At 50.3% G+C, this 57,671-nt stretch carries 48 protein-coding genes and 1 pseudogene (1 of these 49 cut by a window edge); 32 read left to right on the forward strand and 17 right to left on the reverse strand.

Annotation, left to right across the window (positions count from 1 at the left end):
* Positions 1 to 45: 45 nt before the first annotated feature.
* The 6 genes from glyQ (at position 46) to gloA (ending at position 6,240) form a co-directional block, all read left to right on the forward strand.
* On the forward strand, positions 46 to 1,029 hold the full coding sequence (glyQ, locus tag RGU75_RS02680; protein WP_322232749.1) for a glycine--tRNA ligase subunit alpha: 984 nt from the start codon (positions 46 to 48) through the stop codon (positions 1,027 to 1,029).
* Complete coding sequence (gene glyS / locus RGU75_RS02685; RefSeq protein WP_322232751.1) at positions 1,026 to 3,146, forward strand: glycine--tRNA ligase subunit beta; 2,121 nt, start codon at positions 1,026 to 1,028, stop codon at positions 3,144 to 3,146. The genes glyQ and glyS overlap by 4 nt, the downstream gene beginning before the upstream one ends.
* A 19-nt stretch (positions 3,147 to 3,165) precedes the next feature.
* Positions 3,166 to 3,723 (forward strand): D-glycero-beta-D-manno-heptose 1,7-bisphosphate 7-phosphatase, encoded by a 558-nt coding sequence (gmhB, locus tag RGU75_RS02690; protein WP_322240185.1) that lies wholly within the window; start codon positions 3,166 to 3,168, stop codon positions 3,721 to 3,723.
* Positions 3,724 to 3,882: 159 nt separating this feature from the next.
* A complete protein-coding gene (locus tag RGU75_RS02695) occupies positions 3,883 to 4,614 on the forward strand; it encodes a lysophospholipid acyltransferase family protein (protein WP_322232753.1) in 732 nt (243 codons plus the stop codon).
* A 47-nt stretch (positions 4,615 to 4,661) separates the two neighbouring features.
* On the forward strand, positions 4,662 to 5,651 hold the full coding sequence (locus RGU75_RS02700; protein WP_322232755.1) for a SprT family zinc-dependent metalloprotease: 990 nt from the start codon (positions 4,662 to 4,664) through the stop codon (positions 5,649 to 5,651).
* Positions 5,652 to 5,829: 178 nt separating this feature from the next.
* Positions 5,830 to 6,240, forward strand: a complete 411-nt coding sequence (gloA, locus tag RGU75_RS02705) for a lactoylglutathione lyase (RefSeq protein ID WP_322232757.1) — start codon at positions 5,830 to 5,832, stop codon at positions 6,238 to 6,240.
* Positions 6,241 to 6,269: 29 nt separating this feature from the next.
* On the opposite strand, the gene rsmA is transcribed toward gloA, so the two are convergent.
* The 4 genes from rsmA to RGU75_RS02725 all read right to left on the reverse strand — a co-directional run bounded on the left by rsmA (position 6,270) and on the right by RGU75_RS02725 (position 12,281).
* Positions 6,270 to 7,040 (reverse strand): 16S rRNA (adenine(1518)-N(6)/adenine(1519)-N(6))-dimethyltransferase RsmA, encoded by a 771-nt coding sequence (gene rsmA / locus RGU75_RS02710; protein WP_322232760.1) that lies wholly within the window; start codon positions 7,038 to 7,040, stop codon positions 6,270 to 6,272.
* A gap of 211 nt (positions 7,041 to 7,251) precedes the next feature.
* A complete protein-coding gene (gene pdxA, locus RGU75_RS02715; protein ID WP_322232762.1) occupies positions 7,252 to 8,361 on the reverse strand; it encodes a 4-hydroxythreonine-4-phosphate dehydrogenase PdxA in 1,110 nt (369 codons plus the stop codon).
* Positions 8,362 to 8,487: 126 nt separating this feature from the next.
* Positions 8,488 to 9,969: a peptidylprolyl isomerase gene (locus RGU75_RS02720; RefSeq protein WP_322232764.1), complete on the reverse strand. Its 1,482-nt coding sequence runs from the start codon at positions 9,967 to 9,969 to the stop codon at positions 8,488 to 8,490.
* Between the two features lie 17 nt (positions 9,970 to 9,986).
* A complete protein-coding gene (locus RGU75_RS02725; RefSeq protein ID WP_322232765.1) occupies positions 9,987 to 12,281 on the reverse strand; it encodes an LPS-assembly protein LptD in 2,295 nt (764 codons plus the stop codon).
* A 190-nt stretch (positions 12,282 to 12,471) separates the two neighbouring features.
* Here RGU75_RS02725 and RGU75_RS02730 point away from each other — a divergent pair, with 190 nt between their 5' ends.
* The 4 genes from RGU75_RS02730 to RGU75_RS02745 all read left to right on the forward strand — a co-directional run bounded on the left by RGU75_RS02730 (position 12,472) and on the right by RGU75_RS02745 (position 17,033).
* On the forward strand, positions 12,472 to 13,560 hold the full coding sequence (locus tag RGU75_RS02730) for an aminoglycoside phosphotransferase family protein (protein ID WP_322232767.1): 1,089 nt from the start codon (positions 12,472 to 12,474) through the stop codon (positions 13,558 to 13,560).
* 93 nt (positions 13,561 to 13,653) lie between these two features.
* Complete coding sequence (gene murU, locus RGU75_RS02735) at positions 13,654 to 14,364, forward strand: N-acetylmuramate alpha-1-phosphate uridylyltransferase MurU (protein WP_322232769.1); 711 nt, start codon at positions 13,654 to 13,656, stop codon at positions 14,362 to 14,364.
* A gap of 163 nt (positions 14,365 to 14,527) precedes the next feature.
* Positions 14,528 to 15,868 (forward strand): aminopeptidase P N-terminal domain-containing protein, encoded by a 1,341-nt coding sequence (locus RGU75_RS02740; protein ID WP_322232771.1) that lies wholly within the window; start codon positions 14,528 to 14,530, stop codon positions 15,866 to 15,868.
* 10 nt (positions 15,869 to 15,878) lie between these two features.
* Positions 15,879 to 17,033 (forward strand): UbiH/UbiF/VisC/COQ6 family ubiquinone biosynthesis hydroxylase, encoded by a 1,155-nt coding sequence (locus RGU75_RS02745; protein ID WP_322232773.1) that lies wholly within the window; start codon positions 15,879 to 15,881, stop codon positions 17,031 to 17,033.
* A 121-nt stretch (positions 17,034 to 17,154) separates the two neighbouring features.
* Here RGU75_RS02745 and kdsA read toward each other — a convergent pair whose 3' ends face one another.
* The 5 genes from kdsA to RGU75_RS02770 form a co-directional block, all read right to left on the reverse strand.
* Positions 17,155 to 17,997: a 3-deoxy-8-phosphooctulonate synthase gene (gene kdsA / locus RGU75_RS02750; RefSeq protein ID WP_322232774.1), complete on the reverse strand. Its 843-nt coding sequence runs from the start codon at positions 17,995 to 17,997 to the stop codon at positions 17,155 to 17,157.
* Positions 17,998 to 18,475: 478 nt separating this feature from the next.
* A complete protein-coding gene (locus RGU75_RS02755; RefSeq protein ID WP_322232776.1) occupies positions 18,476 to 19,936 on the reverse strand; it encodes an NAD(P)(+) transhydrogenase (Re/Si-specific) subunit beta in 1,461 nt (486 codons plus the stop codon).
* Positions 19,936 to 20,268 (reverse strand): NAD(P) transhydrogenase subunit alpha, encoded by a 333-nt coding sequence (locus RGU75_RS02760; RefSeq protein ID WP_322232778.1) that lies wholly within the window; start codon positions 20,266 to 20,268, stop codon positions 19,936 to 19,938. The genes RGU75_RS02755 and RGU75_RS02760 overlap by 1 nt, the downstream gene beginning before the upstream one ends.
* Before the next feature lie 71 nt (positions 20,269 to 20,339).
* Entirely contained in the window at positions 20,340 to 20,696 is a 357-nt protein-coding gene (panD, locus tag RGU75_RS02765) for an aspartate 1-decarboxylase (protein WP_322232780.1), read from the reverse strand.
* 71 nt (positions 20,697 to 20,767) lie between these two features.
* Positions 20,768 to 21,883 (reverse strand): Re/Si-specific NAD(P)(+) transhydrogenase subunit alpha, encoded by a 1,116-nt coding sequence (locus tag RGU75_RS02770; protein WP_322232782.1) that lies wholly within the window; start codon positions 21,881 to 21,883, stop codon positions 20,768 to 20,770.
* Positions 21,884 to 22,230: 347 nt separating this feature from the next.
* Here RGU75_RS02770 and RGU75_RS02775 point away from each other — a divergent pair, with 347 nt between their 5' ends.
* The 12 genes from RGU75_RS02775 (at position 22,231) to RGU75_RS02830 (ending at position 37,268) form a co-directional block, all read left to right on the forward strand.
* Positions 22,231 to 22,734 carry an NUDIX hydrolase gene (locus RGU75_RS02775; RefSeq protein WP_322232784.1) on the forward strand — a complete coding sequence of 168 codons (504 nt, stop codon included), beginning with the start codon at positions 22,231 to 22,233 and terminating at the stop codon, positions 22,732 to 22,734.
* Positions 22,727 to 23,863, forward strand: a complete 1,137-nt coding sequence (gene mnmA / locus RGU75_RS02780; RefSeq protein ID WP_322232787.1) for a tRNA 2-thiouridine(34) synthase MnmA — start codon at positions 22,727 to 22,729, stop codon at positions 23,861 to 23,863. The genes RGU75_RS02775 and mnmA overlap by 8 nt, the downstream gene beginning before the upstream one ends.
* A gap of 578 nt (positions 23,864 to 24,441) precedes the next feature.
* Entirely contained in the window at positions 24,442 to 24,717 is a 276-nt protein-coding gene (locus RGU75_RS02785) for a DUF4148 domain-containing protein (protein WP_322232789.1), read from the forward strand.
* Between the two features lie 235 nt (positions 24,718 to 24,952).
* Positions 24,953 to 26,587, forward strand: coding sequence for an efflux transporter outer membrane subunit (locus RGU75_RS02790; protein ID WP_322232791.1), 1,635 nt, complete (start codon positions 24,953 to 24,955; stop codon positions 26,585 to 26,587).
* Positions 26,588 to 26,602: 15 nt separating this feature from the next.
* Positions 26,603 to 28,849: an FUSC family protein gene (locus RGU75_RS02795; protein ID WP_322232793.1), complete on the forward strand. Its 2,247-nt coding sequence runs from the start codon at positions 26,603 to 26,605 to the stop codon at positions 28,847 to 28,849.
* On the forward strand, positions 28,839 to 29,042 hold the full coding sequence (locus RGU75_RS02800) for a DUF1656 domain-containing protein (RefSeq protein WP_322232795.1): 204 nt from the start codon (positions 28,839 to 28,841) through the stop codon (positions 29,040 to 29,042). The genes RGU75_RS02795 and RGU75_RS02800 overlap by 11 nt, the downstream gene beginning before the upstream one ends.
* A 7-nt stretch (positions 29,043 to 29,049) precedes the next feature.
* Positions 29,050 to 29,973 (forward strand): biotin/lipoyl-binding protein, encoded by a 924-nt coding sequence (locus RGU75_RS02805; RefSeq protein ID WP_322232797.1) that lies wholly within the window; start codon positions 29,050 to 29,052, stop codon positions 29,971 to 29,973.
* Between the two features lie 517 nt (positions 29,974 to 30,490).
* Complete coding sequence (gene uxaC, locus RGU75_RS02810; RefSeq protein WP_322232798.1) at positions 30,491 to 31,885, forward strand: glucuronate isomerase; 1,395 nt, start codon at positions 30,491 to 30,493, stop codon at positions 31,883 to 31,885.
* A 52-nt stretch (positions 31,886 to 31,937) separates the two neighbouring features.
* Entirely contained in the window at positions 31,938 to 33,545 is a 1,608-nt protein-coding gene (locus tag RGU75_RS02815) for an altronate dehydratase family protein (RefSeq protein WP_322232800.1), read from the forward strand.
* Between the two features lie 28 nt (positions 33,546 to 33,573).
* Positions 33,574 to 35,016, forward strand: coding sequence for a tagaturonate reductase (locus tag RGU75_RS02820; protein WP_322232802.1), 1,443 nt, complete (start codon positions 33,574 to 33,576; stop codon positions 35,014 to 35,016).
* A gap of 95 nt (positions 35,017 to 35,111) precedes the next feature.
* Positions 35,112 to 36,410 (forward strand): MFS transporter, encoded by a 1,299-nt coding sequence (locus RGU75_RS02825; RefSeq protein ID WP_322232804.1) that lies wholly within the window; start codon positions 35,112 to 35,114, stop codon positions 36,408 to 36,410.
* Positions 36,411 to 36,542: 132 nt separating this feature from the next.
* The gene (locus RGU75_RS02830; protein WP_322232806.1) at positions 36,543 to 37,268 is read left to right on the forward strand and encodes a GntR family transcriptional regulator; all 726 of its coding nucleotides are present in this window, start codon (positions 36,543 to 36,545) and stop codon (positions 37,266 to 37,268) included.
* Positions 37,269 to 37,452: 184 nt separating this feature from the next.
* On the opposite strand, the gene denD is transcribed toward RGU75_RS02830, so the two are convergent.
* The 7 genes from denD to RGU75_RS02865 all read right to left on the reverse strand — a co-directional run bounded on the left by denD (position 37,453) and on the right by RGU75_RS02865 (position 44,674).
* Positions 37,453 to 38,430, reverse strand: coding sequence for a D-erythronate dehydrogenase (gene denD / locus RGU75_RS02835; RefSeq protein ID WP_322232808.1), 978 nt, complete (start codon positions 38,428 to 38,430; stop codon positions 37,453 to 37,455).
* 88 nt (positions 38,431 to 38,518) lie between these two features.
* Entirely contained in the window at positions 38,519 to 39,313 is a 795-nt protein-coding gene (gene otnI / locus RGU75_RS02840; protein ID WP_322232810.1) for a 2-oxo-tetronate isomerase, read from the reverse strand.
* A gap of 78 nt (positions 39,314 to 39,391) precedes the next feature.
* Positions 39,392 to 40,741, reverse strand: a complete 1,350-nt coding sequence (locus tag RGU75_RS02845; RefSeq protein ID WP_322232812.1) for an MFS transporter — start codon at positions 40,739 to 40,741, stop codon at positions 39,392 to 39,394.
* Between the two features lie 121 nt (positions 40,742 to 40,862).
* Positions 40,863 to 41,525: an aldolase gene (locus RGU75_RS02850; RefSeq protein WP_322232813.1), complete on the reverse strand. Its 663-nt coding sequence runs from the start codon at positions 41,523 to 41,525 to the stop codon at positions 40,863 to 40,865.
* Positions 41,525 to 42,862, reverse strand: coding sequence for a 3-oxo-tetronate kinase (gene otnK, locus RGU75_RS02855; protein ID WP_322232815.1), 1,338 nt, complete (start codon positions 42,860 to 42,862; stop codon positions 41,525 to 41,527). The genes RGU75_RS02850 and otnK overlap by 1 nt, the downstream gene beginning before the upstream one ends.
* Before the next feature lie 4 nt (positions 42,863 to 42,866).
* Positions 42,867 to 43,760, reverse strand: a complete 894-nt coding sequence (gene ltnD / locus RGU75_RS02860) for an L-threonate dehydrogenase (RefSeq protein WP_322232818.1) — start codon at positions 43,758 to 43,760, stop codon at positions 42,867 to 42,869.
* A 122-nt stretch (positions 43,761 to 43,882) separates the two neighbouring features.
* On the reverse strand, positions 43,883 to 44,674 hold the full coding sequence (locus tag RGU75_RS02865; protein WP_322232820.1) for a FadR/GntR family transcriptional regulator: 792 nt from the start codon (positions 44,672 to 44,674) through the stop codon (positions 43,883 to 43,885).
* 485 nt (positions 44,675 to 45,159) lie between these two features.
* Between RGU75_RS02865 and RGU75_RS02870 the strand changes: the two genes are divergently transcribed.
* From RGU75_RS02870 to RGU75_RS02880, 3 genes are all read left to right on the forward strand, one after another.
* Positions 45,160 to 46,290, forward strand: a complete 1,131-nt coding sequence (locus RGU75_RS02870) for a collagen-like triple helix repeat-containing protein (RefSeq protein WP_322232822.1) — start codon at positions 45,160 to 45,162, stop codon at positions 46,288 to 46,290.
* A 131-nt stretch (positions 46,291 to 46,421) separates the two neighbouring features.
* Positions 46,422 to 47,252: an OmpW/AlkL family protein gene (locus RGU75_RS02875; protein WP_322232824.1), complete on the forward strand. Its 831-nt coding sequence runs from the start codon at positions 46,422 to 46,424 to the stop codon at positions 47,250 to 47,252.
* Between the two features lie 688 nt (positions 47,253 to 47,940).
* Positions 47,941 to 50,769, forward strand: a complete 2,829-nt coding sequence (locus tag RGU75_RS02880) for a LuxR C-terminal-related transcriptional regulator (protein WP_322232826.1) — start codon at positions 47,941 to 47,943, stop codon at positions 50,767 to 50,769.
* Positions 50,770 to 50,996: 227 nt separating this feature from the next.
* On the opposite strand, the gene RGU75_RS02885 is transcribed toward RGU75_RS02880, so the two are convergent.
* On the reverse strand, positions 50,997 to 51,680 hold the full coding sequence (locus tag RGU75_RS02885; RefSeq protein WP_322232828.1) for a GntR family transcriptional regulator: 684 nt from the start codon (positions 51,678 to 51,680) through the stop codon (positions 50,997 to 50,999).
* Positions 51,681 to 51,787: 107 nt separating this feature from the next.
* Here RGU75_RS02885 and RGU75_RS02890 point away from each other — a divergent pair, with 107 nt between their 5' ends.
* From RGU75_RS02890 to RGU75_RS02920, 7 genes and pseudogenes are all read left to right on the forward strand, one after another.
* The gene (locus tag RGU75_RS02890; protein WP_322232829.1) at positions 51,788 to 52,513 is read left to right on the forward strand and encodes an HAD hydrolase-like protein; all 726 of its coding nucleotides are present in this window, start codon (positions 51,788 to 51,790) and stop codon (positions 52,511 to 52,513) included.
* Positions 52,514 to 52,548: 35 nt separating this feature from the next.
* Positions 52,549 to 53,442: an amino acid ABC transporter substrate-binding protein gene (locus RGU75_RS02895; RefSeq protein WP_322232831.1), complete on the forward strand. Its 894-nt coding sequence runs from the start codon at positions 52,549 to 52,551 to the stop codon at positions 53,440 to 53,442.
* Positions 53,443 to 53,525: 83 nt separating this feature from the next.
* Entirely contained in the window at positions 53,526 to 54,551 is a 1,026-nt protein-coding gene (locus tag RGU75_RS02900; RefSeq protein ID WP_322232833.1) for a threonine/serine dehydratase, read from the forward strand.
* Positions 54,552 to 54,656: 105 nt separating this feature from the next.
* A pseudogene (locus RGU75_RS02905) lies at positions 54,657 to 55,073 on the forward strand (VOC family protein).
* 332 nt (positions 55,074 to 55,405) lie between these two features.
* Positions 55,406 to 56,152 (forward strand): GntR family transcriptional regulator, encoded by a 747-nt coding sequence (locus tag RGU75_RS02910; protein ID WP_322232835.1) that lies wholly within the window; start codon positions 55,406 to 55,408, stop codon positions 56,150 to 56,152.
* A complete protein-coding gene (locus RGU75_RS02915) occupies positions 56,149 to 56,940 on the forward strand; it encodes a transporter substrate-binding domain-containing protein (protein ID WP_322232837.1) in 792 nt (263 codons plus the stop codon). The genes RGU75_RS02910 and RGU75_RS02915 overlap by 4 nt, the downstream gene beginning before the upstream one ends.
* 118 nt (positions 56,941 to 57,058) lie before the next feature.
* Positions 57,059 to 57,671: the 5' portion of an amino acid ABC transporter permease gene (locus tag RGU75_RS02920; RefSeq protein WP_322232839.1), read on the forward strand. The gene runs 68 nt beyond the window's last position; 613 of the gene's 681 nt are visible here — the first part of the coding sequence; the start codon lies at positions 57,059 to 57,061; its stop codon lies off the right edge, out of view.

The raw sequence follows: 57,671 nt of genomic DNA on the forward strand, positions 1-57,671 counted from the left end.
GCTTTTTAGCAACCGGCCCTGCCGCATGGAGCAGCACAAAAAATAATGCTTACATTTCAACAAATTATTCTCAAATTGCAAGACTATTGGGGCGCTCAAGGTTGCGCGCTATTGCAACCTTACGACATGGAAGTCGGCGCTGGCACCTCGCACACCGCGACCTTTTTACGCGCTATTGGGCCAGAACCGTGGCGCGCTGCCTATGTGCAGCCATCACGTCGGCCTAAAGATGGTCGATACGGCAACAATCCTAATCGCATGCAACATTACTATCAATATCAGGTAGTGCTAAAACCTGCGCCAGAAAACATTCTCGATCTTTATCTCGGCTCGCTTGAGGCCCTCGGCCTTGATCTGCAAAAGAACGATGTCCGCTTCGTTGAGGATGACTGGGAAAATCCGACCTTGGGTGCATGGGGTCTGGGTTGGGAAGTCTGGCTGAACGGCATGGAAGTGACGCAATTCACCTATTTTCAGCAGGTCGGTGGTCTGGATTGCAAGCCTGTATTGGGCGAAATCACTTACGGCATTGAACGATTGGCAATGTATTTGCAAGGTGTCGAAAACGTCTACGATTTGGTCTGGACGGAATGGATCGAAAATGACGTCAAGAAGCATCTAAGCTATGGCGATGTCTTTCACCAAAATGAAGTCGAGCAATCGACTTACAACTTTGAGTATGCCGATACCGAATTCTTGTTCCCGCTATTTGGTAGCTACGAAGCACAGGCCAAGAAATTGCTAGCCGTGCCGCTGGCACTGCCAGCCTATGAAATGGTGTTAAAAGCGGCGCACACCTTCAATTTGCTGGATGCACGTGGCGCGATCTCAGTGACTGAGCGTGCTGCCTATATGGGCCGGATTCGCAACCTTTCACGCGAAGTCGCGAAGGCCTATTACGAATCGCGCGAAACACTCGGCTTTCCGATGTGGGAACTCAGCGAAAAAAATGCGCCGTTATTGTTAAAAGAATTTGGCGACGAGTACACCACGACGGTGGCACGCCGCGCAGGGAGTGAAGCAGCATGAGTTCTACCCTTTTAATCGAAATTTTTACTGAAGAATTGCCGCCAAAGGCGCTCGAAAAACTTGGTAACGCTTTCGCCAGCGGCATTTTTAATGGTCTGAAAGCGCGTGATTTTTTAAACACCGATGCCATCGCCACGACTTACGCGACGCCACGACGTCTCGCTGTCATTATCAGTAACGTCCGTGCAGTCTCGCTGGATAAGACCATGCGCGAGAAAGTGCTGCCGGTTTCAGTAGCACTCGACACACAAGGTCAGCCCAGCGTGCCGCTGATCAAAAAACTCGCCGCATTAGCTGCTGCGACCAACGCTGTACTGATCACGCCAGATCAACTGGAACGTGCCGTCGATGGCAAGGCCGAAAGCTTTTTCTACAGCTATACCGCGAAAGGTGCAGCGCTGGAAACTGGCTTGCAAGTCATTCTGGATGACACCGTTGCCAAATTGCCGATTCCGAAGCAAATGAGCTATCAGCTTCAGTACGGCCCGGCCGCTGGCGAAACAGTGCATTTCGTCCGTCCGGCACACCGTCTGATTGTCTTGCATGGCGACGCCGTGGTGCCGTTACGCTTGTTGGGACTGAACGCGGGTCGGATCACCGGCGGTCATCGCTTTTTGTCAAAAGGCGCTATCACGATTGCAAATGCAGAGAGCTACGTCGAAGTATTGGCAAGCCAAGGCAAGGTCATCGCCAGTTTCAGCCAACGCAAGGAACAAATCCGTACAGCGTTGCTGGCCGCAGCCGGTGGTGATCAAGTGTTGATGCCAGAATCGTTGCTGGATGAAGTGACCGCTCTGGTCGAATGGCCGGTGGTCTATCCATGCCATTTTGAAGACGAATATCTGACGGTTCCGCAGGAATGTCTGATCCTGACCATGCAAACCAATCAGAAATATTTTGCGCTGACTGATGCGACCGGCAAATTGCGTTCGCGCTTTTTGATCGTCTCGAATCTGGAAACTAAAGATCCGCAATACATTATTCAAGGCAATGAACGTGTGGTGCGACCGCGGCTTGCAGATGCCAAATTTTTCTTTGAGCAAGATCAGAAAAAAACCTTGGCAGATCGCGTACCGCTACTCGCCAACGTGGTGTATCACAACAAGCTGGGTAATCAGTTTGAACGCACACAACGCGTTCAGACAATCGCGGTTGCTATCGCCACCCTTCTCAGCTCTGATCCTCTGTTGGCAGTGCGTGCGGCCCGTGGTGCAGAACTAGCCAAAGCCGATTTACTGACCGATATGGTGGGCGAGTTCCCGGAACTGCAAGGCATTATGGGAACGTACTACGCGCGCCATGACGGCGAGGCAGATCAGGTTGCGCTGGCGATCTCGGAACATTATCAACCGCGCTTTGCAGGTGATGCGCTACCGACGACCGATACCAGTACCGCAGTTGCGCTTGCCGACAAACTGGAAACGCTGGTCGGTATCTGGGGTATCGGCTTACAACCAACCGGCGACAAAGATCCATTTGCGCTACGTCGCCACGCATTAGGCGTATTGCGCATGTTGCTCGAAAAACGTCTGCCGTTATCGTTACAACATTTGTTGCAAACGACAGCGGCTTCGTTCGCCGACAATGCTAACTTCAAAGATCCCGGCACAGATGTGCTGAGCTTCATGTACGACCGCTTGCGTGGCATATTGCGCGAGCGCGGATACGCACCGAACCAGATCGAAGCGGTTGTCGCGCAACAGCCTGATACGCTGACCAACATCATTGAACGCCTGGATGCTGTGCAGGCATTTGCAGCTTTACCGGAGGCCGAAGCATTGGCAGGGGCCAACAAGCGAATCACCAACATTCTGAAAAAGAATAATGTGGTCCAGACCGGTGCAGTACAAGCAAACTTATTACAGGACGCCGCAGAAAAAAATCTCGTAGCAGCGATGACCAATGTCAAACCGCAAGTCGATGCAGCCTTTGCCCAAGGCGATTTTGCTGGCGCACTGCAATCGCTCGCACGTTTACGATCCGAAGTTGACGCCTTTTTTAATGAGGTGATGGTGATGGCAGAAGACGAACAGTTGCGTAACAACCGTTTGGCGTTACTGTCCAATCTGCACCTGATGCTGAATCAGGTCGCTGACATCTCCAAGCTGGTTGCCTGAGATCAACATGGGACAGACAATCAAACTGATCATTCTTGACCGCGATGGCGTGATTAATCAAGATTCCGATGCCTTCATCAAGTCACCCGATGAATGGATTCCGATCAAAGGCTCGCTAGAAGCCATTGCGCGTCTGAATCAGGCGGGGTATCACGTCGTCGTGGCAACCAATCAATCGGGCGTTGCCCGTGGTTTGCTTAGCATGCAAACGCTGAATGAAATCCATCAAAAGATGCACAATGCGGCACAAATGGTCGGTGCAGAAATTGATGCGGTCTTCTTTTGCCCACATGCCGCTGAAGATAATTGCGACTGTCGCAAGCCGAAGCCAGGAATGTTTATCGACATTGCCAAACGTTTTGATATCAGTCTGCGTGGCGGCGTGCCCGTGATCGGCGACTCCCTGCGCGATTTACAAGCCGGTTTCGTAGCAGGATGCGCGCCGTTTTTGGTATTGACCGGCAAAGGTGAGACTACGCGAGAAAAAGGTGGCCTTCCCCCCGGGACCATGGTGTTTCCGGATTTAGCGGCGGTGGTCGATTTTCTATTGAAAAAGTCGGTAGAAATGTCGGTTTGAAGCACGTAATCTGAGCGCTGGAGTGGGGTACTCAAGTGACTCCAACATACCGCGCCTTTCAACCTGCTGATGGTATAGACATTCTGTGACAACGTTGATGGCTTTGGTTAAGGCTTAAGCTGGTTTGACGTTGCTGCGATTAATATTTTTGGAGTATGTATGCAGTTTTTCTTGTTTCTAAGGTCCGTGTTGTTCTTTGCGATCATGACTATCGCGACGGTTATATGGGCTATCGCCTGTCTTTTTTTCGCGCCCTTTCCTTACGCCAGAAGATATTATCTTACGTCACGCTGGAACGTCTTTATCATCTGGTTAGCGAAGGTAATTTGCGGCATTCATTATCAAATCAAAGGCGCTGAAAATTTTCCAGACGCCCCCGCTATCGTGCTATCCAAGCATCAGTCAGCGTGGGAAACCATTTTTTTACTGCCGATGACGCCGCGCCCGTTAGTGTTCGTCTTCAAGAAATCGCTTACCTACATTCCGTTCTTTGGTTGGGGCATTGCATTGTTGCGCATGATTCCTATTGATCGCAAAGGCCGTGATGCGTTCGCGCAAGTGGTTACGCAAGGACGCCGCCGTCTGGCCGATGGCCAGTGGATAATCATGTTTCCGGAAGGAACACGGATTCCTGTTGGTCAAAAAGGTAAGTATAAACACGGCGGCACACGGCTTGCCATCGAAACCAACTCGGTAGTCGTACCCATCGCCGTTAATGCGGGTGAGTGCTGGCCGAAGAACTCATTTATCAAAAAACCGGGGATGATTACTGTCTCAATTGGCAAACCGATCTCACCAGAAGGCCTAAATAGTGCCGAGATGATGGAAAAAGTTGAAAATTGGATAGAATCAGAGATGCGGGTCATTTCACCGCACGTCTACTCAAAGTAGCACGCCAGACCGTTGATCAGCATTGTTAACAATAACAGCCGCCAATCTTGAAATTTTTGCATCAAAAATCGAAACAACCGACGCCCGACCTTAAGCCGCATCTGCGGCCGCTGGTTTCTCTGCAGCAACCGCTCGCCCGCCAACTGGATCTGTTCAGTATCGAGCCGCCTCACGCAGATCAGGAATCAGAGGCCTCGACAAATCTGACAGTTGCGCCGATAACGCCGCCGGAATCGAAACGCATTCCATCACCGACTGTACCGGTATCACCGCCCGACATTCACACGTCGCTAATGCAGCTTCCGCTCGCTGCTGGCAAACGTCGCCTGCACATCGACGCGCACGTGCTGGACTACGCGCTACTGCGCTCTAAACGGCGTTCAATCGGTTTTGTGATTAGTGACGATGGTCTGCGGGTGACTGCGCCAAAGTGGGTCACGGTCGTTGAAATTGAAAGTGCCATTCGCGAAAAGAAACGTTGGATTTTTGCCAAACTCCACGAATACCGCGATCGCTCGGCACGTCGTCTGCAGCCACAAATGACATGGTGCGATGGTGAAACATTACCTTATCTTGGTAATGACATCACATTACGCATCCGCTCAACCCAAGTCGCCGGTATTGAATTCGATGCCGAAGCTGGTACATTAACGGTTTGCCTTCCTGTTGATGCCAGTGAGCAACAATTGAAAGATCGTGTGTTGGGCTGGTTGCAACTTGAAGCCAAACGCGTATTCGGTGAACGGCTTCCGTTGTACGCAAGCAAGCTGGGAGTGACCTACAAATCGTATGCGCTCTCGTCTGCCACCACGCAATGGGGCTCTTGCACCGCGGACGGCAAAATACGCCTGAACTGGCGACTGATGCACTTTGCCTTGCCGCTGATTGATTACGTGATCGCGCATGAATTAGCCCATCTCCGTGAAATGAATCACAGCCCGCGCTTTTGGGCGACAGTACAATCCATATTCCCAGAGTTTGAAACGGCTAGACGCACACTACGCGATAGTGCACAAGAAACGTTACCTATTTTTTAAGCTACGGATGTTAGGTCTAAAATTCGGATATTGAAAATTCGTTTACCATCAGCATCTGTTATCTGGAATCATCTCTAAAGTCGTCACTCAACGCAGTACGTAAATGCGGCATTAAAATAGGGACACTATTACCCTCCGCATGCTCTAAGCATTTCCCTTCCCACTACCGAGAAAATTTATGCTACTCCTACACACTATGCTGCGCGTCGGCAACCTGCAACGTTCTATCGATTTTTACACCAAAGTGCTCGGCATGAAATTGCTGCGTACCAACGATAACCCTGAATATAAATACACACTTGCTTTCGTCGGTTATGGCACCAATCCGGACCACGCAGAATTAGAATTGACCTACAACTACGGAGTCGATAGTTATGAACAAGGCACGGCTTACGGCCATATTGCTTTAGCCGTTGAAGACGTGCATAAGGCTTGCGCGGATGTCAAATTGCAAGGTGGCAATGTTACCCGCGAAGCAGGCCCGGTCAAAGGTGGCACAACCAATATCGCGTTCGTACAAGACCCGGACGGCTATAAAATTGAGTTAATTGAGCGCAAACCCGGCCATTGGCCGAATGCAAAGCTATAACGCGGTATAGCAGTCCGCCCCAATGTCTTTTACTTCATTCGGTTCGCAAGGCCAACGAACAGTTCCATTGAAACAGTTTCAGGTCTTGCTTGCGGGTCGATACCGGCATCGATCAGATCATTTTCGGTAAACATCCCCGAAAGACTGTTACGAATCACCTTGCGACGCTGGGTAAAAGCTTTTAACACCACATCTTCCAGCTTCTGTTGATCACACGCCAAGGGCTCTGCAATCGGAATCATACGCACGATTGCCGACTCAACGCGTGGCGGTGGATCAAATGCTGTCGGAGGTACGATAAACATTAATTGCATTTTGTAGCGCCACTGCAGCATCACAGAAAGTCGACCAAACGTTTTGCTGCCGGGCTCTGCCACCATCCGCTGGACAACTTCTTTTTGCAACATAAAATGCTGATCCTGGACCAAAGGGGCGATCTCAGTCAATTGGAATAGCAGTGGACTTGAAATGTTGTACGGCAAATTGCCAACCACACGCAGTTTGCCCTCACCCACCAATGGAATGCTACTGAAATCAAATTTCAATGCATCTGCGGAATGCACATGAAGACGGGCAGGATCGAAAGTTTTTTCCAGCCGCGTCACCAAATCTCGATCCAGTTCGACCACGTGCAACTGCTTTAACGATTTGAGCAGCAAACTGGTCATCGCCGCCAAACCAGGCCCAATCTCAACCATGTTGTCATCTGCTTGCGGTGCTATTGCACTGATGATGTCGGTCAATACCTGCTTGTCAGTGAGAAAATTTTGGCCGAAGCGCTTACGTGCGATATGTTTCATGTTATGGGTGCAATACGCTGATCAAAGGTAATACTAATAAGGTGATGGGATTCTGTGCCGAGTGGCTGAAAAAATCTCGCACAAAAAAATAAATGCCGCATTTTTTTTACACTATTGTGGAGTGCATTCGGCAATCCACTTTGGACGGCGATGATGATTCTTTATCCCTCTGGATTATGCAACGGCACTTTTAAGGGCGTATAAAACTAAGTTATTCTGCCGTGCTAACGCTAAGGCCCACGGCGTCGGAAGTGGCAGTCGCGCGCACCATCTGAGCCGCAGAATGCAGCGCAGCCAGCATACTGCCATGATCCGCTTTGCCTAATCCCGCAGCCGCTAAGTCAAGAGCGGTTCCGTGATCGACCGACGTCCGAATGATGGGTAAGCCAAGCGTAATATTAATGCCGTGCCCAAAGCTGGCATATTTGAGGACTGGCAAACCTTGGTCGTGATACATCGCCAACACGCAATCTGCCTGATCCAGATACTTTTGCTGAAACAGTGTGTCGGCCGGATAAGGGCCACTGACCAGCATTCCTTTAGCCTTTGCTGCCGCCAATACCGGTGTGATGATCTCAATTTCTTCACGTCCGAGGTAACCGCCCTCACCCGCATGCGGATTAAGCCCCGTTACCATAATACGCGGCTGCGCTATACCAAATTTGGTTTGTAAATCGTGGTACAAAATATCTAACGTGCGGCTCAAACTGTCTGTAGTAATCGCCGCAGCCACGTCCTTCAACGCCAGATGCGTAGTCGCTAAGGCAACCCGCAACGGCGGCGTGGTGCGATCAGTCGCCAGCATCATCACTACTTGCGCTGTACCGGTTTTTTCTGCCAGGTATTCGGTATGACCGGTGAAATGAACGCCAGCATCGTTGATAGTGCTCTTTTGCAGAGGCGCAGTGACGATACCGTCAAAGCTTTTTGCGGCGGCACCTGCAATCGCGATATCCAGCGTCTTTAAGATGGCGCGACCATTACGCGGATCAAGTTTGCCCGGCTGCACATGCACGCTAAAAGGCGAGTCAATCACAGCAATACGATCTGGACCAAAATTGGGCAAACCGCTAAAAAGAAAGGCCTGCTCCGAGAGCGCAACCAATTTAATCGCCGGATCAATCTCAGCCGCGATCATCGCTAAAAAAGCAGCGTCACCTATAAGAACGCTATTGATGTCAGCCCGCAATTCCCACGCCGCCTTGATAGAAATCTCAGGCCCGACGCCAGCTGGCTCGCCGCAGGTGATCGCGAGGATAGGACGACGCGCATTAGCGCTAAGGGATAGTGTTGCGGTACTAACAAATTTTTGATCTGTCATTGAATGGTCAATAAGTAAGTCATTACGATCATGCCGGTTTTACTTGAGTTTTACTTGAGTTGCATTTGAGTTGAGCTTGTTACCCCGCGCACTCACAGGAAGTCTCGATGCGCGCGGGGCTAACGATCAATTATTATCTTCGGTACGGTATTCAACATAAGCGCGATCGCGTAGCTCACGCAACCAGTCATTGGTAGCTTCTTCCGTTTTTCGGTCACGAATGGCAGCACGGGCCGCGAGTCGCTTACGATCAGCCGAAACAGTGTCCGTTTTGCGTTCCAACACCTGAATCAGGTGATAACCGAAAGGTGTTTCAATCGGGTCACTAATTTGTCCGGGTTTCAAAGCGTCCATGGCGCGCTGAAATTCAGGTACCGTGTCGCCAGGATAAATCCAGCCAAGATCGCCACCTTTAGATGCTGACAGATCATTTGAGTAGAGTTTTGCCAGATCCTCAAATTTCGCAGCATGATTATCCAGACGATCTTTTAATTCAAGCAAGCGCTTTTTTGCTTCTGCAGCGGAAACTGTTGGCGTAACCTTGATCAAAATATGGCGCGCATGCGTTTGCTCAACTGGCGCAGCGGCTGGTTTTTCAACATTGGTAGCAGCACGTTTGTCGTTAAGTCGGATGACGTAAAATCCGTTTGCACTCTGCAAGATAGGTGAGACCTGTCCTGGCGTCAGCGTGGCGGCTGCATCAAGAAACATTTTTGGCAAACGATCCTGTGAACGCCATCCCAGTTCTCCACCGGTCAATGCATCGGGTGCATCAGAGTAGGTTGCCGCAATTTTGCCAAAATTTCCGCCTGATTTAAGTTGCTGCAAGACCTCTTCAGCACGCTTGCGTCGGGCGCTGACTTGCGCTGGCGAGGCATTTTCTGGTACCCGCACTAAAATTTGCGCCAGGTTTAACTCCTGCTGCGCTTGTTGCGATTGCTTGTTGCTAGCTTCAGCGATCATGTAATTGTCGACTTCTGATTCGGTAATTTGAATCTTGTTGTCGACTTCCCGCTCACGTAAACGTTGTAGCAAAATTTCGCGGCGAATGTCATCTCGAAAAGCAGGATACGGAATATTGTCATGAACCAATTGCTTGCGGAAGTCGCTCATGGACAGCTTGTTTTGTTCCGCAATACGGCCAATGGCAGCATCCAGCATTTTGTCATCAACTGACAAGCCTAATTCTTTGGCTGCCTGCACTTGTGCGCGCTCAAGAATCAGGCGCTCCAACAGTTGTTTTTGCAATTCAGCCGGTGGCGGTGCTTCGATACCCTGACTTTTCATCCGTTGAATCACATCCTTCAGGCGTAAGGCTAATTCCTGACGCGTGATAACTTCGTTGTTAACAACCGCCACGATGACATCGATAGTCTGCGGAGTATTGGCCGTTGTTGCTCTCGAAGCGGGCGCAGTTGAGGGCGCTGGCGCCGTGTCAGAAGTAGTTGGTGAGGCCATGACGGGCGGACTTGATGGGCTCGCCGCTGGCTTTTGTGCCCACGCACTGGATGTGACGCTAAACAGCATTGCCACAATGATCGAGGCTAGCTGCAGCTTATTGGAGTGATTGGACTGATTGGTTTTGCGCATAGTGATGAGAGCATTCATATATAAGTATGACGGATTCAATTACTGATGATCTTGTCTGGTTGATTTACATTCTGATAACCTGGGATGCTGCCTTTTAACGCCTGCATCGGATTAGAGCCGAGTTTTGTCAATCCATTCAATTCAAGCTGGAAAAATAATGCCGAGCTAGTCTGTGCCGTAGACGTCGGTGTGCGCTGCGCTACTACGCGGAAAACCCAACAATCCGCTTTGTACTCTATTCCGATCAGCCCCTCAGCGACCCGACGATCCTGAAGCGAGTAGTTGATACGACCAACACCATACCAGCGTTTAGCTATCGGCCACTGCGCCGAGAGATCAACCTGCTTCAATATCTCGTTATTATTGAGAGCAACATCTGCCGGAGTACGATCCAGACGGTAAGCCAGATTAATCACTTCTTTAGGCGCGGGCTGCCAGCGCATACTGAAGTTTGCACGCTGAACGGTGTTAATACTTTGACTGTATTGGAGGTTACTATCTATCCCTAAAGTGCGCGTGAGTTGACCACTGGCTCCCAGTAATAAATCAGAGCGACTATTGACAACACTGTTATCTAAAGATACCAACGGTGGTGTGAAATAAAAGCGCTGACCGACTGCCAAGCGCAAACGCTCAATGCCACTTTCTTCGATAAAGCGGGAGGTGATTGCTGTGGTTAGCTGATTTGCATCACCAATACGATCATGGCCGGAAAAGCTGTTTTCAGTAAAAATCTGCGCAAAATTAAAGTCTGATACGCCTGTGTCGAACAGTGGATAGTTATTTTGATCTTTGTACGGCGTGCGCACGTAAAACATCCGCGGCTCCAACGTTTGTGTCACGGCATTACCAAACAATTTAGCCTCACGTTCAAACGTCAGACCACCATCGAGAGAGAACGTCGGCAAGACACGGCTAAAACTCGTCGGCGAACCCGGCACCACATCCGTGAGGCTGTACGACGTCGCATCCAATTGAAGTTTTGGTGTCAAAAAATAACTTGCACCAATAATCGGATAGGAAATCTGCGGATTAATGTAAAGACGATCACCCTCACCCGGCAATTGTATGGTCTTTGGCACATCGTAAGAACTATTCTTAAATCGGGTGTATTGCGCATTCACAGACCAGTCAAATCCACCGACATCCTGACGACTGAAGTTGTAACTCACTTGCGGCAGCCGGTCATATGGACGCACGATCAATGGATTCCCGTTAGCGTCATAATCTTGCAAAACCTGGTAACGCGATGCCACCGCGGACACGTTGCCATATGCGCCACCGTAGGTCAGGTCTAATTCACGGTTCAACAAGCGTTGTGCACTTTGCGTAATCGACCGAGAGAAATCATCCGGATATTGATTGTCGGATGCATAGTTGACATTCCATCCCAAGCCAAAGCCACCACCCAAGGTCTGCGTATGATTCGACTGAATCGCATAGCGATTGGTCTTGGTCAACAGATCATTCGGCAGATATTCGAGTTTGGTTATCCCGCTGTATGTATCGCCAAGATAACGTCCTTCCAGGCCCAACTGCACACCGCGTTTGGTAATCACATTCGGGGTGAACGTCAAGTCTCGGTTGGGCGCGATATTAAAGTAATACGGCATACTGACTTCGAACCCGCCCGTGCTGGTGGCGCCAATCGTCGGCGGCAAAAATCCGGATTGACGGTCGCTTGACAGGGGGAAGGATAAAATAGGTGAGGCCAGAATCGGCACATCTTTAAAATACAGCACTCCACCATGGGCTAAACCTTCGCCACGACCGCTGTCGATATCCATGGTACTGGACTTAATGTACCAATCAGGGTTAGTACCGGGACAAGTCGTGTACGTGCCCGTAATCGCTCTAGCGTGATCTTCATCCTGAAAATCATAACGTTCAGCGGTGCCGTGACCTCCGTTTATCCCAAATTTATACGTCGGTTGCGTCAAAAATCCCTGCCCCGAATCCATATTTAGCTTGAGATCGTTTCCAGTATATTCGTCTCCGTAACGATTCATGCGCACGCAACCGTGGGCTTCGACTTCGTTTTCGATGATCCGGTAAGTCCCCTTGTCGGATTTAACTTCTGTCTGACCACGTGTTAGATCAACATCGTTGTCGAGATTCAACACCCGATCAGGACGTCCCGTCATCTGCTCGGCCTCCACCGTCGTTGGCAAATTGCTCTCATCGACGCGCGGCTGCCGGACCAATGTGGTTTGCGCCACCGCTGCCGACGACACAAATATTGGCACTGAAGAAGCTAGTACTGAGGCAATCAGCCATGCGAGACGTCGCATACGCGGCAAGGGCAACCGCACCATCTGGTGTTTCCGCATGGCCACATGCCCACGAAAAGGCGAGCGAAGTGGAGGCGACAGCAAGGATTGCGGCGACGATTGTGAAAGGGATACTGATGAAAACCGTGTCAAGAAATGCATTGAGCAAACGCCATCGTAGGGATTTTTTAAAATTAATCCCTTATTATATGGGAACTGACTACCTACAACCGTATTCCTGGACTGCTTAATGACATCACCTGAATTATCGCCTCAATCTACGCCGCCAAGCACGCCCTCTTTAACTTCCGCTACACCGGATGTGCGCCTGACACAAATAATTGACTGGTTATCAACTTTAGTTGACCATCCTACTCTGGCGGAGTCGATCCGCCCTGCATCTGCTGACGCCAGTTTCAGACGATATTTCCGCATTGATGCTGCTAATTCAGGCGATGCTAAAACCTTGATAGTGATGGATGCACCTCAACCGCAAGAGGACGTGCGCCCATTTATTTCAATTGCCGCCCTATTTCATAATGCGGGCATGTCAACGCCGGACATTCTGGCGCAGGACGTTGAGCGCGGTTTTTTGTTGTTATCCGACCTCGGCCCGACAACTTATTTGCAACAACTCAATGATGGGAAAGCTGACCCTAACGCGCTCTATCTGGATGCAATTGATGCATTAGTTACAATGCAAACGCATAGCAAACCAGATGTTCTGCCAGAATATGACCGCGCTTTTTTATCAAAAGAATTACACATATTTTCTGAGTGGTACATCGGCAAGCATTTAAATGTCACATTGACCACAGAGCAAAGCGCTAGCCTCGATGGCGTCTTCAATGTCATTCTGGCCAACAATATGGCGCAACCGCAAGTCTACGTACACCGCGATTATCACTCACGCAACTTAATGGTATTGCCCAACGGCAATCCTGGCGTACTAGACTTTCAAGGTGCGCTGTACGGGCCCATCACGTATGACCTGGCTTCGTTGTTCCGCGATGTCTATCGCTCCTGGGACGAAGCACAGGTACTCGATTGGGTCATCCGTTATTGGGAACGTGCCAAACGCGTCGGCTTACCGGTTGCCCCTGATATCGACACCTTTTATCGGGATTTTGAATACATCGGCTTACAGCGTCATCTAAAAATTCTGGGATTATTTGCGCGCTTGAATTATCGCGATGGAAAGCCGGAATACATGCAACACATTCCGCAGGTTATGGACTATGTCCGAAAAGCGGCATTGCGCTATCGCGAATTGATTCCCCTGGTTCGCTTGATTGATAAACTGGAAGACACGCCACAGAAAATTGGCTATACGTTCTAAACCAGTATTTTTAAACCAGTTCAACCACTATTTTTTGTTGAATATATTGACGTATAAATACGCTAACGAAATAACTGAGACACCGAGCATTCCATGAAAGCAATGATTTTTGCCGCCGGTCGCGGAGAGCGCATGCGCCCGCTGACCGATACCACCCCCAAGCCGCTTTTAAAAGTCCGTGGCCGTCCACTCATCGTCTGGCATATCGTCAATCTGGTGCGCGCGGGCATCACCGACATCATTATTAATCACGCTCACCTGGGCCAATTAATTGAAGATACCATCGGTGATGGCAGCAAATACGGTGCCAAAATCACCTATTCAGCCGAAGGCACAGCGCTGGAGACCGCCGGCGCCGTCGCGAAGGCCCGCCATTTGCTCGGCGATGCGGCATTTGTCGCAGTCTCCGCCGACATTTACTGCCCTTACTTTAATTTTGAACAGGTTAAAACTACGTTAGAAGATAACGACTTATGGGGCGTTCCCCACCCGATTGAAACCCGCGATGTAGCATGGTTATATCTGGTAAAAAATCCGGCGCATCATCCCGAAGGAGACTTTGTAGTCAACAGCTTTTCAGTCTCCAATAAAGGAAACGAAGGCGAACCGCGCTTCACTTATTCCGGCATCGGCGTCTTCCGTCCGATGATGTTCGATTCCATTGCTGCGGGCGAATTCGGAAAACTGGCACCAATATTGCGGCAATATGCTGATCTCAACCAAATCGGTGGAGAGGTGTATCGTGGAGACTGGACGGATGTTGGCACTATCGCGCGGCTGGAGCAATTGAACGCACCGTTGTAAACACATTTTGTAAAAAAGGCCGCAATTTCCAGGCGGCTGCCGCAAGCATTCGTAGCAACGATTTGTTGCAACGATTTGTTGCAACATTAAGATCAGCATCAAATGACCGGTACTTCCCGACATAGCGCGCATCATCGACATTAACTCAAACGCAAGGATGCACATGACCCCTTACTCCACACGACGTGCCCAGCTAATCGCCCTGATGCAAGCCAAGGGTGGTGGCGTCGCGATCATTCCGACTGCACCTGAAGTCATGCGCAACCGCGATGCCGACTATCCTTATCGCCACGACAGCTATTTCTATTATCTGTCAGGCTTTATGGAGCCGGAAGCGGTCGTCGTGCTAATCGCGGGAGAGCATCCAAAAGCCATTTTATTTTGCCGTGAAAAAAATCTGGAACGCGAAATCTGGGATGGCGTCCGTTATGGTCCTGTTGCTGCACGCGAAAAATTTGGCTTTGATGCCACATTTCCGATCGAATCGCTGTCCACTGAAATGCCAAAACTGTTGGCCGATACGCCCTCCGTTTTTTATGCACTTGGCCATCAGAGCGAATACGATGAAAAACTGCAAGGTTGGTTAGGCAGCGTGCGTGCCATGGGTCGCGCCGGGGTTGTTGCCCCGTCTGCCATCCATAACGTTCAGGTATTGATGGACGAAATGCGCTTGTTCAAAGACGCCGATGAAATCGCCTTGATGCGACGGGCCGGTGAGATTTCCGCTGCAGGTCATTGTCGCGCCATGCGATTCTCCGGACCTGGTTTGCGCGAATACGAACTTGAAGCAGAATTGCTCCACGAATTCCGTCGCCAGGGGTCGCAATATCCCGCCTACGGATCGATTGTCGCTACCGGCGCTAATGCTTGCGTCCTGCACTACCGCGCCAGCGATGCGATCCTGAAAGACAGCGATCTGGTTCTCATTGATGCTGGCTGCGAATTCGATAGCTATGCGGGTGATATTACGCGCACTTTTCCTGCAAACGGCATCTTCTCCGGCCCGCAAAAAGAACTCTACGAGATTGTGCTGGCCTCGCAAAATGCTGCCATTGAAGTTACGCGTCCGGGCAAGCATTTTATGGACGGTCATGACGCCGCCGTTCGCGTACTGGCACAAGGCATGCTGGATACAGGACTGCTCAACAAAAACAAAGTCGGGTCACTGGATGACGTCATTACCAACGGTGATTTCAGGCAATTTTATATGCATCGCACCGGTCATTGGCTGGGCATGGATGTGCACGATGTCGGCGAATATCGCGACCTGGATGCGTCAATCGCTGGAGGCGAACCGAAACCCTGGCGTGGTTTGCAACCCGGCATGGTGACCACTATCGAACCGGGTATTTATGTGCGACCGGCAGAAGGCGTTCCAGAAAAATACTGGAACATCGGCATCCGGATTGAAGACGATGCTTTAATCACCAACACGGGCTGCGAACTCATGACCACTGGCGCACCACGCACTGTTGCTGATATCGAAGCGCTGATGCGGAAATAACCACCTGATAATGACAGACAACACACATATACCGCTGCATACAGACATCGCCATTTGTGGAGCCGGTCCGGTTGGCGTCACACTCGCCGCCCTGTTAATCAAGCGCGGCGTCGCACCGGATCGCATTGCCCTGATCGATGGAAAAACCATTGATCAGGCGCGCCTTGATCCACGCGCAATTGCCCTCTCGTATGGCAGCCGTCAAATTCTGGAAGATGTCCGCGCGTGGCCGTTAGCGGCGACCGCGATTCATCAAATCCATGTTTCGCGTCGGGGGCATTTCGGCCGCACGCTCATTGAGCGCGCCGACTATCAAATACCGGCATTAGGCTACGTTTGCCGCTATGGCGATTTGATTACGACATTGACCGCGTTACCCGAATTACATGGTATTACTTTGCTGCGTCCAGTTCAGGTCAGCGCCAGCAACGAACAAAGCGACGGTGTCACCATCACATTATCGGATGGTCGCGTGCTGCGCAGCAAGATAATGGTGCAGGCTGAGGGCGGATTGTTTGGCGCGCAAACGAACAAAGAATTACAACGTGATTACGATCAGATCGCTATTGTCGCGCACGTGCAAACCAGTGCGCCTGTTCCACATCGCGCATTTGAGCGCTTCACCGATCAAGGGCCGCTGGCGCTTTTGCCGCAAGATGATGGCTACGCGTTGGTCTGGTGCGTACGTCCTGATAACGCTGCGAAATTGCTCACGCTGCCTGATGAACTATTTCTGAAAGCACTTGAAAATGCTTTTGGCGGTCGAGTCGGACACTTCATTCGTATGTCGTCTCGCAACAGTTTCCCCCTGGGCTTAAATGCCCATCCCGCCTCTTCAGTACACACGGTCGCCATTGGCAATGCCGCACAAACACTGCATCCCGTCGCTGGCCAAGGTCTTAATCTGGGCTTGCGCGACGCAGCCGTCCTGGCGAAATTGTTGGCGCAAGAAGTTTCACCTTTAACGTTGGAGAAATTTTCTAACAGTAGAAAAACCGATCGCAGCATGACGATTCATATGACCGACCTGATGGCAAGGGTTTTTGCCAGTGCACCACAAGGCGCACTCTCGCAAACACTACTCGGGTTATCACTAGGTCTTGTAGACGCAATCAAGCCAGCGAAAAATATGCTGGCTGAGCAGATGATGTTTGGGCGGCGTTGAGATCAATTTGAGCGTTTTAATCGGCATCTGATAAATTTATTAAATGCCGATCTGCGTGTCTGGCAACTCAGACCAAGATCATCGATTCATTACCTGACACATGACATGACCATGTGCTTACTCAAATAATGCTCAGCGGAGCAAACGATTTAACCAAATCGTCCAAAGCCTTAAGTTGTAGCAGGAAAGGCTCCAACTTATCGAGAGGTAATGCGCTTGGTCCATCACATTTAGCCGAGTCGGGATCTGGATGCGCCTCTAAAAAAAGACCCGCAAGCCCGGTAGCCAGACCAGCGCGAGCCAACTCAGCAACTTGCTGACGCCGACCGCCTGAAGCGGCTCCCATCGGATCGCGCTGCTGTAGTGCATGCGTCACATCGAAGATAATCGGCAGATCATTGCAGACCTTTTTCATAACACCAAAACCTAGCATATCCACCACCAGATTATCATATCCAAAACAGGTACCGCGATCACATAAGATGAGTTGATCGTTACCTGCTTCTTTAAATTTTTCGACGATGTTAGCCACTTGCGTTGGACTCAAAAATTGTGGCTTCTTAATATTGATCACCCGCCCGGTCTTCGCTAACGCGACCACCAGATCGGTTTGGCGCGCCAGAAAAGCCGGCAACTGCAATACATCAACAACTTCCGCCAAGGGTGCTGCTTGCCACGATTCATGCACGTCAGTGATGATAGGTACGCCAAAGGTCGACTTGACTGCTTCGAATATCTTTAGCCCCTCTTCAAGCCCCGGACCGCGGTAAGAGTGAATCGAAGAGCGATTAGCTTTATCGAAACTAGCTTTAAATACGAACGGAATACCAAGCTTCTGGGTGACACGGACGTATTCCTCACAAGTACGCAAGGCAAAATCTTTTGATTCGAGGACGTTGATCCCACCGAATAAAACAAACGGCGCAGCATTGTCCACATCAATAATGTTATTAATTTTAATCATCAGAACCTTTGTAGATTTTTTAAAGGCACAAAATACAACTATTATTTTGCACCGAAATTAGATAGATCATCCTCACATACAAGCAATTACACGACTTATTTCGGAAGTCGTGACGCACTGCACGCATGGGAAAAACTGAGCGCTTCAAAGCGTTATTTCCAGCGACGCCCCAAGAAATAACAAGGCTTGCTGGAGAATCAATAAAACTACCTAAAAGGCAATATTTAACATCTACAAACCTCAAAAACGTAGTATTCCATGAAAAATGGGAAAAAGTATTTTGCGATGGAAAGATTTCCAGAAAATAAATCAAAAATACAAGAAGAAGAATCTGGCTGAATTTATTATAAAAAGGGACTTCATGCAAAATATAGTGAGAAAATTAATTTAAGCCAACGCAACAAAAATCGCTCCAATAAAAAACCGCGCTGATGAATGTGTATTCATCAACGCGGTTTTATACGTACAAACACAAGATTTATTCGACCGCTTTCACCATCGCCTCAATCACCTTCTTAGCATCCCCAAACACCATCATGGTTTTATCCATATAGAACAACTCGTTGTCCAGACCGGCATAACCAGAGGCCATTGAGCGTTTGTTGACGATGACGGTTTTGGCTTTGTAGACTTCCAGAATCGGCATGCCTGCAATCGATGATTTTGGATCTTTAGCAGCAGGATTAACCACATCATTCGCACCCAGCACCAGCACCACATCAGCCTGACTGAAATCGTTGTTGATGTCTTCCATCTCGAACACTTGATCGTACGGCACTTCGGCTTCTGCCAGCAGTACGTTCATGTGTCCCGGCATACGTCCTGCCACCGGATGGATCGCATACTTCACGATCACGCCTTTGTGCGTCAGCTTCTCGGTCAGTTCCTTTAACGCATGTTGCGCGCGTGCTACAGCCAAGCCATAACCAGGAACGATGATGACAGTTTCTGCGTTACCTAGCAGAAACGCAGCGTCATCAGCCGAGCCGGATTTGACTGGACGCTGAACTTGCGACCCGGCGGCGGCAACGGCACTCGTGTCGCCACCAAAGCCACCCAGAATCACATTAAAGAACGAACGATTCATCGCCTTGCACATGATGTAAGACAAAATCGCACCGGAAGAACCGACCAGTGAACCGGCAATAATCAGCATCGAATTGTTGAGCGAGAAACCGATTCCGGCCGCTGCCCAACCAGAGTAACTGTTCAGCATCGACACGACCACCGGCATATCCGCGCCACCGATTGGAATGATGATCAGTACGCCGAGTACAAACGCGATGAGCGCCATCAAAATAAATGGCAGCCATGCTTGCGTCATGACAAAGATAATGCCCAGAATCAGCATTGCTACAGCCAGCAACAGATTAATAAAGTGCTGACCGGCAAAACTTACCGGCGCACCCTGAAACAGACGGAACTTGTATTTTCCAGAAAGTTTACCAAATGCGATGACCGAACCAGAAAATGTAATGGCACCTACAAAAGTACCAATAAACAGTTCGATGCGATTACCGACTGGCAATGCCGCACCATGCGCCGCAATCCCGAAAGCCCAAGGCTCCGAGACCGCTGCGACCGCGATACAAACCGCAGCCAGACCAATCAACGAATGCATCGCTGCAACCAATTCCGGCATTTTAGTCATCTCAACGCTTTTGGCCAGATACGCGCCAATACCGCCACCGACTACTACACCACCAGCGACCAGCCAGAAGCCAAATCCAGCACCTTGCGATTCAACTTTCAATTTGATGATCAACGCTATCGTGGTCACAATCGCCAGCGCCATCCCACCCATACCGAACGCGTTTCCGCGCCGTGCAGTGGACGGATGCGATAGACCCTTTAGCGCCTGGATAAAACAAACCGACGCAATCAGATAAAACATTGTGACCAGATTCATACTTAACAAGTTAGCGATTTCGGCACCCATTAATGCGCTCCCTTATTGGTATCTGCATCTGCAGCTTTGGTCTTAGGCTCTTTTTTCTTGAACATTTCCAACATGCGCTGCGTGACCAAAAAGCCACCGAACACATTGACCGCAGCGAGTGCGACAGCTAATGTTCCGGCGATCTGACCGACCAGACCTTCAGTCAATCCGGCGGCCAACATTGCGCCGATAATAATGATCGCAGAAATCGCATTGGTAACGGCCATCAACGGCGTATGTAACGCCGGTGTGACAGTCCAGACCACGTGATAACCGACATAGATCGCCAGTACAAAGATGATCAAATTGGTGATGGTGTGCGACACTTCCATGTGTTCTCCCCCTTATTTTTTGACAGACCGCAGATTCAAAATGGTTGGTATGCGGTTGCTATCGGTTAGCCTTATTTCATCCCTGTCATGCGATTTTTATCGTCGACAAATACAACTTTCGGTACGTAAATCGCCGCATCCGCATCCGAAAATGGGGAATACGTACAAATAATCAACAAATCTCCCAGATGGGCGCAACGGGCGGCAGCGCCGTTGAGCGCAATCGCACCGCTGCCGCGCTCGGCACGGATTGCATAGGTCGAAAAGCGCTGACCATTATTGACATTATAAAGTTCGATTTTTTCGCCCTCAATAATATCGGCCGCTTCCAGCAGGTCTGGATCAATACCACATGATCCCTCGTAATGAAGGTCGGCTTGGGTAACAGTTGCGCGATGAATTTTCGCGCGTAACATGATGCGTTGCATTACTTCTTTCTCCTGTGTTCGATGGTGTCTGCCCGTTTTTACCTGCGCAGATCCACCGAAAATATGTAATGTTATTTGCGAAGAACTTCACCGCCGCTGCACAACAAGGTCGCGACAACAATATCGTCTTCACGGTTAATCACCAATCCACCCTCAGGATTGACGATCAACTTTAAGAAATCCAGTACATTGCGGGAATACAGCGCCGAGGCATCCGCGGCCACTAGCGCTGCCAGATTGCCTTCGCCGATAATGTGCACGCCGTGCTTGATGACGGTCTTGCCAGATTCCGATAAGGGACAATTGCCACCTTGATCGACTGCCATATCGAGAATCACCGACCCTGGCTTCATCGCCTTGACGGTCTCTTCACTGATCAGAATGGGTGCTTTGCGACCAGGAATCAATGCCGTTGTGATAATGATGTCGGCTAATTTGGCGCGCTCATGCACCAACTCAGCCTGACGTCGCATCCAGTCCGCTGGCATTTGGCGTGCATATCCACCGACGCCTTGGGCGATTTCTTTCTCTTCATCAGTAATAAAAGGCACATCGAGAAACTTGGCGCCCAGAGACTCAATCTGCTCTTTTACCGCTGGCCGCACGTCGGATGCTTCAATTACTGCGCCCAAACGTTTTGCCGTAGCGATTGCCTGCAAACCGGCCACACCCGCGCCCATGATCAGCATCCGCGCGGCCTTGACGGTTCCGGCGGCGGTCATCAACATCGGCATGAAGCGTTGGTAGGTATTCGCCGCCATCAGCACCGCTTTGTAGCCAGCAATGTTCGCCTGGGACGAAAGAACGTCCATCGATTGTGCACGTGAAGTCCGCGGTGCGGCTTCGAGTGCAAAAGCCGTCAGACCATGGCTTGCCATTACAACAATGTTTTCGGCATCAAAAGGGTTCAACATGCCGATAATGACCGTGCCGCTTTTGAGATGCGCGTACTCTTCTACCGCAGGAGCACGTACTTTTAACACCGTCTCTACACCAAACGCGTCTGCGACAGTGCCAATTTGCGCACCAGCCGCTGCATAAGCCTCGTCAGTGATACTCGACGAGATACCGGCACCAGCTTGCACTACAACGTGATGCTTTGCTGCTACTAACTTTTTGACCGTCTCTGGGGTCGCTGCAACCCGGGTTTCGCCAGGCCGCGTTTCGGCGGGGATGCCGATTTTCATAAGATTCTCCCTTATTGTGTAAAAATTCTTGTGGTAAATACACACTATTAATTTGTTGCCAACAGATGATATACCACGATGCTAAACCATACTGAATGACACAACGACAACGACAACGTCAATATACCGTAGAGAGTCCAATCAATTCAGACAGCGCGCTCCGATAACGGGTGGTAGGGATATTACACGGAATATTTATTGCTAAACAATATGAAACTAGTCATAACGCTCTATCAGGTCGTCATTTAATGAACATCGGCATTCTGTTGTGGTGGATACACGATATTGAAGGGGTTTGATCGAAAATTTGACAGCCACGTTAAAATGTCGGATTACCCGAGGAATTTATGACTGAAGTTTGGAAACCCTCTGCCACGGTAGCAGCCATTATTGAGCGTGACGGCCATTTTTTGTTAGTAGAAGAACACACAAATGACGGCCTTCGTATTAATCAGCCAGCCGGGCACCTGGATCCCCATGAATCACTGATTCAGGCGGTGGTGCGGGAAACGTTGGAAGAAACTGCACACGATTTCACCCCAACTGCGTTAATTGGTACCTATCTGGCCAGCTATTACTCTGCCCGCACAGGCGAAAGTGCCACATATTTACGATTTGTATTTTGTGGCACTGTCGGCAAAATACACAACCAACCACTCGACGAGGGTATTGTCGGCGTGCTGTGGATGTCGCGAGATGAATTAGCCGCTTGTCCAGAACGCCATCGCAGTCCGCAGGTTCTGCAATGTATAGATGATTACTTGCGTGGCGACCGAGTGCCGCTATCAACGCTACACACCCACGCCAGCGCGCTCACCCATCACAATGACAGCGGGAGCGACCATGTCTAAAGCAAAAAAACGCGTCGTTATCGGCATGTCGGGCGGTGTCGATTCGTCCGTCTCGGCATGGCTATTGAAGCAACAAGGCTATGAAGTGATCGGCCTGTTCATGAAAAATTGGGAGGATGATGACGACTCCGAATATTGCTCAACACGGGAGGACTGGATTGATGCTGTCAGCGTCGCCGACGTCATCGGCGTAGATATTGAAGCTGTCAACTTTGCGGCTGAGTACAAAGATCGCGTCTTCGCAGAATTTTTGCGCGAATATCAAGCCGGTCGCACCCCGAATCCTGACGTATTGTGTAATGCCGAGATCAAATTTAAAGCCTTTCTTGATCACGCAATGAAGCTCGGCGCTGACCTGATCGCGACCGGCCATTATGCCCGCGTACGTCAAGCGCCAGCTGGCAATTTTGAGTTATTAAAAGCGCTGGATGCCAGCAAAGATCAGAGTTATTTTTTGCATCGGCTGAATCAGGCCCAATTGTCGAAGACCTTATTTCCTCTGGGCGAAATCCAGAAAACGGAAGTACGTAAAATCGCTGAACAAATTCAGCTCCCGAACGCAAAAAAGAAAGATTCGACAGGTATCTGTTTTATTGGTGAACGGCCGTTTCGAGAATTCTTGAATCGCTATCTTTCGTATCAACCCGGCCCGATGAAAACCGACGCTGGCGACACCGTTGGTGAACACGTTGGCCTGAGTTTTTACACACTCGGCCAGCGCAAAGGAATCGGCATTGGTGGAATGCAGTCACATAAAAATGCTGCTGGTGATAGCGACCCTTGGTACGTCGCAAAAAAAGACATTGAAAGTAACACGCTGCACATAGTGCAAGGCCACGATCATCCTTGGCTGCTCTCATCGACGTTAGAGGCGGGACAAGTCAGTTGGGTCGCAGGTGAAGCGCCAAAACAAGCGCAATTATCTGCAAAGACCCGCTATCGCCAGGCCGATATGGCATGTAACTTTAATGGCAACTTCGCCAATACCGCAGCTGACACGACCCAAACTTTTACCCTCAACTTCGACGCTGCCCAATGGGCAGTCACGCCGGGACAGTCTGCAGTGCTATATGAGGGCGATGTTTGTCTGGGCGGAGGAATTATCATGTCATCTGGAGACGAAAAATAAAGCAAAGACATGCAATATAGATACTATGACAACCTCTTAAAGCGTTAATGGACACCCCCCAGCCAGCGACCTGACAACCCACTTGTTGGAATTCGTCGCACATCCTTTACGGACCTTCGCGCTAAGAACGCCTCCGTTAATGCGTCGCGCTATTAACGTTACTTTTTGCAGTGCACCGGGTGGAAGATTAGCAATAGCTTCCATTCGCCTTCGCGACCTGCTGCATGTCGCTTGGTGATTGCCTTTCGCGCCTATCCATCTTGCGATTTCCCCTTAGCCGAGCCAGAAGACCCTACCAAAAAGTTTTCCCGATACAACAAATGGAAACACCACCCAAAATTTCAACCCCTTTATTATTTCTAATAATGAAATAGTGAATTATGAATTTTGCTGTTTATTGACGGGAAAGGATTATTTATAATTCATTTCATCGAGGAAACGACAACGGCTTCCCGCCAATATGACACAGTCAGGCGGAAGAAAGTAAAGAAGTACTCGTTCACTGAGGCAGGACCCGATAGGCGTTAATCGCCCGTTCCGCCAAGCCCGGTGTTGAAATTAACTTTATGGAGAAATATATGAACACCAAACAATTGATCGCTGGTTTAGTTGTCTTAGCTGCCGCTGGTAGTGCTTTTGCTGAAATGCCTTACCCTGCGGATGATCATTTCGTTTCAACCAAAACCCGCGCCGAAGTGAAGACCGAATTAGTGGCAGCACAAGCACAAGGTTTGTTGAATCAAAACCACGCCCGTTATCCAATTCTGCCTTCAGAACAAAGCTCGCTAACACGCGCTCAGGTTGAACAACAAGTTTCTGAAAAAACAGATATGTCAATTAACACGGGCAACTAATCAACCGAGTCAAAGACAGGTATGCGATAGTATGAATATCGCTGCTAAAAAAAACGCCACCACAAGTGGCGTTTTGCTGTTTTATTAACACTTTAGATAGTCGTGATTAGATAGTTGTGACTTTTCATAAAAAATAAGCGGCTAGTACAACAATCACGTAAGCACGTATTCAAAATGCGAACTGATGTAGTTACTGATACGCGTAGCAACATCTCATCACTCATCGGGTTTCACCATGTGGTTCCTAGCTTCCTTCTTGCCTCAGCATCTGCTAACAGATTCATGTCCAGCGCCGTTATCTCCGAAACGCTCCTTCGCTTCGCTGACAGCATTGCTGACATCATGGCTGACATCAAAATCGACCAACGGATTTCTCGTTGCCAGCACTTTGGCAGTTTCGCTTAGCGGGTGTGCAAGTTATTCAGGCATCGACCCTATCGCCAAACTCAGCGATGGTCAGAGCATCGACGGCCGCGCACTCAATAACAGCGCAGCCATGACCGCCACGCAAATAAACGCACAATGGCCGACCGTCACCTGGTGGAAAGCTTACCGCGACCCGCAACTCGATACGCTAGTAAAACAGGCAATTGCGGACAGCCCATCTATTAAAATCGCCCAAGCGCGGATTCGTCAGGCCACCGCGTTGGCTGGTGTGGCAGAAGCGGGAACCTTACCGAAGGTTGGTGCCGCAGCGTCAGTCACGCGCGAATTGTTCACCACCGACGGCTTATATCCAGCACCGTTAGGTGGCGGTTGGGACTGGAGCAACGATGCACGCATCAAGGCCAGTTATAACCTCGATCTATGGGATAAGGATCGCAACACATTGGAAGCTGCGCTTGATAATGTACACGTCAGCGCGGCAGAGGCACGTGCGGCACAACTGAATCTGGAAGGCATGGTAGTGCGCAGCTATTTGCAGCTCGCATCCCAGTTTGTACTAAAAGATATTGCCGAAGCATCGCTGGCACAGCAGCAAGCTATCGCTAACATTGCACAACGTCGCCTGCATGCTGGCATCGGTACCGGGCTTGAGGTGAATCAAGCCGAAACCAGCTTACCGACTACCCGCGCTGCGATTGAAAAGATCAACGAAGCCATCGCGCTTTCGCGCAATCAAATTGCAGCGTTGACGGGCCAAGGGCCCTCCGCTGGCGACGCTATAGCGCGTCCGATGCTATCGCGCAGTATGGTGAATAGTCAACTTGCCAGTAACGCAGAACTACCGATCAGCCTTCCCGACAATGTGCCGGCCAATCTAATCGGGCGGCGTCCTGACGTTATTGCTCAACGCTGGCGCGTCGAATCGCTGACCAAAAACATCGCCGTCGCCAAGGCAGCGTTTTATCCTGATATCAATATTTCGGCTTTCATCGGGTTCGAATCAATCGGCTTAAGCCGCTTCCTGACCACCGACTCCAATGTTCGTGGTTTTGCCCCTGCAATCTCGTTGCCCATCTTTGATGGCGGCCGTTTGCGCGCTAATCTGGGCGCACAAACGGCGACGCTGGATGCTGCTATTGAGACCTACAACAATACCTTGTTGCAGGCGTTGCAAAGCGTGGCCGACCAGATCGTCAAATTGAAATCTGTTGAGTTGCAGCGCAATCAATCCGAACGCGCTATGGCACTCGCCGAAAAATCGGCAAGTTTTGCGCAGCGTGCGTTTAAGGCGGGTCTTACCTCCTATCTCAATGTCATTCAAACTCAAACGGCGTTGCTGCAAGAGCAGCAACGTGTCGCACAAACCCGCGCCGCATATTTGGATGCATGGGCACAACTCATGCAAGCACTGGGCGGCGGACTTGGTGACGATTTGCCGCATCCCAAAGTTGAGGTTGCAAAAGCTGCCTCTTTCGCTAAATAAGGCTGACCTCACGCCATGAGTGAACTCGCCCAAAAACTGGATAGCGCCAATGACGCGTGGTTACCGCGCTTGAAAAAAAGCAGCGGTGCCTGGATTCACGCGCAAGCGCCGACTCTGTTACACATGACAAAAATGTTGCTAGCGATTTTTCTGGCGATGGGTTTGTCGATGTTATTCAATTTATCCAAGCCATCCACCGCGATGGTCACCGTCGTGATTGTGACCCAGCCGGGTAGCGGGCTGGTCATGGCGAAAGGTTTCTACCGTTTCATCGGCACCTTCATCGGCGTAGTATTTTCTCTGGTAATGGCGGCCTGCTTCACGCAGGAACCGGTACTATTTTTGATTGCTGGAATGTGTTGGATGGGATTTTGCACTGCGGGCGCAATTACTTTCCGCAACTTTCAGTCTTACGCGTTTGTACTGGCCGGTTATACCCTGGTGATCGTTGGTTTACCGGCTGCGCTGGACCCGGCTAATGCGTTCGATATCGCCGCAACACGGCTCAGCGAAGTAGTGTTGGGGTTGCTATGTGCTGGCGTCGTTAGCGACGTATTGTTTCCTAAACGTCTGTCAGAAATGATTCTTGCCACGGTCGCTCATCGCTTCGCCCATTTTTCTACGTTTGTGCAAAACAACGCAATCGACCCGCATTCTCAACGCTCGCAATTGGATCGCGATAGCTTGATGCTGCGCCTCATCGGCGAGGTCATCGCGCTAGAAAGTCTGCGCACCTCATCGACTTTCGAAAGTTCAACTGGCCATGTAAAAGCAGACCATTTACGTCTGTTAAATACGACGTTCATGACGGTCTCCACCACCTTTCACTCCCTTGACCAACTTTTTCTACGACTACAAAATACCGGAAAAATAAATACATTTAATGCCGTGATGATGGAGTACAACGCCATTGTTAGCATTATGAGCAACAGCCGAGTCGATATCCCGCTGAAGTTGCAGGAATGCCGCCAACAACTTTCAGAACGGCTTGCTGCGTTACGGCGTGGATTAACATTGAGCTTTGCCGAAATGCTGCACCTTGATGAGACTTACATCAACGATGCCTTGCTAGACTTCGATGCCGCCGCGGCCTTATTACAACGTTTTACCGATGAATTGCGTCTTTACACGCGGGTTCACAACGCCGTGCTGGCGCGCGACCATACATTACCCGCGGATATCGCCCTCACCGCTCATTACGTCAATCGTACCGATCCCATCATGGTGGCCATGTCATCGTTAAGGGCAATGATCGGTTTCGGCGTATCGATGCTGTTTTGGTGGCAAACCGGCTGGCCTTCAGGCGTGGATGCCGTAGTGTTCGCCACCGTCGTCAGCGCCTTATTTGCGGCGTCGCCATCCCCGACCAAAACCGTTATCGGCTTTATGCAAGGCGCATTCATCGGCGGCGTTTGTGGCTTTATCTGCGCGTATTACATTCAGCCCGGCGCGCAAAATTTCGTTATGCTGTGCTTATCGCTGACACCATTTTTGCTCTTTTTTTCATGGCTTGCTGCCAAACCGAAATACACAGGACCCGGCTTGGGAATGCTGTTATTTTTTCTGTCCTATGCCGCGGTAGGCAATGTCTATGAGTTCGACTATGTCGGCTTTTTGAATGGCATGACAGGTGGTCTGATTGGATGCGCGATCGCCGCAGCGATGTATATGATTATCGACCCTGTCGATAGTCGCTGGGAACGAGCAAGACTGATCCGAGCGCTACGGCGCCAGGTAGTCGAAGGCTGCAATAAACCTCTTACCGGTTTATTGGCACGCTTCGAAAGTGGTACGCGTGATCTGGTCGGACGGTTTGCCATGGGGCATTTGGTGCCAAGTGATGATGATCGGGAAGTCATGACATGGTTACTCTCCGTGTTTGAAATCGGGCGTGCGGTAATTCACTTGCGAGAAGATATCGCCCCGCAAAACCGCTACCGAAATAACATGTCCGTCATACAGGGTCAATCGGCACAGTCCACAGAGTCGGTCAATTATGCCCATACCGCGATTGAACGCAGTATCACCACCGTTTCGCAATTCTTTTCCCGCCCTAATCCGCGTAATATGGACAGTGCATTGGTGGCTGTTATCGCTGCTATTGCCGCTTGCCGTGTCGTTTCCACGGTGCAGATTCAGGCCTTGCAAAATTACTCCGCAGTCTTGGCCAATCTCCATCTGATCCGAACTTCGCTTCTGGAGCACGGCCCAACTGATCCAATGCGCAACACTTCATCATCAGGATCTGACAATGCCCCGTGAAATCGCAATTTTTGATGCCCTCGTACCGACCCTGCTTGCTGTATTCATTGGCTGTGTCATCTTGCAATTCGGCGTTGACTGGCTACTAACGCGATTACGTCTGTATCGTTTCGTCTGGCATCCTAGTCTGTTTAGGATTGCCATGTTTTTTTGTATTTTTGGTGGTTTTGGCCTTTTACTGCACGCTGCTTGAGACTCATATGAACTTATCGCTATTTATTAAAAACGTCCTAAAAATCGTCATCACACTGATCGTCGTCGTCATTGCCTGCTGGTTGACCCGAGCGCTGTGGGATCACTACATGAATTCACCATGGACCCGTGACGGTAGAGTCCGCGCAGATGTAATTAGTGTTGCTGCCGATGTCGCCGGTCGCGTGATCGAAGTACCGGTCGGCGACAATGCCTACGTCCACAAAGGCGACATCCTGATGAAAATAGATCCGGCCCACTACGCGCTGGCATTGGTGCAAGCCGACGCAATGGTGGCCCAAAGCCGCGTTGCGCTGACAATTAAACAGCGCGATGCAGCGCGCCGTGCCATGCTTGACGGTGATGTTATTTCAAATGAAAGTCGCGAAAATTCCAGTTCCGACGCATCGGCCGCTGAAGCGGTGCATCGGGCGGCATTGGCATCACGCGACATGGCAAAACTCAATCTTGAGCGCACTAACGTGCTCGCACCGGCCGATGGCTGGGTTGCTAACCTCAACGTTCACGCTGGCGATTTTGCCCAGGTTGGTGTTCCTAAAATGACAGTGATTGACGCTAATTCATTTTGGATTTACGGCTATTTTGAAGAAAATAAACTCCCGTTGATGCAAGTTGGTGACAAGGCCGAAATGCGTCTTCTGGGCAGCGACAAGCTTTTGACCGGACACATTGAAAGTATCGCCCGCGGCATCACCGATCGCGACAACGGGCCTAGTAGCAATGGACTGGCAAACGTGAACCCAAGCTTCAACTGGGTGCGACTGGCGCAACGCGTACCAGTCAGAATTCATATCGATAAAGTGCCAGACGGGATCACGCTGGCGGCTGGGATGACATGCACGGTGGTTGTCAAACCGGGTGAAAAAAGCGCATCGCAGCCACCAACAGTAGAGGCAAAAAAAGCTGGATGAATACCAGAGAAAATATATCTATCAACGCAATATTGCAGTGATAAAAGAGTGAATGGATTAACCGCGGGATAAGATATTCCGATTGATCCACGCATTTTTTTACAATCGGTATCAATAAAGCTTGCCAAGTTGTAGCCTTCGATACTCTTGGCCGCCCTTCCCCGTATCGCCCCACAGCGTGGGCGTGGCATTTCCCACTCCTAGTATCAACAATACATCCTCAAAACGCCGTTTTGCTGCCATAGATCAAAGTGCAACTCTCGGCAGGCCGCGGTCGTTCCAAATAAATACACGTTCTAAGCGACCTTCTGTCATTCGTCAGATTGCGCTTGCATTTCTGATATATTACGAATAATTTACTGATATATCACAACATCACCTAATTAAAAGACCAGACTTCAGCAAAAAACGTCCCAGCCAGGACAGCACAAGGCCGCTGGGCGATTGCATAAGTCCTTAGAAATTTAACTTAATGGAGTGGCCATGTCGCCATTCGAGGCGCGGAGGCCATTTCAGCATGACAACATTTATGGACAAAGATTTTTTACTCAGCACCGCAATCGCTCGGCAGCTTTATCATGATGTTGCGGCCGATTTGCCCATCATTGATTACCACTCGCACTTGCAACAAAGCGAGATCGTAGAGCGCAAGGTATTCCGTAATTTAACCGACTTATGGTTAAGCGGTGACCACTACAAATGGCGCTTAATGCGCGCCTCTGGCGTCAGCGAAGACTTCATTACCGGTGATCAGGACGACGAAGCCAAATTCCGGGCATTCTGCAAAATATTACCGCTCGCCATTGGTAATCCGATTTATCAGTGGAGCCACCTTGAGTTGCGTCGCCTGTTCGGTATTGAACTGACCATTAACGCCGCCAACGCCGGTGCAATCTGGGAAGCCGCGAATGCCAAGCTAGCCACGATGGATACCTGGTCCTTCCTCGAACAAGCAGGTGTTGAAATCGCCTGCACGACCGATGATCCCGCTGACGATTTGATCCAGCATGATGAAATCGCCGCCTCGCCACTGAAATGCCGCGTGCTGCCAGCCTATCGCCCAGATCGCGCGATGCGTATTAATCGCGACGATTTCGTCGATTATCTTGCCCATCTGGCGCAGGTTTCTGGCGTTAAGATTAATTCTTTTGCATCGATGATGGAAGCGTTGGCAGTCCGTGTGGCGTATTTTCATCAACGTGGCGGCCGCATCTCGGACCACGCAATTGATACTACGCTGCCGCTAATTGCAGCTACACCAGCACAACTGGAAGCCTTATTTGCCAAGCGTCTGGCGGGCGATTTACTGACGGAAGCTGAGATGGGCCAATACTTGCGCGGCCTTTTGGCTGACATCGGCAAGGTCTACGCCAAATTCGATTGGGCCATGTGTCTGCACATCGGTGCACAGCGCAACAACAATAGCCGTATGCAAGCCCGTCTTGGTTCCGATACCGGTTATGACTCCATTTCGGATATGACAATCAGTGCAGGACTAGCCGGTTTGTTGGATTCGCTTGATGCCACTGATGAGTTGCCGCGCACGATGTTGTTCTGCATGAATCCGAACATGAATGAAGTGCTCTCCAGCATGATCGGCAATTTTCAGGACGGTACTGTCGTCGGCAAGATTCAGTTCGGCCCGGCGTGGTGGTTCAACGATCATAAAGAAGGCAATCTGCAACAAATGATTAGCCTTGCAAATCACGGCGTATTGGGTACCTTCGTTGGCATGGTCACCGATTCACGTAGCTTTGCATCCTATCCACGTCACGACTATTTCCGCCGCTTGCTGTGCCGCCAACTCGGATTGTGGGTCGAAAGCGGTGAGTATCCAGCCGATATCGATGCCTTGAGTCAGATCGTGCGTGGCATTTGCTACGAAAACGCCAAGCAATACTTCAAGCTTTAATTGCCTGTAAATATTGACCACTAGCCGATATTAATTAGCCACGGAAATCTTCATGAGCAACTCGCAAAAGATACTTTGCATACATCCAGATGACAGCATGTTGGTCGCATTAGTCGATCTCGTGCCGGGCGAAGTCGTCGTATGGGAAGGCGAATCCGTCATCATCTGCACGGCGGTGAAGGGCAAGCATAAATTTGCGCGTAAAGCTTTTGCAGTAGGCGAGTTATTAGTGTTGTATGGCGTGCCTGTGGGCAAAGCTACCCAGCCGATCCGCCGTGGCGAGGCGGTCACCACTGAAAATTTGGAACATTACGCTGCCGAAGTCGAACTGGCAGATAGCGTTCCTTACCAATGGAGCGCGCCTGAAGTAAGCCGCTTTGATGGCCTCACTTTTCCGGGTGTGGTGCGCGCAGATGGTCGCGTCGGCACCGCTAATTATTGGCTGATTTTTCCACTGGTGTTCTGTGAAAATCGCAACGTTGAGCATCTACGCAATGCACTGGAAGGGCCACTCGGCTACACCAGCAACGATCTCGCTGCGTTCACCCTGTCATTGTTGGGCGAAGACATGGAAGCGCCCAAGCCGGTAGTGCGACCTTTTCCCAATCTGGACGGCGTGCGCATTATTACTCACGCTGGTGGTTGCGGCGGCACGCGTGCGGATGCCCGCTCACTGTGCAAGATTTTGGCGGCCTATGCGGATCATCCAAACGTAGCAGGCGTTACCGTCTTCAGCCTCGGATGCCAGAACGCTCAAATCAAGATGTTTCAAGAGGCGCTGAGACTTCAAAATCCGCAATTCGACAAGCCATGCCTGATCTACGAACAACAAGCCTGGGATAGCGAACAGGCCATGATGAAGGCGGTCCTCCAAGACACGCTGAGCAATCTTAAAGCGGCCAACAACGTCTTGCGTCAGCCAGTGCCGCTATCGCATTTAAAGATCGGCGTGAAATGTGGCGGTTCGGATGGTTTCTCCGGGATTTCTGCCAATCCGGTGATGGGTCAGGTATCGGATATGGTCGTGGCATTGGGCGGCTCATCGATTCTGGCCGAATTTCCGGAGCTGTGTGGGGTTGAAGCCAGTCTGATTGAACGCTGCGAAAGCGATGACGATAAGCGCCGCTTTCTCACTCTGATGCGTGATTTTGAAGCACGAGCCGAAGCGGTCGGTGCGCATTTTGCCGACAATCCTAGTCCGGGCAACATCCGTGATGGTTTGATCACTGACGCGATGAAGTCAGCGGGCGCAGCAAAAAAAGGCGGGACTTCTCCGATTGTTTCGGTGTTGGATTATGGCGAGCAAACTGACAAGCCAGGCTTGGCTCTGCTTTGTACGCCGGGCGGCGATGTCGAATCGGTGACCGGCATAGTCGCCTCGGGCGCAAATGTGGTGTTGTTCTCAACCGGATTGGGTACGCCCACCGGTAACCCGATTGTGCCGGTACTAAAAATTTCAAGTAATAGCCGGATCGCAAACCGACTCACTGACATGATTGATTTTGATTGCGGCCCCGTTATCGACGGTGCACCCGTCCCGGAAATCGCGAATCAATTGCTCGATATGGTGGTGGCGGTAGCGGGCGGCGAATACAAGACAAAAGCCGACCGGCTGCAGCAATACGATTTCATTTTTTGGAAACGCGACATTTCGCTTTAAGACTTTGTAAGGTTTTTTAGGATTTTTTATGCAGCCACTACACCGCGACACGCCATTCTCTCTACCTATCAAATTTATCCAGTTTGGTGAAGGTAACTTCCTGCGTGCTTACATCGACTGGCAAATCGACCTGCTGAACGAACGCGTTGGCCTGAATGCTGGCGTAGTCGTAGTGCGACCACGCGGTCATACTGCCAAGCCATTGCTGGATGTGCAAGACGGTTTATTTACGACCCTGATACAGGGAATCGACGAGAAGGGCGGCGCAGTCAGGCAATACAGAAAGATCAGTTGCGTACAGCGCGAGATCAACGCGGTCACCATGTATGACGACTTTCTGGCATTAGCGCGTAACCCTGATACCAGATTTGTGGTGTCCAATACCACCGAGGCAGGCATCGTCACGAACGATACGGATGCATTGACCGATGCGCCGCCACTGTCCTTCCCTGCCAAATTAACGCAGTTGATGTTCGAACGTTTTCGACACTTCGATGGTGCACAAGACAAAGGCTGGGTCATTCTGCCCTGTGAACTGATCGATCATAATGGTCCCGCGCTGAAAGCTGCAGTGCTGCACTTTGCCGTGTTATGGAAACTCGACAGTCAATTTATTACATGGTTAGAACAAGCGAATACTTTTTGCTCCACGCTGGTCGACCGCATCGTTAGTGGATTCCCTGAAAGTCAGATAGCCGATATCGAGACAGAACTTGGCTACAAGGATCAGTTTCTCGTTGCCGCAGAATATTATTATGTCTTCATTATTCAAGGCCCTGCGTGGCTGGCCGATGAACTGCGCTTAGCCGATGCCAATCTGAACATCAAACTAGTCGACGATATTGCCCCATACAAACAAATGAAAGTCGGCATCCTCAACGGCGGACATACCACGCTCGTCCCGGTCGCATTATTGGCCGGATTGACTTCTGTTTCGAAGGCAGTGAATCATCCAACGATCGGTGACTTCCTGATTGCCGCGCTCGATAATGAAATTATTCCTGCTCTACCGTTGCCGCACGACGAAATGGTGCAATTTGCTGCCGACGTGTTACGTCGCTTCCGTAATCCCTCTATCCATCACAAGCTGGAGTCTATCGCGCTTAATAGCTGGCCTAAGTTTGCAGCACGCGTGATGCCCCAAATACAAAGCTTTCACGCAATAACCGGCAAACTGCCGCAACGTCTGGTATTGGCGCTAGCGGCAACGCTGCTTCTATACCGGGGCGACGTGGTAATCCTATCCGACGATGCCGCTACTTTAACGTGGTTTCAGGACGCCTGGTCGCGCGTCAAGACGGGACAAGATACCACCAGGGATCTGGTCGGCCAGTGGCTTGCGAACACATCATTGTGGAACAGCGATTTGAATCAAATAGATGGTCTGACGAACGCAGTCGTCAGCGCGCTGGCATCGATTGAGCGCGATGGCATCCTTGCCACAATTAATGCAATTAACGTAGTTAACTAAATTTACACATTTTAGAGATTGACGGCGAAAGCTTAACAATCCGAAAACACCATTCCAGTTGGAATCATAGATAACAAAAAACAGGTGGGGACAAAATGAACAAAATTAAAGGCATGCGCTGGTGGATGGTTGGCATGGTCACGGCCGGACTAATCGTCAATTACTTGGCCAGAAATACGCTCTCGGTCGCAGCGCCGACCATGATGAAGGAATTGGATTTTACTACTCAGCAATATTCCTATGTGGTGGTCGCCTGGCAAATTTGTTATGCATTAATGCAGCCGATTGCCGGTTACATACTCGATACCGTCGGCACCAAAATTGGCTTTGCAGTCTTTGCAGTGGCATGGTCTTTAGCATGCGCCTCCGCAGCACTGGCGACCGGCTGGCAAAGTCTGGCGTTCCTGCGTGGATGTCTGGGTCTGGCTGAAGCCGCTGGTATCCCGGCTGGCGTCAAAGCGACCACCGAATGGTTTCCAGCCAAAGAACGTTCCATTGCAATCGGCTGGTTCAACATCGGTTCATCGGTCGGCGCTTTATGCGCACCACCGCTGGTCGTGTGGGCACTATTACATGGCAACTGGAAATGGGCCTTCATCATCGTCGGCGCCCTTGGAATCGTGTGGAGCTGCTTATGGATGTTGCTCTATAAGCACCCAAAAAATCAAAAACATCTCAGCGGTACTGAACGCGATTTTATCCTGCGCGGACAAGAAGCCAAGTACAACGAAAGCCACTCTAAAAAGGCCAGCTGGTCGCAAATTGTCCGCAATCGTAACTTTTGGTCAATCGCTATTCCGCGCTTCCTGTCGGAACCGGCATGGCAGACTTTTAACGCCTGGATTCCGTTATACATGGTCACGGTGCACCACATGAACTTGAAGGAAATTGCGATGTTTGCATGGTTACCATTCCTCGCGGCCGACATTGGTTGCGTATTGGGCGGTTACCTGAGTCCTTTCTTCCATAAATATGCAGGCGTCTCACTGTTCACATCACGCAAAATGGTGGTCGGCGTCGGTGCCTTGTGCATGATAGGACCAGCTTGTATCGGACTCGTTTCCAGTCCGTACATTGCCATCGCCTTGCTATGTGTAGGCGGCTTTGCACACCAGACCTTATCCGGCGCACTGTATGCCATCACGTCCGATGTATTTGGCAAGAACGAAGTAGCAACCGCCACTGGCATGGCCGGTATGTCAGGATATTTAGGTGCGACATTATTTACGCTCGTGTTCGGCATACTCGTTACGCAAGTCGGTTACGGGCCGCTTTTCGTGCTGTTGGCTGTATTCGATCTACTTGCGGTCGTCGTGCTGGTGCTACTGGCGCGTGAGCGTGCCTGTAGCGACGCTGGCACACCGATTGGCGCGCAGGTAGCACTTAATCCCTGATCAACATTTGGCGACGCCACGCGGTTATACTTTTGGAAATGGTGTCAAACTGGTAAATTTAGCGACTCTCGGTATCCGAGCGTTGAATCACTGCACACATCATTTCCATCTTATTGCTAAGCGAATCCAACTATGAACGCACCACAACCTGATCAGCAATCCACCGACGAGACGCCAATTAGCGCGGCACGGCGTGTCTACCGTTACCTGCGCCAACGCATCATCGACATGACACTGGTTCCGGGCGCGCGTCTGGTCGAACGCGATATCGCCGAAGAACTTGGTATCAGCCGCACGCCGGTGCATGAAGCGGTGCAACGATTAGCAGAAGAAGGGCTGATCGAAGTGGTGCCCCGCGTCGGCACTTTCGTTGCGCGTATTCCGCTAGACAGTCTGGAAGAAGCGATGTTGGTACGTTCCGTGCTGGAACTTGCAATCATCGAAAAGGCGGCACAACGCGCTACGAAGGATGGGGTCAGCCGCTTGCAAGCGATTCTTGACGCGCAAAGGGCCTGTATTGCGGCAAACGATAAAGCCGGTTTTCATCAGACCGATGAGGCTTTCCACGAGATGCTAGCGGAGCTGTCCGGCTTTCCCGGGGTATGGCCATTAATACTGCAAGCCAAAACCCAGATCGACCGCTACCGTCAGCTAACATTACCTTTGCAGGGTCGTATGGATGGCGTGCTGGTCGAGCATAGCGAAGTTGTGGCTGCGATTGCTGCGGGCAATCCGTCCAATGCGGTGGCAGCCATGCGCGATCATCTCGACCACGTACTGCCGTTGCTCGAAATAACCCGCAAGATGCGTCCGGAGTATTTTATTGCCAGCGCCAAACCAAAAGCTAATAAATTTTAGATTAACGGGAATTGGACTCAGGCAACATCAACGCCACGGCAACGATTGGTGATGTTTCAGAACACGCCTTCATCTTCCAACCGACAACCTGCCATCTGTCCGGGTAAATATAGATGCCAATACGGCCGACGCACATATGGTTCGACCGTATCAGCAAAGCGGTATTGAAAACAACTGTCCTATTTTAGGCAGCCGGTAAATCATCCTCAATATAAGCACGCACGATATCGTCAAAGTTATCATCGCTGCTAAAGCCGAGAGCCGTTGCTCGGGTTGCGTCCCATGCACCGGGCCAACTGGAAATAATGCGATCTATGGACGGGTCCTGTTTCCACTCCACGCGTTTGGCGACTTCTGATCCGGCGACGCGTTCCAACGCTCCAACCATCTCGCCAACAGTCACTGACACACCTGGTAAATTAATCGTGCGACGCGTACCGAGCGCTTCAGTAGTCAGCGTATAGCCATGAATCAGGCACGCGATGACCTTGCGTGGAGAAAGTAACCAAAGCCGCACTTCCGGGCCGACCGGACAGACCGTCGACTCACCGTTAAGCGGCTCGCGAATGATACCGCTGGCAAATGATGATGCGGCCTTGTTCGGCTTGCCGGGACGCACACTGATTGTCGGCAACCGCAACACCCGACCATCGACATACCCTTTACGACTGTAGTCATTCAGCAATAGCTCGGCGATCGCTTTTTGTGCACCGTATGACGATTGCGGGTTAAGCGCAGTATTGTCTTGCACCACCGCTGGCAAGTCGCCGCCAAACACCGCCACCGAACTGGTAAATATCACACGCGGTTGATGACCACAAAGACGGCAGCGTTCCAACAACAGGCGCGACGCTTCAAGATTGATGCGCATGCCTAACTCAAAATCCGACTCAGCTTGTCCACTAACGATAGCCGCCAAGTGAAAAATAGCCGCAGTATCCGTCGTGATCGCCCGTTCCAGCAATGCGCTGTCGGCGATATCGCCAGTGATTTGCGCGATCCGCGCATCGTCAAAACCGGTTGCGGCGACAATGTCGACCAGTACAATTTTGGTGATAGTCTGTAGCGCGCCCTTGCTATCTGGCAACGTTCCCTGCGCTAATAGCTGGCGTGCTAAGCGCTGTCCTAAAAATCCGGCTCCGCCGGTAATAACTACTTGCATGGAATACTTTCTAAAATGAGAGATGTTTTAAAGTTCGTCTTGCAGCGCAATGATTCGCTTATTTTTGCGCTGGAAGTTGCTCTGGCAATTACGCTTTTAGCCAGGGTTTAAGCCATCCCAAGCCTTCAGAGGTACCGGCTTTAGGGCGATACTCGCAACCGATCCAGCCGTCGTAACCCAACTGATCAATCAATGTAAATAAATAGGGATAATTAATTTCACCCAGGTCCGGCTCATGCCGATCAGGCACGCCCGCAATTTGAATGTGGCCGATTCCACCATGCGGCCGCACCATGTCGCGCTTTAATTTAACCGCAAGATCACCTTCTACGATCTGGCAGTGATACAGATCAAACTGTACGCGCAAATTATCCAGCCCAACCTCAGCGCAAATCGCTTGCGCATAATCCTGACGATTCAGAAAAAATCCAGGAATGTCGCGGGTATTGATCGGCTCGATCACCAGCGTGATGTTGTGTGGCGCAAGCTGCTGTGCCGCATACGCCAGATTGTCGATATACACGGCACGATGACGGGCGCGATCCTGTTCTGGGCCAATCAAGCCAGCCATCACATGCAGCTTATCGTTGCCTAATACACTGGCATATTTCAGCGCAGTATCAATGCTACGTCTAAACTCATCCTCACGCCCTGGTAGTGAGGCGATACCACGCTCACCCTTTGCCCAATCTCCCGGCGGTGCATTAAACAATGCCTGCGTAAGTCCATTGTCGTCCAAAAGGTCTTTTAATACAGCAGCAGCATAGTCATAGGGAAACAAAAATTCCACGGCTTTAAAACCATCTTTCGCAGCGGCCTTAAAGCGGTCTGGAAATTCGTGTTCGGTGTACATCATCGTTAGATTTGCGGCAAAACGTGGCATCGCGAAACTCCTTAAATATTTATTTCGGCAGCATGTCTATGCTGCCGAAATGTTATTACTTGCGCTATTACAGACGAACTATTTATTCACCATCTTAGGCGAAGTCAGATAGATGGAAATTGCCCCGACGACGAGCATTCCGGCCAGCATAAACATACCGGTTTCATTGCTATGTGTCGTATCTTTCAACCAACCGACCAAAAATGGACTGACGAATCCCGCCAGATTGCCGACCGAATTAATCACTGCAATACCGGCAGCCGCCGCTGTCCCCGACAAAAACGCCGTCGGCAAGGACCAAAACAAAGGCGAACACGTCAGCACACCCATTGCAGCCAATGATAAAAATGTGATGGCGATTACCGTGTTGTCCGCAGCCAGCGCTGATATAACGAACCCAACTGCGCCCAACAATGCCGGGATCATCAGATGCCAGCGACGCTCACGCAGACGGTCTGAACGACGCCCGATCAAAATCATCGCCACTACCGCGCACAAGAATGGAATCGCACTGATCAAACCAATATTTAGCGCGCCTTCCACACCAGAAGCCTTGACCAATGTTGGCAACCAGAACGTCAAACCATACTGACCCATAACGATGCAAAAATAGATCAGACACATATGCCAGATACGGGCATCTTTAAAAACACCGGCGGTAGATTTCGGGCTGACTTTACCTTTTTGGTCTTCAACGATTGCGGCTTCCAGAAAATCTTTCTCGTCCTCCGATAACCACTTCGCCTTGCGAATGCTGTTGTCCATTACAAAAAAAACAGCAATACCGATCAGGACCGCTGGAATTGCTTCGATCAGAAACATCCATTGCCAGCCATGCCATCCACTGGAACCGTGAAATGCTTGCATGATCCAGCCAGATAATGGGTTACCGAAAATGCCGGATAACGGAATCGCTGCCATGAAAGTCGCAACCACTTTGGCGCGCCGATGTGATGGGAACCAATAGGTCAGATACAGAATGATACCGGGATAAAATCCTGCTTCAGCCAGACCGAGCAGAAAACGTAAAACATAAAACTGCGTCGGCGTCTGGACAAAGACAAAGCATGCGGACAGCAATCCCCATGTAATCATAATGCGGGCAATCCATAACTTGGCGCCGACTTTGTGCATGATCAAATTACTTGGCAATTCAAACAAAAAATAGCCTAGAAAAAATATACCTGCGCCGAGGCCAAAAACGGTTTCACTGAATCCTAAATCGACCGACATCTGAAGCTTGGCAAAACCAATATTGACGCGATCCAGATAAGCGATCACGTAACACAACATAATAAATGGCACAAAGCGCCAGAATACTTTTTTGTACAATCCATCGGCGTCAATAACGCCCTTTTTTGGGACTATTGGCTTGCCAGAACCGGCTGGTTTATTTGCCACATTTCCTGGGTTAATTGTTGATGACATCTTGTCTCCGTCTTGGTTTTTTTAAAAAATCGTTCTATGCTGCACATTGTTTGAGTGACTGTTTTAGTCATTCTTTTGGTCATGCTTTTAGTCATGCTTTGGGTAACTGTTTATGTTACTTTCACCACCGTACGCCAAACGTCTGACAAAGATCGGCGATCTCGGCCTCATCCAATGCAAGCGGTTTTTCCTGCAACATCATCCACAAACGCGCCGTCTCTTCAAGTTCTTCCAAAGCCGCAGCGGCTTGCAAAATGCTGGTGTGCCATATCACAGGGCCCAGTCGTTCCAATAACACACCACGCACAGAGTTCGCCAATGTTGTGATCTGTTCGCCCACTTTAGGATGACCGGGACGGCAATACGAAATCAGCGGAATACGGCCTACTTTCATCACCTGATATGGGGTAATCGGCGGCAACACTGCGTCCTTACTCCACACACCCGCTAAAGTCAAGGCCACCAGATTGGTCGAGTGGGTATGTATCACGGACTGCGCTGTCGGATTGTTATCGTAGACTGCGCGATGCAATGTCAATGTTTTGGAAGGCTTATCGCCACTCACCCATTGCCCCGTTGCATCGACTTTGGCAATCAATGCGGGGTCCAGCATTCCAAGACATGCATCAGTCGGCGTGATTAACCATCCATCTTCTAATCTGGCACTGATATTTCCAGATGACCCAACGGTATAGTTGCGTTGAAATAGACTGGCCCCCACGCGACAAATTTCTTCGCGCAATGACTGCTCTTTAAGCGATGGTTTATTCGATAAGGCGTTCATTAGTTTGCAGCTCCCGAGCGCAATGCAATGCGTTCATCACCCAGTTGTCGTAAAGCTTTTTCAAAGAAATCAACGGTTCCAAAATTACCAGACTTAAGCGCCAATGCCAGCGGCACATCGCCGATTGAAGCAGTTGCCGGGACACCAGGATCAATCTGCTTGCCGATGCGCAGCGCAGTAACATTGAGTGCTTTGACGACTGCGCCCGAGGTTTCACCACCAGCGACGACAAAACGACGGACACCGAGAGCAAACAAACCGCTGGCAATCTCAGCCAGCGTGTCTTCAATCAATGCGCCTGCACGTTCAACGCCCAGTTCGGCTTGCACTTGCTTGACCTGCTCCGATGTCGTGGTCGCGTAGATTAGTGGCGCTTGATTGGAAAGATGCTCCTGCGCAAATGCCAACGCGTTTGCAACAACCGGCTCACCTCTTGCAACGGCTAACGCATCGATACGGAAGGCCGGATGCTTTTCTTTCCAGTGCCCGACTTGTGCATTAGTCGCCAGCGAAGCGCTACCGGCCAGCACCACCGACCAACCATCAATCGTCGGCAAAGCGCTTGCCTGCACATTTTGCGACGTGTTTAACAATCCGGCACGGACAAAATTGCCAGGTAAGCCAAGAGCGATACCAGAGCCGCCAGTGACTAACGGCAAACCCGCGCACGCCGCGCCAATTGCGTACAAATCGGCATTAACCAACGCATCCACAATAGCCATGCGCACCCCGCGCTGATGCAGCGAAGCCATTTCGGCCTGAATAGCTTCAACCCCTTGCGCCACGACCGGATAGCCAACCAGACCCACTGTGCCAGTGGTTTGCTGTTGCAGCACGCGCACCAGATTGGCGTCCGTCATCGGTGTCAACGGATGATTCTGCATGCCGGATTCGTTGAGTAGCTGATCATTGATAAACAAATGACCGCGATATAGCGTGCGTCCGGTCTCTGGAAATACTGGACAGGCAAGCGTAAAATCCGCGCCTAGCGCATCCAGTAAAGCATCGGTAACCTGCCCGATATTGCCTTGCGCTGTGGAGTCGAAAGTTGAACAGTATTTAAAGAAAAATTGACGACAGCCTTGCTTCTGCAACCAAGCCAGCGCCGCCAGCGACTCTGCCACGGCTTGATTAGCGGGAATCGTGCGAGATTTCAACGCCACCACAATGGCATCTACCTCGGTTGGTGCAACATCCGGTACACCGATGGTTTGCACAGTGCGCATTCCTTCGCGCACCAGCATATTTGCCAGATCGGTAGCGCCGGTAAAATCGTCGGCGATACAACCAAGAAGAGGTTGAGATATTTTGTTGGCTGGATTAGCTATGCTGGACATACGATTACTCCTTCGCAACCGGCAAGTTAATACCCGGGAAAATTTTAATCACGGCAGAATCATCCTCGCCGCCATAACCGGCGGTCGACGCCATCATAAACATCTGGTGTGCCGCCGCTGATAATGGCAAAGGGAATTTGCTGGCACGCGCGGTATCGAGGACCAAACCCAGATCCTTGACGAAAATATCAACTGCCGATAGCGGGGTATAGTCCGCTTTCAAAATATGGGGGACCCGGTTTTCAAACATCCAGGAATTGCCCGCGCTATTGGTGATGACTTCATACAACGCATCTGGATCAACGCCCTCGCGCATGCCCAGCGCCATCGCTTCGGCAGCCGCGGCGATGTGCACACCCGCCAGTAATTGATTAATCACTTTGACCTTCGAACCAATGCCGTGAGCATCGCCAAGGCGATAGACTTTCCCTGCAATCGCTGCCAGTACGGCTTCTGCTTTAGCATATGCTTCAGCCGGTCCAGATGTCATCATCGTCATTTCACCGGCATTGGCGCGCGCCGCTCCGCCTGATAAAGGACCGTCCAGCATCAATAACTGCAGTGCGGCCAGACGCTGGCCTAATGCGGCCGAGAAATCCGGCGCAACTGTCGCACTGGCAATCACCAGACTACCCGGTTTCATGGCTTCCGCAGCGCCGTTTTCACCAAAAAGCACTTGCTCGGTCTGGGCGGCATTAACAACCACGGTTATCACAACATCGCACTGCGCGCCTAGTTCGGCTGGCGTGGCGCAAGCGATCCCGCCTTCGCTGGAAAACTGTGCCAGCACTGGCGGACGAAGATCACATGCGTGCGTGCGCAAACCGGCCCGTAACAACGAACGGGCAACGCCCAAACCCATGGCACCAAGGCCGATGACACCCACGTTTATGGTCATGATTTATCCTGTTTTAATAATGGTGTTAACGCTTACCGCACAACATTGAGCGGCATATTTTTTGGTTTAATAAAATGCACTGAGAATGTTTACAAACTTGACTTGAATAATTGCGTCGTGAGCTAGACAGCATCTACGATTTTTTTGACCTTAATCGAAGTAACATTTTTAACGCTGCTTTTCTTGATCACTCCGCCGGTTATCGCAGGCTTCGCACCCTGCGATAACCGGCGCGCCGCGTTAAACATATGTGTTTGCGCTGCATTTCGTGCACTGAGCGCATCACCAGCCGAGATTGCCGTCGCGATAGCGGCATGTTCCTCATAGACCTGACGCATGAAATCGGCATGCCGCGCTTCATTCGTACGGGTGATTTTTGTCGCCGCTTCGAGATACTGATTTAAGAAAGCCAACGTTTGGAGCAGGAAAGGATTACCCGTGGCTTCGGCGATGCTGCGGTGAAACATCACATCGGCCTTTACGCCATCACCGCCAGCCACGACATCTGCCTCAATTCCGCGCAATGCTGTTTCAATCGACTTAAGCTGGCGTGGCGTGCGACGAATGGCTGCCAACGCGGCAACCTCGGCGTCAATCGCCCGCCGTAACTCAACAATTTGCAGAACGGCATCGGCGGAGGATGCTTCATCAAACTGAATGCGCAATGGGCGTAAATGGCCTTGTTCACTGACATACACGCCGCTGCCCTGACGTGGTTCGACCGCGCCCTCATTCTTTAATCGCGAAATAGCTTCCCGAACGACGGTGCGGCTGACGCCATATTCTTCAGAAAGTACTGGCTCAGTCGGCAGTTTTGCGCCTGGACCATATTCGCCGCTTTGAATTTTTTGAAGTAATTCCTGCGCGACGGTATCGCTCAGTGATGCGCGATTGGCAGCTAGTTTTTTGAACATAAGGTCTCGTTATTTTCTAATTATTAACTCATTATTTCGATGAATTAGTTTATCGATTTTTCATAATGTGACCATATCATCATATGACTTTGAATAAAAATCAAGCATCAAAATAAAAATTTTATACCTGCTGGCGCAATCATGGCTTCCGAGAAACACTTTAAAGACTTATGCAGTTATTACTACGTGCGCAATATAGTCCAATCGGACGATACTCCTACGCAACTTTCATCGGTACATTGACCCAAACTGCACAAACTTGCCTCTACAAGACAACAGTTTGTGAAAAATTAAACAGGTCATCCATCCTGAATGTGTTCATTAGTCAATCTACTGCGGCTCAAATTCGACTATGCCGACTATAAAAGAGCCGTTCGCACCGACGTGCAAACTTTCGGCTTGGATTACCAGCAAAGGTGTCGTCCAGCAGAGGTTTTTACAGCGACAAGCAACGGGTATCTGACAAAAAATAATAAGGAGACAAAATGCAATTACTTTATAAAAAATCAATCATCGTCAGCTGTGTCCTGGCCACTCTGGCATTGAGCGGTTGCGGCAGCACTGGTTCCGTCGCTTCAAATTCAGGCTCGGGCGGTTCCACTTCAGGAACCGCTGTGCCTGCGGCCGCACCAGTCAATCAAACCGCGACCGCAGTCAGCCAGACCGGCTCTACCATTTCTGATGCGGGCAATCTGATTGGCACGACACCTTTGCCGATTCCAGGGATCGCTACAACCCAAAAAGATCTTGGGGCTACAGTGTCTAGCAGCGGCAATATAGTCACCGCTCTCGGCAATGGCGTCAGCAGTGGGTTGGGCCAAATGGGAACCAACCCAAATTCGGTCGGCACCACGGTTGCCAGCACAGGGAACGTCATCAGTGCAACTGGCATCACAGTAGGAAACGTCGGTCAGTTAGCGACCGACTCAGGTGCGGCTGGTAGCCCATTGCAGCCGCTGAGTCCCCTCACAGGACCAGTCGGATCCGCTCTGAGTAACGCGGGTGTATCGATTAATAGTGCTGGTCAGCTGGCTGCTTTGTCGCTCGCTACGGGCCCGGTAGAGCAGATTACCCAATCAATAAGCAGCACCATCACGCCACTTGGGGCAACCATCTCCAGCACTACTTTAACAGTGGGTCAAACTACCGGTTTGGGTCAACCAGTCGCAGGGTTAATCACGACCATCGGCAACGGTATTGGTGGTGCTGGCACACAAGTTGGAGCGAGTTCCAGCAATGTCCTGGTGCAGGATGTGGGTGGCATCGTTACAACAGTTGGTGGCATCATAAATAGCACGACCGGTCTATTGCTCTCCCCCGGCACGACGAATAATGCATCCGGCAGTGCATCGAGCAGTCCGTTGGATCCACTTAAATCAGTCACCTCAATCGGTGCGACCGGCAGCAGCAGTGGTAGTCCACTGGCACCTGTTACCAATCTATTGGCCGGCGCATCTGGTTCGGCATCCACTAGCAATCCGGTAGCGCCGGCCACTAACCTTGCCACTGCCCTCGCTCCCTTATTGAGTAGTGCATCGGCCGCTGGCTCTGCGTCCACCAGCAGCCCGTTAATGCCCGTGACTGGATTATTGAGCGGTGTAGGTAAGGCGCATTAAAACTATTGAGCGAAACACGCACTCCCTGCAAAGTCTTCACCCTGCGAAAGCTGGAGGCTTTGCAACTCGTCAACGAGATGACGCTAGGCGGCAACTCAGCACAAACATAAAAATATCCGGAGACATATAAAATGAAAGTAAGTCATTGCCTTGCTGCTTTAACATTCATTCTGATTTCGAGCATGGCAGCAGCGCAAAAAGCTGGTGATACCGTGGTCAATGTCGGTGGGCTTTACATTAACAACTCCAAAAGTAGTAGCACGCCGCTGCATACTGATCTGGGCGTGTCCTTATTGACCCAAACCACCCTGCTGCCGCAAAAATTCGACTCGCCGGGTACGAACCTCAGGGTAGGTAATGCGGTCACGCCGCTATTGACGGTCACGCATTTTGTCACCGACCATTTCGCCATCACGAATGTTGCTGGTTTGCCGCCAAGCTTTAATATTTATGGCAGTGGCAAGGTGACTACGCCCGGCGCTCTTGGCGCTGCGGTGCCTCCGGTCGTACTCAACCAACCTGGAAATGCTCCTCTGGCAAGCGTATTGCAATGGAGTCCCACACTGCTATTTCAATACTATTTCCGCGATCCAAAAGCGACTTTCCGTCCTTATCTGGGCGCTGGTGTTAGCTATAACTTCTTTACCCACGTCAAACTCAACGACAACTTCAATCAGGAACTGAAAAACACGGGCGGTTATCTTGCCTTCGCCTCCACAGGCAGTAATGCAACCACAATCCAAGCCAAAGCGACTTCGTCGTTCAGACCGGTATTAAACGGCGGTCTGAACATTAATTTTGACGACAACTGGTCTGGCAACCTCGGCGTATCGTATCTTCCTCTGCAAACAGATTCGATCATTACGGTTAAAGACAAGAATGGCAATACCGTCTTGACCAGTACTGCAAGACTGAATATCCCCGCCATCGCCACCAACTTTACGCTCGGCTATAAGTTTTAAGGTACCGTAACTGTTGACGCAGGTCGGACGGCTAAAGTAGTCCGACCTGCACCTTTCGCTCCAGAAAACAACACTGCGTCCTCGTCAATATCTAAAAATATGACCACGCTGCACGTAATACCTTCGTAGGTCTTCCTCTTATCTCACGCTTAACAATCCGTTTACAACCATCGGTTGCCCCACAAGCACCATTGAAGAGCATCACAACTCATCCTTCCGTCCAGATGCCACCAGTTAACTGGTCATTTACCGCATTTTTTAAAAACATAAAATAGCTTTTAAGCACATTTCCTTGAGGAAATTCTGCGATAGAATCAGCATTGATTCACGAAAATTGAATCGAAAACCATGAATTGCGCCCGACAAGCGCGCGTATTTTTTGGACTAGCCAGAAGCAACTACCTTCGCCCGGTTATCCAATAGATTGTCCGTGAAGTTGAGATGATAGAAATGAGAAGCTTCAATGAAAAAAATGTTTCTCAAATGTAATTTGACATTACCCTGGGATGTTGCAACTCACGGTGCAACTGCGACCGCAACTCAGTCAACCGATATAAATTGCCCTACGCCAACTTTTTCCCCGCCAAAAAAAATCATCAAACAAACTAGCAATCCTCCCAATCGGATTAATAGCAGCAACAACAGTTCGAAAATCACATCATCAAATAGCATAAAAAACGGTGCTGACATGACCGAAAAAGCAATCGGTGCGCGACATTTTCCGCCATCCAAAATTAGTCCACCTGCGAACTCTCTTCTTCTCATAACACGTCAGCAAGTCGTTGACCGACTGCTTCGCGCAGACACTGCGAAGCTGATGGTTATTGATGCGCCCGCCGGTTTCGGAAAGACGACCTTATTACGCTCTCTGCATCATTTTTTAACAGCCGAAGATAAGGCGGTCGCCTGGTTGACGTTGGATGTGGGTGACAACGATATTGATCAACTGACGCTCAACCTGGCACAAGCGCTGGAAAAAATGCTTCTTACCGCCAGCATTTTTGCCACTATATTTGCGGATGAAGCATCCGTCCATTCGCGTAAACAGTCACCTCCGGGCGTATTGGATACGGTGGTCGCCAGCGCACTGCCGTTTGTACTAATACTTGACGAATTCGAGACGTTACGCAACTCTGCAGTGATGTCCTTGATACAGCAAACTATTGAAACATTGGGAGCGGGACAACAAATCATTATTGGTTCGCGCGGAAGGCCGCTATTAAATCTGGCGCGGTTGCGCGCCCGTCAGCAATTGCTGGAATGCGATGCTACACACCTACGATTTAGTCTGAAAGAAACCATCGAATTTTTGCGCGATAAACGCCATTTAAAACTCGCCGATCAAGAGTTAAAACAACTCCATACCATTACCGATGGATGGCCTGCCGCATTATGGTTATCATCGTTAGCGCTTGAAAACAATCCTGATCCGCGCCAATTTGTGCAGACGTTTTCGGGTTCGAATAACACCATCGCGACCTATCTGGCAGAAGATGTACTGTCTCAAAAACCGGAATATTTGCAGACGTTCATCCTGCAAACCAGCGTCCTTGATCAATTTTGTATCGAAAACTGTAACGCCGTCACAGGCCGAACTGACAGCCAACAATTATTGGAAGAAATCGAGCATTCCAATATGTTTATTTCACCGCTTGATGAGCAGCGAAAGTGGTTCAGCTATCACCCGCTTTTTGCCACGTTTTTGCGTTCTCAACTGGAGCAAAAATATCCTGGCTTATCGCGCACTTTGCATCGACGTGCAGCGGGTTGGTATCTAGAGCAGAATCGACCAATACCTGCCATTGATCACGCAGTTTTATCATGGGATAAAACGCTGGTACTGGAATTGCTCGAACAAAAAGCAGAATCGTTATTGCTACAAGGCCGGGTCCGTTTACTGGCGCGCTGGTTCGATACATTGAAAGGCCAAAGCATCGATGACAATCCAAAATTAATCTTCGTTTATGCCTGGGTACTGATACATACCAATCGCAGCGGTGAGGCATTAGCGTTGCAGGAGTCAATGGGCAGCGACAGCATTGACGATTGTAATGCTGCTTCTGGCAAGCGAATGTCTTATCCCGCATCAATGGCGCTGCGCACATTCAGCCTTGTGATGCTGGATCGGATTGAAGAAACTGCCCCGATTTGGGAGGGTGCGTATGGCCTCGAAAATGAAGCTTATGCGCCTTTTTTGCAAACGATGCTGATGATCGGTTGCGCCTACTATTACGCGACCATTGGGCGCTATCAGGAAGCGCGGCAGGCACTTGATCGGGTGACGCAGCAGTATTCAACCGGCAGATCGTTATTTGGCGGGGCAGTCGCAGGCTATATGAATAGCATGCTCGATATGCTACAGGGAAAATTTCGCTCAGCGGCTGCGCGGCTGCATCGCTTAATCGGTGAGCCCTCACCTCCGGTCGTGGCACGAGTCGGTGCTGATAGTGGATTTTCCAGTATCTATCTGGCCGAAATTTACTATGAAACCGGACTGCTGGATGCGGCCAAACGTCTATTAAAAATGTACCTTCCGCTGGTCAAAGAAGCGGGCATGCCAGATCACCTGATCGCCAGCCATTTGATTTATGCGCGTATTCTGCGTGCAGAAGGAAATATTAACGACGCCCTGCAAACCCTATTTGATATGGAGCATCTCGGATTACAGCGCGGATTATCACGTTTGGTTGAGATGGCCCGTATAGAGCGCGCCCGCGGTGCGATGCTTGATCGCGATGTCGTCACCGCAAAAGACATGCTGGCGTTAATCAAACCAACGTCGGTCAGCAACCATCCTGATTTTCAACCGATCGCAAATGATATCGACAGTCCAACGCTGGCACTGTTGCGATTGAAGATATATACCGGACAAGCACTCGCTGCCGTTCCGCTGCTAAAAGTCCATTTGGAAGATGCCTCGCGTCGCGGTCGCGTGCGTTATGCGCTTCGTACCAAGGTGCTTTATGCTTTGGCGTTAGACCATGCAAAACAACGTGACCTCGCTTTAGCGATATTGGCGGAAGCTTTGCACGAAGCACTGGCAGAAAATTTTGTGCGTATATTTCAAGACGAAGGTCCTGCACTTTTGACGCTGATCGAAGAGCTGCTGGACGCCCTGCAAAACAGATCACAGGGCAAATCACATACCGGCTTTGCTGATAAACGCAACCAGACGGCACTGCGTTTATTCGCAGAAAAAATCATCGACTCCTACGATCACACGCACGTTGCTGTCAACGACGAAACATCTAAACAACGCGTTGCCATCGCAGAGGGCGGGGACCGAACCGAGAACCTGCGACCGCGCACCGCCAAAAATAGCGGCGACGTAACAGAGCGCGAGCGCGATGTTTTGCTTTTACTCGCAAAAGGCCATGGCAATCAGGTCATCGCCGAAAAGCTGTTTGTCTCCGTGACGACTGTGCGCACGCATTTGCGCAACATTAATCTGAAGCTTGACGCCCATAACCGCACCGAAGCGATTGCCATTGCCCGCAAACGCGCCATTATTCGGTAATATTTTCGGTAGCGCCCGTCACTCTTGCGGAATCGTCCTTACGCAGTCGATAAGAAAAATTTCTTTGAAAAATCACACTATGCTAGGAAGATGCGAGAAAACCGATACCGCGTCGTTTTACAAACAGGAATAAGGACGCCTATGAAACGAACACCTTGCCTGGTTGCCTCCGGTTTTAACTGCACTCGCCTACGATCACTCCCTAGATCCCTATACGCAGGAAAAAATCAATCGTTCTTTACCAAATTTTTTAGCAGATCTTCGATCTCGCGGCCGGTTTTTTCGATGTGTATCCTGAGGAATTTCTCTACCTCAGCCACATTTTTTTCTCGGCATAGCACAAGAATTTTTCTGTGATCGTCCTGCGATTCCCTCTTGTAACCGGTCTTATTCCATAAAAGCCGCAAGTATGGCTCGAGACTAGCTCTTAAACGGTCAAGGATTGCCGTCGTGCGTGGACGATTAGCTTTTCCATAAAGACACTTATGGAAAACGACGTTCAGCGAAATCAGATCGTCGATATCGCGCGCCTGCTCAAGCTGCTTAATCGTCGCTTCTGCCATTTCAAAGTCTTGCGCATTCAACGACGACATGGCCGCCTTGATTAGACTTCCCTCCAAGGTGGCGCGCAAGTCGGTGATTTCGGCCACATCCTCTGGTGACAATGAATACACCACAGCACCGCGCCGTGGCGTCACCGACACCAGTCCTTCGTGTTCCAGAATACGTAATGCTTCGCGGACCGTGACTTGGCTTACTGCGAACTGCTTCGCAATGGCATCCTGCCGCAATGGTTCGCCGCCCTTAAGCACGCCTTTCAGGATCGCATCGCGCAATGCGTCGGCAATCGACGCAGTTGCAGGTTGCCGATTGGCAATGACGCCCTGTGCAAATGATTCAAGTATTTTCATATTCACCTCGTGGTCGACATTCTAACAAATTTATTTGACATAATCGATTATCGATACTAATATTCCCAATTATAAATTATCGATTATCGATTATTAAAGAGGCCCACATGAAGCTAGACCTAACCCAATTCGACGCCCTGACGTTTGATGTCTACGGTACTTTGATCGACTGGGAACCCACGATCATCTCAATGTTTCACAGCACGGCAGACCAATACGGCGTCACGCTCCCGAACGAGCAATTATTGATGGAATTCGACAAGGCACGGGCAGCGCTGCAGAAACAGCGTCCCGCCTTGCTTTATCCGGACGTGCTCCGCGCTGCGTACGGCCAGTTCTGCCGTAAATACGATATTCCGGAGAACGTCCAAGAGCGCGAGGTGTGCGCCAACTCCGTGATGTTATGGCCGACATTCACCGATACGCGGGATTCATTGGCTCATCTGCAGAAGCACTTTAAGATCGGTCTACTTAGTAATATTGACAATTCATCAATCCAATTCTCCGAACGTAAATTGGGAATAAAGGCCGACGTTATCGTTACAGCCGAGAGCGTCAACGCATACAAACCGGATCACGCGCATTTTCAGGCAGCATTCGAGACCTTCGCCGCAATGGGCATTCCAAAAGAAAGAATTCTGCACGTTGGCCAGAGTTTGCGTGCCGACGTCATTCCCGCGAACCAGCTCGGGCTGTCCAGCGTCTGGATCAAACGTCCGGGACGCAGTCTCGGCTCGCGTCCTGAAGATGCTATTGGCGCCAAGCCGGATCTCAGTTTTGACTCGATGCAGGAATTCGTTCTTTATCACCAAGCACACTTGGCACTTGCCTGATCGCATTCAATTTCTTTTTAAGATAGGAGAACGCCATGAGCAGTAACAACACAGAATCCAAAGCCTGGGTCCACTTTGCAGCGTGTATTGCAATAGTGGCTGGTCTTTTTTGTAGTGACGCCAACGCGCAAATGGCCGACTCAACCGTTGCACGCATAAAGGCCACGAACAAAGTGAAGATAGGCGTTCGCGATTTCAGCGTGCCACTCTCTTACTTGGACGAGAATCAAAAGCCGACCGGCTACACAGTTGAGTTGTGCGCTGCCGTGGTCGCATCCTTGAAGAAGGAATTAAATCTCCCGTCTCTCGAAGTTGTCATGCTATCAGTGGATCTTTCAACACGGATTCCTCTGATTCAAAACGGAATGATCGACATGGAATGCGGCTCTACCGTCAACACACTTGCGCGTCAGAAACAGGTCGAATTCTCTTACGTTATAGCGATTGCTTCCGACCAGCTTCTGGTTAAGGCTTCTTCGCCCATCAAAGAGCTGGAAGATCTAGCAGGAAAGGTGGTTGCGTTGCCGAGCGCCTCCACCAGTTTGGCATCCATAATAGCCATTAACATTAAGAAACACCTGAACATGCGTTTGATGTACACACGCGATCAGGCGGAAGGATTTCTCGCGGTACAGACCGGTCGCGCCGATGCCTACATCACGGATAACACGATCCTCTACGGACTTCGAAAAGCAGCGAGGAATCCAGCCGAATTTCGTATAACCGGACGTCCTCTATCCTATCTGCCTTACGGGATCATGATTGCCAAGAACAACTCTACCTTGCTGGCCATTGTAAATCGTACGATTGCGGAGAAATTCCGCAACGGCGACGGGAAAACGATGTACGAAAAATGGTTCGGCCCATTGAACATGCCACTCTCGCCACTATCCAAGGCATCCTTCGAACTAAATGCCATCCCTGATTGAATTTCGAAATTTCACAGTGCTGTCACTCCATGCGAAGGAGTGCAGCATTTAAACGACAGAAATCCTATTCAAAGAGACATTCCATGCTTGCTCTACAACCCAATTCGAGTATTCAACATTCTTTACTCGGAGAAATTTCGGTGCCTGTCTTTCATGATGTTGAACGGGCTGCGCTGCGTATCAAGGCCTATGTACACCGGACTCCTTTGCTGCGTTCTTCCCTTCTCGATGAAATCGCAAATGCCCAAGTCTGGCTGAAAGCAGAAAACCTGCAGGTCACTGGTTCGTTCAAGGCACGTGGCGCATTCAATGCACTGCTGAACATGTCTCCAGAGCAGATATCACGAGGCATCATCGCCTATTCGACGGGCAATCACGGGCAGGCAATTGCCTGGGCGGCACGGCAACTCAACACAAAAGCAACAATCATTATGCCATTCGACGCTCCAAAAAATAAAATCCTTGGTGCGTCGAAACACGGCGCCGAGGTCAAACTATATGACCGTCGCCATGAAAGCCGCGAGGCCATCGGCATAAAAATAGTAGAAGAAACCGGAGGGACCCTGATTCCACCGGGAGATCACCCCGACGTGCTGGCCGGACAAGGAACGGTCATCCTTGAAGCGCTCGCAGACTTCCAGCGCGAAATTGGCGAAAACCTAGGGAACTTTATCACTCCTTTTGGCGGTGGCGGCCTTGCCGCAGGCAGTAGCCTGGTACTCAATCAGTTGTCGCCATCGACCCGTATCTTCACCGTTGAACCAGCAGGCTTCGACGATATGGCACGCTCACTGTCAAGTGGTCGTCGTGAAAGCAATCCTGCCAGAAGCCAATCGATTTGCGATGCCCTGCAAGCGGTGACTCCCGCCGAGTTGCCTTATGAAATTAACCGACGTTTTATGACCGGAGCAGTCGTCGTAAGCGACGAAGAAGTTATCATAGCGATCCGTTTCGCGCTGGAGCAACTTCATGTTGTGGTCGAACCTGGCGGTTGTGTTGCGCTTGCTGCAATCCTCTCAGGAAAGTTGCCTCTTAATGGCGAAAATACGATACTTGTCCTGTCGGGAGGCAATATTGATATGCCTCTGCTGGAAGGCATGCTGCGTTAAATCCAATATCGTCGCAAACCGCGATGTGCCAGTATCGCCCGCCGGTTCTTACCGCCGAAAATACCCGTCACATGACAACCAAATATTTTAAAATCAAGGATTATGATGAAATCATTTTTTCACTTCGCATATCATGTACACGATCTAAATATCGCTCGTCATTTCTACTGCAATTTACTCGGATGCAAGGAAGGGCGAAGTGCTGATACATAGATCGACATCGATTTTTTCGGCCATCAGCTTTCGCTGCATCTGGGCAAGCCGTTCGAGGTAACGAATACCGGAAAAGTAGGTCAGCATATGGTACCGATGCCACATTTTGGCGTCATCTTGCAAATGGATGACTGGCATAAACTTGCTGACGCACTGTCTGAAAGTGCAGAGGTTCAATTCGTGATACCACCGAATATTCGGTTTCCTGGTGAGGCCGGTGAGCAGGCAACCATGTTTTTTGTGGACCCATCCGGCAATCCTATCGAAGTGAAAGGATTTGCGGACTGCGCGCAGATTTACGAAAAATGAGTCCAGGACAAGCCTCTAATTGTGCCCCGATAAGAATTAACATTTTGGCAACTTTAGCCCTTTTACTAAAACTGAGCGTGTTCAATGTTTAGTCTATCCAGCTAACATGCTCCTATTCATAGGCGAAACACCGTCGCAGCGCCAGCCCTCGCCAACGTTCATGCAGATGGTGTCCCAGAATCACACACCAAAATAGGGCGTCTTTCCCCTTTTTAGGGATGCTATTCACACAAAACTTACCAACTTGGTGAATCTTGTACATCAATCTTGTATATCAGATTGGTCCATCAGAGTAACGGACAACCTGGCACACGACTTGCTCATCAAGTTGCATGACAGTTGACCTCCCCACCAAATCCTCCGCCCTGATCGCACAACGGATTACCGATGCGATGCTGGCGCAAAAACTCGCGCCTGGTACGCGGCTCGGAGAACAGCAACTTGCCGAGTTATTTGATGTTAGCCGGACCCAAATTCGTGAGGCGCTCACGCGATTGGTGACACGCGGGATCGTCACCGTCAGCCCACGTCGCGGTTGGTACGTCATTGCACCCACGCCCGAAGACGCACGTGAAGCGTTCGAAGCCCGTCGGGTCCTCGAATTGGGATTACTACGCCATGCACGGCCGATCAGCCTCGACGCAGTACGTCTTTTACGTCGGCACGTTGAGCGTGAACAGGCCGCCGTAGATAGTGACGATGTCGCTGCACGGAGTTATTTGCTGGGTGACTTCCACGTTTGCTTATGCGAATCGTTTGGCAATTCCTTGCTTGCCGATACTTTGCGCGACTTCACGACGCGCACGACATTAACAGCAATGCTTTATCAATCGTCACATCACGCCCGCCAATCGTGTGAGGAACACGCGGGCATCGTGGTGGCACTCGAAGACAACAATCTAGTACTCGCCGAACAACTGATGCGCGACCATTTATGCAATGTCGAGGCGGGTCTCAATCAATCTGTACGCACTGACACACTGTCGCCATTGCGTCAGGCATTGGCGCCGATGACCAACACTATCAATCCACAGCCGCCCAGCATTTTTCCTATCCCCGCTAAAGGAGTCTCAAAATGAAATGTCCGCGTATTCTGCTCGCCTTGTTGACTGCGACTACTTTCGTCAGCACCATCATCAGTACAACCGTCCACGCCGATGCGCTGGATCAGATAACTAAAAGTGGCGTGCTCAAAGTCGCCGTGCCTCAGGACTTTCCGCCATTTGGATCGGTCACCAGCGATCTCACACCACAAGGTCTCGACATCGACGTGGCTAAACTCATCGCCAAGAAGATGGGCGTCAAAATTGAACTGATCCCGGTTACCAGCGCGAATCGCGTGCCCTACCTTCAAACCCAGAAAGTTGACCTGATTATTTCCAGCCTCGGTAAAAATCCGGAACGTGAAAAAGTGATTGAGTTCAGTGCGCCATATGCCCCATTTTTTAACGGCGTGTTTGGTGGTGCGGATCAAAAAGTGACCAGTGTTGCGGATCTTGCTGGCAAAACCGTTGGCGTCACTCGCGGTGCTGTTGAAGATCTGGAGCTAACTAAGATTGTACCGGCCAGCACGACCATCAAGCGGTATGAAGATAATAACGGAACCATCAGTGCGTTCCTGTCTGGCCAAGTACAATTGATCGCAACCGGCAACGTGGTTGCAGCTGCTATCATCGCCAAGAATCCACCAAAGAAGCCGGAAACAAAATTTCTGATCAAAAATTCGCCTTGCTCAATCGGACTAAACAAAGATGAAAAGAAATTGCTCGATAAAGTAAATGCAATTCTGGCTGAGACCAAAAAAGATGGGGAACTAAACGCCATTAGTGTGAAGTGGCTTGGTCTGCCCTTGCCTGCCAACATGTAACGCAACATCGGTATTCCGCAATTTATCGTCTGTCTGAAACTTTTTTACACCTCAGAACAGGCAGCGCAATACCGATATGAGCGACGATTAACTTAACACGCCTAAAGGCAAAAAGCGCATGAGTTATCACTTCGATTTTCTGGCACCGTTTGACTACACCAGCGTCATTATCAAGGGCGTGCTGGTCACGATCGAATTGATCGCGATTGGTGGAATTTTAGGCATCGCTGTTGGCATTTTTGCAGCCTGGTCTCGCACCCAGGGGCCACTTTGGTTGCGACCTTTGGTCAGCGCGTATGTCGAGCTGATTCGCAACACCCCATTTCTGATTCAATTATTCTTCATTTTTTTTGGACTGCCCGGAATCGGATTGCACATCAGCGAAATGCAAGCCGCTTCCCTTGCAATGGTCATTAATTTGGGCGCCTATAGTAGCGAAATTATCCGTGCAGGAATCGCAGCCATTGCGCCCGGTCAAATCGAAGCAGGTCAAAGTCTGGCAATGACAAAAATGCAGATATTTCGCCACGTGATATTGCCGCCCGCCTTACAAAAAATATGGCCCGCCTTAACCAGTCAGGTGGTGATCGTCATGCTCGGCTCGGCGGTATGTTCCCAAATCGCGGTGGAAGAACTCGCCTATGCAGCCAACTTCATTCAAGGCCGCAACTTCCGTTCATTTGAGGCGTATTTACTGTCTACCGCCATCTACTTGATATTGGCTATCGGCC

This window comes from Glaciimonas sp. CA11.2 (assembly GCF_034314045.1).
GTDB lineage: Bacteria > Pseudomonadota > Gammaproteobacteria > Burkholderiales > Burkholderiaceae_D > Glaciimonas.

What these genes read in the sequence shown, in the direction of transcription:
- glyQ (WP_322232749.1), top strand. Translation starts at nt 46, where the DNA reads ATGCTTACATTTCAACAAATTATTCTCAAATTGCAAGACTATTGGGGC.
- glyS (WP_322232751.1), top strand. Translation starts at nt 1,026, where the DNA reads ATGAGTTCTACCCTTTTAATCGAAATTTTTACTGAAGAATTGCCGCCA.
- RGU75_RS02695 (WP_322232753.1), top strand. Translation starts at nt 3,883, where the DNA reads ATGCAGTTTTTCTTGTTTCTAAGGTCCGTGTTGTTCTTTGCGATCATG.
- gloA (WP_322232757.1), top strand. Translation starts at nt 5,830, where the DNA reads ATGCTACTCCTACACACTATGCTGCGCGTCGGCAACCTGCAACGTTCT.
- rsmA (WP_322232760.1), bottom strand. Translation starts at nt 7,040, where the DNA reads ATGAAACATATCGCACGTAAGCGCTTCGGCCAAAATTTTCTCACTGAC.
- pdxA (WP_322232762.1), bottom strand. Translation starts at nt 8,361, where the DNA reads ATGACAGATCAAAAATTTGTTAGTACCGCAACACTATCCCTTAGCGCT.
- RGU75_RS02720 (WP_322232764.1), bottom strand. Translation starts at nt 9,969, where the DNA reads ATGAATGCTCTCATCACTATGCGCAAAACCAATCAGTCCAATCACTCC.
- RGU75_RS02725 (WP_322232765.1), bottom strand. Translation starts at nt 12,281, where the DNA reads ATGCGGAAACACCAGATGGTGCGGTTGCCCTTGCCGCGTATGCGACGT.
- RGU75_RS02730 (WP_322232767.1), top strand. Translation starts at nt 12,472, where the DNA reads ATGACATCACCTGAATTATCGCCTCAATCTACGCCGCCAAGCACGCCC.
- murU (WP_322232769.1), top strand. Translation starts at nt 13,654, where the DNA reads ATGAAAGCAATGATTTTTGCCGCCGGTCGCGGAGAGCGCATGCGCCCG.
- RGU75_RS02740 (WP_322232771.1), top strand. Translation starts at nt 14,528, where the DNA reads ATGACCCCTTACTCCACACGACGTGCCCAGCTAATCGCCCTGATGCAA.
- RGU75_RS02745 (WP_322232773.1), top strand. Translation starts at nt 15,879, where the DNA reads ATGACAGACAACACACATATACCGCTGCATACAGACATCGCCATTTGT.
- kdsA (WP_322232774.1), bottom strand. Translation starts at nt 17,997, where the DNA reads ATGATTAAAATTAATAACATTATTGATGTGGACAATGCTGCGCCGTTT.
- RGU75_RS02755 (WP_322232776.1), bottom strand. Translation starts at nt 19,936, where the DNA reads ATGGGTGCCGAAATCGCTAACTTGTTAAGTATGAATCTGGTCACAATG.
- RGU75_RS02760 (WP_322232778.1), bottom strand. Translation starts at nt 20,268, where the DNA reads ATGGAAGTGTCGCACACCATCACCAATTTGATCATCTTTGTACTGGCG.
- panD (WP_322232780.1), bottom strand. Translation starts at nt 20,696, where the DNA reads ATGCAACGCATCATGTTACGCGCGAAAATTCATCGCGCAACTGTTACC.
- RGU75_RS02770 (WP_322232782.1), bottom strand. Translation starts at nt 21,883, where the DNA reads ATGAAAATCGGCATCCCCGCCGAAACGCGGCCTGGCGAAACCCGGGTT.
- RGU75_RS02775 (WP_322232784.1), top strand. Translation starts at nt 22,231, where the DNA reads ATGACTGAAGTTTGGAAACCCTCTGCCACGGTAGCAGCCATTATTGAG.
- mnmA (WP_322232787.1), top strand. Translation starts at nt 22,727, where the DNA reads ATGTCTAAAGCAAAAAAACGCGTCGTTATCGGCATGTCGGGCGGTGTC.
- RGU75_RS02785 (WP_322232789.1), top strand. Translation starts at nt 24,442, where the DNA reads ATGAACACCAAACAATTGATCGCTGGTTTAGTTGTCTTAGCTGCCGCT.
- RGU75_RS02790 (WP_322232791.1), top strand. Translation starts at nt 24,953, where the DNA reads ATGTGGTTCCTAGCTTCCTTCTTGCCTCAGCATCTGCTAACAGATTCA.
- RGU75_RS02795 (WP_322232793.1), top strand. Translation starts at nt 26,603, where the DNA reads ATGAGTGAACTCGCCCAAAAACTGGATAGCGCCAATGACGCGTGGTTA.
- RGU75_RS02800 (WP_322232795.1), top strand. Translation starts at nt 28,839, where the DNA reads ATGCCCCGTGAAATCGCAATTTTTGATGCCCTCGTACCGACCCTGCTT.
- RGU75_RS02805 (WP_322232797.1), top strand. Translation starts at nt 29,050, where the DNA reads ATGAACTTATCGCTATTTATTAAAAACGTCCTAAAAATCGTCATCACA.
- uxaC (WP_322232798.1), top strand. Translation starts at nt 30,491, where the DNA reads ATGACAACATTTATGGACAAAGATTTTTTACTCAGCACCGCAATCGCT.
- RGU75_RS02815 (WP_322232800.1), top strand. Translation starts at nt 31,938, where the DNA reads ATGAGCAACTCGCAAAAGATACTTTGCATACATCCAGATGACAGCATG.
- RGU75_RS02820 (WP_322232802.1), top strand. Translation starts at nt 33,574, where the DNA reads ATGCAGCCACTACACCGCGACACGCCATTCTCTCTACCTATCAAATTT.
- RGU75_RS02825 (WP_322232804.1), top strand. Translation starts at nt 35,112, where the DNA reads ATGAACAAAATTAAAGGCATGCGCTGGTGGATGGTTGGCATGGTCACG.
- RGU75_RS02830 (WP_322232806.1), top strand. Translation starts at nt 36,543, where the DNA reads ATGAACGCACCACAACCTGATCAGCAATCCACCGACGAGACGCCAATT.
- denD (WP_322232808.1), bottom strand. Translation starts at nt 38,430, where the DNA reads ATGCAAGTAGTTATTACCGGCGGAGCCGGATTTTTAGGACAGCGCTTA.
- otnI (WP_322232810.1), bottom strand. Translation starts at nt 39,313, where the DNA reads ATGCCACGTTTTGCCGCAAATCTAACGATGATGTACACCGAACACGAA.
- RGU75_RS02845 (WP_322232812.1), bottom strand. Translation starts at nt 40,741, where the DNA reads ATGTCATCAACAATTAACCCAGGAAATGTGGCAAATAAACCAGCCGGT.
- RGU75_RS02850 (WP_322232813.1), bottom strand. Translation starts at nt 41,525, where the DNA reads ATGAACGCCTTATCGAATAAACCATCGCTTAAAGAGCAGTCATTGCGC.
- otnK (WP_322232815.1), bottom strand. Translation starts at nt 42,862, where the DNA reads ATGTCCAGCATAGCTAATCCAGCCAACAAAATATCTCAACCTCTTCTT.
- ltnD (WP_322232818.1), bottom strand. Translation starts at nt 43,760, where the DNA reads ATGACCATAAACGTGGGTGTCATCGGCCTTGGTGCCATGGGTTTGGGC.
- RGU75_RS02865 (WP_322232820.1), bottom strand. Translation starts at nt 44,674, where the DNA reads ATGTTCAAAAAACTAGCTGCCAATCGCGCATCACTGAGCGATACCGTC.
- RGU75_RS02870 (WP_322232822.1), top strand. Translation starts at nt 45,160, where the DNA reads ATGCAATTACTTTATAAAAAATCAATCATCGTCAGCTGTGTCCTGGCC.
- RGU75_RS02875 (WP_322232824.1), top strand. Translation starts at nt 46,422, where the DNA reads ATGAAAGTAAGTCATTGCCTTGCTGCTTTAACATTCATTCTGATTTCG.
- RGU75_RS02880 (WP_322232826.1), top strand. Translation starts at nt 47,941, where the DNA reads ATGACCGAAAAAGCAATCGGTGCGCGACATTTTCCGCCATCCAAAATT.
- RGU75_RS02885 (WP_322232828.1), bottom strand. Translation starts at nt 51,680, where the DNA reads ATGAAAATACTTGAATCATTTGCACAGGGCGTCATTGCCAATCGGCAA.
- RGU75_RS02890 (WP_322232829.1), top strand. Translation starts at nt 51,788, where the DNA reads ATGAAGCTAGACCTAACCCAATTCGACGCCCTGACGTTTGATGTCTAC.
- RGU75_RS02895 (WP_322232831.1), top strand. Translation starts at nt 52,549, where the DNA reads ATGAGCAGTAACAACACAGAATCCAAAGCCTGGGTCCACTTTGCAGCG.
- RGU75_RS02900 (WP_322232833.1), top strand. Translation starts at nt 53,526, where the DNA reads ATGCTTGCTCTACAACCCAATTCGAGTATTCAACATTCTTTACTCGGA.
- RGU75_RS02910 (WP_322232835.1), top strand. Translation starts at nt 55,406, where the DNA reads ATGACAGTTGACCTCCCCACCAAATCCTCCGCCCTGATCGCACAACGG.
- RGU75_RS02915 (WP_322232837.1), top strand. Translation starts at nt 56,149, where the DNA reads ATGAAATGTCCGCGTATTCTGCTCGCCTTGTTGACTGCGACTACTTTC.